Genomic DNA, 57,671 nt, shown 5'->3' with positions numbered 1-57,671 from the left:
TGGAAAGGCGATCTCGATGGGATGATCCAGCGCGGGACCATTCGAGTCCTGACCGTCTATAGCAAGACATTCTATTTTGTTGACAAGGGTGTTCAGCGCGGCGCGGCCTATGAGATTTTTCGTCTGTTCGAGGAGGATCTCAATAAGAAACTAGCTAAGGAAAACAAGCTCAAGCATAAACATCTCAAGGTCCGGATAGTCTTTGTTCCGGTCGCGCGGGGCGACCTGCTGGAGGCGCTGGTTGCCGGTAAAGGCGACATTGCGGCGTCCAACATCACCGTGACTGAAGATCGCCAGAAACAAGTTGACTTTTCCGTGCCACTGTATCGAAACGCCAGCGAAGTGGTGCTGACCGGTCCAGCCTCTCCCCCAGTGTCCAGCGTGGATGAGCTAGCGGGAAAGGTAGTCTTCGTTCGCCAATCCTCCAGCTATTACCAAAGCCTGATGGCCCTCAACCGGCGCTTCGCCACCGAGAAGAAGGCTGCCGTGATTCTCAAATTGGCGCCGGAGAACCTGGAGGACGAGGATCTGATTGAGATGCTCAACGCCGGATTGATTCCGATCATCATCGTGGACAAGCACAAGGCGGACTTCTGGAAGCAGGTCTTCACCAAGATCACGGTGCATGAAAATGTCGCCGTGCGCACCGGCGGTGATGTTGCTTGGGCGATCCGCAAAGACAGTCCGCAACTTCTGGCTGCCACCAACGATTTCGTGGCTCGCCATAACCAGGGGACTACAGTGGGGAACATTATCCTGGCGCGTTATTTGAAGAACGCAAAGTATGTGAAGGATGCGGCTTCAGAGTCCGAACGCCAGAAATTCTTCACCCTGATTCAGTTCTTTCAAAAATACGGCGACCAGTATGATGTGGACTGGTTGCTGATGGCAGCCCAGGGGTACCAGGAGTCTCAGCTCAATCAGGCCGTCAAGAGCAAGGTCGGCGCGATTGGTGTGATGCAGGTCATGCCCGCTACCGGAAAGGAACTCTCTGTAGGCGACATTTCGAAAGTGGAGCCGAACATCCATGCTGGCATCAAGTACATGCGCTGGATGATCGATCAGTACTACGGCAAGGAACCCATGACCAAGCTGGACAAGGCGCTGTTCGCCTTCGCTTCCTATAACGCTGGCGCGGGCCGGATTTCGAAGCTTCGCAAGGAAGCGGCCAATCGTGGCCTGGACCCAAATGTCTGGTTTCACAACGTGGAGTATGTTGCCGCCGAGAAAATCGGCGCGGAGACAGTGACCTACGTGAGTAACATCTACAAGTACTACATTGCCTACAAATTGCTCATCGAAGCCAGGACGGCGAAGGAGGAAGCCGCCAAACAGCTGAAGGGTGAGATCGAGGAGGCGCGCTAAGTCCGCAAGGAATGGAAGAAAAATCGCTCGATTCGGGTATGACAACGCACGTCGGATGGCTCAAATGCTGAACTTCTGCTCATTGATGCAAGTTCTTCCGCTTTGGGTCACTTCGGCCTGTCACGACCGGCAACAACCGGCCAATAGCGGACGGTCGAATGCTCACTTGCTCGATGGCTATTGCAAAGACTGGATTGCCGCGCTCCGCGTACCAGCGAACGCACTCGTACCAAGCCAGCGCCACAAGCTTTCCGCATCCTGCATAGCGCCGTCTATACGCAACTCTCGCGACTGAAGAACCTCCCTTGGTGTGCGGTCGCCAGTCCACACCTCGGTCAACGCGCGCACGCTAGAGTCCACGACGAGCGTGAGCTCGCGTCCGGGGTCGTCGCGGCACAGATCTGCCACACCATGTTCGACCACAAGCCACCACTCTTGCTCACCGGAGCGCGCGTCGCGGAACCTGAAGTGAATGACCACTGACCGGGACGGGAACATCTCGATGCGCACGAACCGACGCACATCCCACATGAGCAGGCCCGCGTCGAGTTCGTTATCGCGAAGCCGACTCCCTATCCAGCGCGCGCCCCAATCGCCTAGCGCCATTATGATGGGACGCAAATCCTCGCCTGCCTCAGTCAGGCTGTACTCCCAGACTTTGCCTGCGGCTGTGCGATGTACCACACCGATATCTTCCAAGTGGCGAAGCCGCTGTGCCAGCAAGCTGGTGGACATCCGTGGTACGCCACGATGCAGTTCATTAAAGCGTTTGCTGCCGCATAGCAGCTCGCGCACCACCAAAGGCGTCCAGCGTTCGCACAGTGCTTCAGCACCGCGCGCGACCGTGCAGAACTGACCATAGCTTTCATCCATCGCCTGTACTCCGCAACTGCAACACTTCAGATTCTGAACTAGGCCAGCGACTTCGCCAGGTGCACGCTGAAACCTGCGAAAGCCACCGCCTCAGGAGAACGCCATGACCAAGATAGCCATCATTCAGCGGCCGCCAGTGCTGCTCGATCGTAGCGCGACTATCGCCGTAGCCGTGCAATCGGTCGCTGAGGCGGCGGCAGCGGGAGCCACGTTGGTAGTTTTGCCCGAATCGTTTATTCCAGGCTATCCGTCGTGGATCTGGCGGCTGGCGGCGGGAAAAGACGGGGCCGTAATGGGTCAGTTGCACACAGGTCTGTTGGCCAACGCCGTTGATATCGCAAACGGTGACCTGAACGAGTTGTGCGAGGCCGCCCGCGCTCACACCGTGACAATTGTATGTGGCATCAATGAATGCGAGCGGAGTAATGGAGGTGGCACGCTCTATAACAGCGTAGTCGTCATCGGTGCGAACGGCGACGTGCTCAACCGACATCGCAAGCTAATGCCAACGAACCCCGAGCGTATGGTCCATGGGTTCGGTGATGCGTCAGGGTTGCGTACGGTCAATACACCCGTCGGGCGCATTGGTACGCTCATTTGCTGGGAAAATTACATGCCCTTGGCGCGCTATTCGTTGTACGCCCAGGGAGTGGAAATCTACGTCGCCCCCACGTACGACAGCGGCGAGGGCTGGATCAGCACGATGCGTCACATTGCACTCGAAGGCCGATGCTGGGTGCTCGGCAGTGGCACCGCGCTGCGCGGTAGCGACATTCCCGATGACTTTCCGGCTCGCGTGCAACTGTTTCCCGATCTGCAAGAGTGGATCAACGACGGCGACTCGGTGGTGGTCAACCCTCAAGGCCGGATCATAGCCGGTCCATTACACCGAGAGGCAGGCATTCTGTATGCGGACATCGACGTCTCACTCGTGGCGCCAGCACGGCGGGCGATCGACGTCACTGGGCACTATGCGCGCCCTGACATTTTCGAACTGCAGGTGCGACGCACGCCGGCGACGGCGGTGCGCTATATCGACAGGTGAAATTGACCATTGCTCAGGCGATCCATCTCAACTTCGGCGGTATACGTAATGAAGGAGTTACTCCATGAGCATTCAAAGGTCTTATAAAGGCAGTTGTTTTTGCGGTGCGGTCGAGTTCATCGTCAGCGGTGAGCCGACTGCAATGGGTTATTGCCATTGCGAGTCCTGTCGACATTGGTCAGCAGCGCCGGTCAATGCCTTCACGCTTTGGAAGCCCGAGGCGGTGCAGATAACTCGGGGCGCTGAAAACATTGGCACCTACAACAAGACACCGCAGAGTTATCGCAAATGGTGCAAGAATTGCGGCGGGCACCTCTTCACCGAACACCCTGGAATGGAGCTCATCGACGTGTATGCCGCTGTCATTCCGGATCTCGCGTATTCGCCAGGCGTTCATGTCCACTATCAGGAGACCAGGCTGCGTATCAAAGATGGGTTGCCCAAGCTGAAGGATGTCCCCAATGAATTAGGGGGATCGGGTGTCAGCGTGGACGAATAGCGCTAGCACTGTAGCGTAAGGCGATCCGACCTGGCTTGATTACGCCAATTGCCACTTGTTCGGCAATGTCATACAGCTAGGCTTTGAACAAATGAAGCTGCAACGCAAGCCTCCCAGCGACCTCGATATCTGGACCAGGTTGTGCAATGGAATCAGCCAAAGAACCGTCACAGGCTTCAGGAAACACTCAGTGAGTCACACCCGGTTTTCTAGACGCTGCGACGGGTCGCTTTGGGTTGAAAGCATCCTGACGTGAATGGCTGCAATTGGCCGAGAGTGGTCGTCCCGCCCAAGGCTGCAACCTTCCGTTTTTAGCCAAGAGAGCCCAACAACGGCCCGATTCGCTCAACCAGGAAGTCGATAAAGACCCTTACTCGCTGAGGCATGTAGCGCTGATTGTTGAAGATTGCGTGGATCTCCTCAACGTCGCCAGCATTGAAATCAGCGAGCAGTTCGACAAGCCGGCCCGCCTTAAGATCCTCTGCGATATGAAACATTCCTAGCCGACTAATCCCCAATCCATTGATTGTCAACTGACGCATGGTTTCGCCATTGTTGGTCAAGATATCGCCGCGAACCGCCAGGTACTGGGTTTGCTGGTTCAGCTTGAACGGCCACTCATCACGGGATCGGCGGAAGTTGAAATTGAAACAGCGGTGATGCTCCAGCTCGCCCGGTGTTCTCGGTACACCATGGCGAGCCAGATACGCCGGTGAGGCCACGACTGCACGGCGGCTGCTCCCCAATATGCGTGCCCGGAAGCTGGCGTCGTCCAGCGGCCCCATGCGTATCGCTACATCGATGCGCTCACGCTTAAGATCTACCAGGGCGTCTGTCAGCGACAGATCGAGCGTGATGTCGGGATACAAAAGGTTGAAGGCACTGATAATAGGTAGGAGCTGGTGCGTGCCGAAAGGCACTGAGGTATTGATTCGCAAGAGGCCACTGGGAGCCACAGATGAGCCGATAGCGTCATGCTCTGCCTCTTCGATGTCGTTGAGTATGCGGACGCAACTATCGTAGAAACGGGCGCCCTCACCACTGATTACCAGCTGTCGTGTGGAACGCTCGAATAGGCGCACACCTAAACGCTCTTCGAGCCGGGTGATGAGCTTGCTTATCGCAGAAGGCGTTAGATTCAGAAGCTTCCCTGCCGCTGAGAAACTGCCGGTTTCGACGACCTTGCTGAATACCAGCATCTCACCGCTGCGACTGTCCATGATCGGCCTATATATGAATTTAATTCCCTAATGATATTCCATTGCATGCGCTAATCAATGCATTCAAAGCTCCTCATACTTCTTCGCAGCGGATTGATCCGCCCCTCAATCTACTCGCTGGAGAATGTTATGAACCTTGATCTAGCAGGCAAAATTGCACTGGTAAGCGCCTCCACCGCAGGCATCGGCTCGGCGATTGCAATGCAACTGTTGGAGGACGGGGCTCGCGTAATCATTAACGGACGAAGCGAGGCCGGTGTGGCGCAGCGCGTCAGTGAGTTGAACAAGCGCTTTGGCGAAGGGCGCGCCCTCCCCCTGGTGGCAGATGTCAGTCAGGCCGGTGGTGAGGCGATTGCTGCGGCTGCTTATCCGCATATTGATATCCTAATCAACAACTTGGGCACCTACGAGCTGAGCGACTTTTTCAGCACAAGTGATGAAGACTGGCAGCGCATGTTTGAGACCAACGTCTGGAGTGGGGTGCGGTTGGCCCGCACCTACCTGAAGGGCATGCTGGAGCGCGGCCATGGTCGGGTGATCTTCATCTCCAGCGAAGTAGCGCTGACTCCTATGGCTGCGATGGCCCACTACAGCGCGAGCAAGGCTACTCAGTTGTCAATCTCCCGTAGCCTGGCGGAGTTAACCAAGGGCACCTCGGTAACCGTCAACGCTGTGCTGCCAGGGCCTACCGAGACAGAAAGCCTCAAGGGCTTTATCGAGTCTGTGAATCCGGGGCTGCCTTATGCTGAGGCAGAGAAGAAGTTCATGGCCGAGAATCGTCCATCCTCGCTGCTCTACCGCCTGGCCAAACCTGCCGAAGTCGCAAACGTTGTGGCATTCCTCTCAAGTGAACGTGCTGCTGTGATTAATGGTGCGGCGATTCGTGCAGAAGGTGGAACGGTGCAAACCATGGTTTGATCCGTTGCGGTAAGCGTCTGCTTGCTGACTGAATCGCCCCCAAGTTTCGTAGATGCTGCCAATTGGTGGAGATGGTGAAGGTGCCGATTGGGCGGCGTGTGCTGTGACTTGAGGGCTCGGTGTTATGGGGTTGTTTCTTCGCGACAGAAGTCGCCCCCACAGGACCGGGCCCTGGCATTCGGGCCAGGATCGATTTCCCTTACCCCTGCCCTCTCCCAGTGGGAGAGGGGGTTGGCCGTGCGCTTCCGATGATTGGGTACGGAGCCCGGGGCAACCGAAGGCGCCCCCACAAGAAAGTTGGGCGGTTTAGCCGCGCTGGTGCAGCTATTCCATATCGTTATGGCCAGCATCGTACTGTTGTATTAGTTGCCACCAAGTTCACTTGACTAGCATCGGCGCAGTTGTCCTGCCGATGAGAACAATAAATGAACTTAGGAAAGATCATCAGTCGGAGTGCGCTGTACTGGCCCGACCACGAAGCGGTTGTCGATAGCCGGCAACGGATCACGTTCGCGCAGCTGGAAGCCCGCACCAATCGACTGGCCTCCGGACTCCAGACCCTGGGGCTGACCCAGAGCGACCATGTGGCGATTCTGGCGCTGAACCGGGTGGAGTTGGTGGAAGCGGAAGTCGCCTTCTACAAATGCGGCATGGTCAAGGTGCCGATCAACGCTCGCCTCTCCCTGGACGAAATCCTCCAGGTCCTCGACGACTCGCACAGCCAGGCGGTACTGGCCGACGGCCGCTTCGCCGCCGCCCTCCAAGCCCGCCGCAGCGAGGTGCCACGCCTGCGCTGGATCATCTCCCTCGACGACGAAGCTGGCGACACCTGCTACCCGGACGTGCTGGAGCGTGGCCGCGAGGCCCCGGTGCACTGTGAGCCGGACGACGATGACCTGGCGGTGCTGCACTACACCTCCGGAAGCTCCGGCGTACTCAAGGCCGCCATGCTCAGCTTCGGCAACCGCAAGGCACTGATCCGCAAGAGCATCGCCAGCCCCACCCGCCGTGCGACCCCGGGCGATGTGATGGCCCATGTGGGCCCGATCACGCACGCCAGCGGCATGCAGATCATGCCGCTGCTGGCAGTGGGCGCCTGCAACCTGCTCCTGGAGCGCTACGACGACCATTTGCTGCTGGAGACCATCCAGCGCGAGCGGGTCACCCGCCTGTTCCTGGTCCCGGCCATGATCAACCGTCTGGTGAATGTTCCGGACGTTGAGCGTTTCGACCTCTCCAGCCTGCGCCTGGTGATGTATGGCGCCGCGCCCATGGCGCCTGCCCTGGTGAAGCGCGCCATCGACGTATTCGGACCGATCCTGGCCCAGGGCTACGGTGCCGGCGAAACGTGCTCCCTGGTGACGGTGCTGACCGAACAGGACCACCTGATCGAGGGCGACGACCAACGCCGCCTGGCCTCCTGCGGCCGCTGCTACTTCGAGACCGATCTGCGGGTGGTGAACGATGCCTTCGAGGACGTGGGTCCCGGCGAGATTGGCGAAATCGTGGTCAAGGGTCCGGACATCATGAAGGGCTACTGGCAAGCGCCGGAGCTGACGGCCGAGGTCATGCGCAACGGCTATTACCTCACCGGCGACCTGGCCACCGTGGACGAGCGAGGCTACGTGTTCATCGTTGACCGCAAGAAGGAAATGATCATTTCCGGCGGTTTCAACATTTACCCCACCGAAGTTGAGCAAGTGCTCTACAGCCTGCCCGAGGTGTTCGAGGCGGCGGTGGTGGGCGTACCCGACGAGCAGTGGGGCGAGGCAGTCCGCGCGGTGGTGGTACTGAAACCGGGCGAGAGCCTGAGCGCCGACGCCATCATCGAGCATTGCGGGCGTTCCCTGGCGGGTTTCAAGAAGCCTCGCGCGGTGGACTTCGTCAAGGAGCTGCCGAAAAACCCCAACGGTAAGGTCGTGCGCCGCCTGATCCGCGAAGCGTACTGGCTGAACAGCGAACGACGGATCTAAGGGAGACAGGCAGATGCTCAAACCAAGCGAAAAGGCCAGCCGCGTCATCGACGGCATCAACACATTCGTCCGCGACGAGCTCGACCCGCTGGTGCAGCGGGAAGGTATCACCTGGGGCCAACCGGTGGCCCGGCCCCTGCTGCGGGATATCTGGACGCGCTCCTGCGAGCTGGGCTTCTACAACGCCCTGCTACCGGAAAACCTGGGCGGTGCCGGACTCAGTATTGCCGAGCTCTGTGCAGTGAAGGAGGCAGCCGTGCTGACCGGCTCGCCCCTCGCCCCGCACGTGCTGGGCGAACTCTCCGGGCCACCCCGCATCGGTCACCTGTTCCGGGTCGCCAGCGACTTCCAGGTGGACGCCTTCCTGAAGCCGGTGTGCCGGGCGGAAAAGGCCGTGTGCTTCGCGCTGACCGAGGCGGAAGCCGGTTCCGACGCCACCGCCCTGCGCACCGAGGCCCGCCGCGAAGGTGACCATTACGTCCTCAACGGCGCCAAGCGTTACATCTCCGGCGCCTCCTACGCCGACATCGCCGTGCTGCTGGCGGTAACCGAGCCAGGGCGCGGCCCCCAGGGCATTTCGGCATTCTTCGTCGACCTCACTGCCGAGGGGGTTCGGGTGGACAGCGACTACTCGGTGATGTCCGGCGGCGGCGCCCACGGCAACATCCACCTTGAAAACGTCCGCGTCCCCGTGGAGAACCGCCTCGGTGACGAAGGCGCCGGCTTCAAGCTGGCCATGGGGCGCATCACGTTGAACCGTCTGCTGCACTGCCCCACCATGCTCGGCATGGCCGGCCTGGCCCTGAACCTGTCCATGGACCACGCCCGCGCCCGCAAGCAGTTCGGCCAGCCCATCGCGCTGTTCCAGTCCATCAGCCATATGCTCGCCGACATGGCCACCGAGCTCCACGCGGCACGCAGCATGATGTTCGCCACCGCCCTCAGCAACGATGCCGGCGGCGATATCAAGGTCGAGGCGTCCATGTGCAAGCTATACGCCTCGGAAACCGCCTTCCGCATCGCCGACCGTGCGGTGCAGATCCACGGCGGCTCGGGGCTTGTTGCGGGCCATCCCGTCGAGTGGCTGTTCCGCGCGACCCGCATGATGCGCATCCTTACCGGCACCAGTGAAATCCAGCGCAACACCATCGCCAAGGGCATCCTGATGCCCGGTTGACGCGCCCTGCAGTGCCCGTTCGGCCGGGGAAGCCGGACGGGTCTTCCATAACGACAACAAGAGCATTCCCATGAACCGAGACAACACTGCCTTCCGCCCGGCCAGTGCCTGGACCATCGCGGTCCTGCTGGCCTTCATGATGCTGGTCAACTTCCTCGACAAGGTGGTGATCGGCCTGGTTGCCGTTCCCATGACTCAGGAACTGGACCTGACCCCCACTGAATTCGGCCTGATCGGCGGCGCCCTGCATTGGCTCTTCGCCGTGTCTGCCGTGGTCGGCGGCTTTCTCGCCAACCGCCGACCTACCCGAACCCTGTTGCTGGGCATGGGGCTTTTCTGGGCGCTGATCCAACTGCCCATGCTGTTCGCCAGTTCCCTCTGGATGATCGTCGCCTGCCGGGTGCTGCTGGGCATGGGCGAAGGCCCGGCTTCTCCGGTGGCGACTCATGCCCTGTACAAGTGGTTTCCCGATGACCGCCGCAGCCTGCCAGTAGCGCTGTTGCACTCCGGTAGCGCCATGGGCCTGCTGGTGGCCGGCGCCATGATCCCCTGGATCAGCCTGCACTACGGCTGGCGCACCAACTTCGCCGTGCTGGCAGCCATCGGCCTGGTCTGGTGCGCCCTCTGGTTGCTGCTGGGCCGGGAAGGCACCCTCGACAACCTGCGTGCCGGCCAGGTGACCCCGGATACCCACCGCATGCCCTACCGCCGCCTGCTGACCGATAGCAGTGTGCTGGGCAACTACGCCTGCCATTTCGCCGCCAACTGGTCGCTGGCGCTGACCCTGACCTGGGTGCCCAGCTACCTGGAAGTGGGCCTGGGCATCGACCCGCTGAACACCGGCCGCATGTTCGTCCTCTTCGTGGTGGTGACCACGCCGCTCAGCCTGTTCATGGCCTGGCTGTCCCAGCGCCTGCTGCATCGCGGCGTGCCGTCACGCCTGGCCCGTGGCGCCTTCGTTTCGGGCTGCCTGATCGTTGCCGGGCTGTTCTCCGCGTCCCTGATCCTTCAGGAGCTCTCGGTCACCACGCGCATCATCACCCTGACCCTGAGCGGCGGCCTGGCACTGGTGATGTACTCGGTGGGGCCGGCGATGCTGGCGGAGTTCACGCCCAGCAGCCAGCGCGGCGGCATCCTCGCCATTGGCAACGCCGTGGCCTCGCTAGCCGGGCTCTCGGCCCCGGTGGTCACCGGTCTGCTGGTGCATGGCGCCGGTGCCGGGCATCCGCAGGGCTACGCCCAGGGCTTCCTGGTTTGCGGCGGCGTGCTGATCGTGGCGGGCCTGATCGGCCTGGTGACCATGAACCCGCAGCGCTCCCGCGAGCGCTTGGCTCAGGACGACTCGCCCGCGCTCTGCTCCAAGGCCTGAGTCTCCTCCCCGTCGACGCGCTCGATCAGGCTGCCGCGCCAGCGGCCTTCCTGCACCGCATCGAGCAGGATCGTGCGCACCAGGTCCCGCATGCAGGACGCGGCAAAGGACAGCGGCTTGTGGATCGAGTGGGCGATGGACACGGTGCGGGTGATGCGCGGTTCCACCACCATCCGCGCGCCCGTCGGTTCGAACAGCTCCACCAGCGGCGGCCAGTTGCAGATGGTCGCCGCCAGCCCACTGCGGACCAGGCTGGCAATCCCCGGCGCCGACTGCTGTTCGTAGGCCACGTTGAGCACCACCCCCGCCTCCATCGCCGCCTGCTCGATGCGTCGCCGCAGGTGCAAGACCCGCGGCGCCACCACCAGCCGCGTGGCGGCCGCCTCAGCCAGGGTGATGGGGGTGTTCTTCTCGGCCTCGCTGGCCGGCCCCACCCAGTACAGGTCTTCGCTGAAGATGGGCTCGGCGGCTACGTGCTCCAGCTCCTCGGCATTGGGCACCACGCCAAAGTCCACCTTGCCCAGCTCGATGGCCTGGCCGCCCTCGCGGGTGAGGCCGTCGCACACCGTGAGGGTGATGCTCGGGAACTTCTCCGACGCCCGCGAGATGATTTCCGGCAGAAGCAACGCAGAAGCCGTGGCGGGAATGGATATGGACACATGGCCCCTTGGGTCGCCCCGGGTCGAGGTCAGCTCGTCCTTCACCGAGTCCAGCTTCTGCACCACCGAACGGGCCACCTCGTAGAGGCGCCGGCCCGCATCGGTCAGGGCTACGCCGTCGTGCTGGCGCTCCAGCAGCTGCATTTCCAACTCGCTCTCCAGCAAGCCGATTTGCCGGCTCAGGGCCGGCTGCGCGATGAAGGAGCGGCGCGCGGCGGCGGAGAAGCTTCCTGCCTCGGCGATGGCGATCAGGTAGCGGAGCTGCTTGAGGGTCATAGGGGTCTCGCTGGCTATGCCGAAGTGATATGGCAACTATCGGAAGACACTATTTGTGGGGTTTCCGGGGCGCCCCTAGTATCGCTGAAACAGCAGATCGAAGGGAGTATCCAAAGCCTTATCTAATTACGCAGAACAATAAGTAACGGACAACCAGAACTTACTTTCCGCCTCGATATTAATTCTGCCGAATAGTGTCGAATTGTCGCTCAAGCGGCCGGTATTCCTATTGCCTGGTTAAATCCTGACTTGTTGTGCCTGCGCCTGAAAATTGGTTCTCACTCGAAAACAAAGAGGATAATGAGTGATGATATTCAATATGCGCGGCATTATTCGTCCGCCTTTTCTCCTATTGCCCCTGAGTTGCCTTGTCAGTCATGCACTGGCAGTCGATTTCCAGATCGGCGAGATCGATGGCCAGCTGGATTCCTCGCTCTCCATCGGCACCAGCATCTCTACCGCCAACCCCGATCCGAAGCAGCTCAATAGCGCCACCGGCGACGACGGCAGGCGCAATTTCCGCTCCGGCGATGCCTTCTCCGGCATCTTCAAAGGCACCCATGATCTGCAGTTGAGCCACGGAGACGTCGGCGTCTTCCTGCGAGGCAGCTACTGGTATGACTACGTCCTGCGGGACCAAGACCAGCGCTTCAAGGATGTCGAGGACAACAACCGCAAGCGTTCGGCGAAGACCGCAGGCACCGAGTTGCTGGACGCCTTCGTCTACTACAACTACGCCATCGCCGATCAACCGGGATCGGCGCGCCTGGGCAAGCAGGTGGTGAACTGGGGCGAAAGCACGTTCATCCAGGGTGGGCTGAACGTGGTCAACCCCTTCAACCTTTCGGCGTTACGCCGTCCGGGCTCGGAAGTGAAGGAAGGCCTGGTTCCGGTCAACATGTTCTACCTGTCGCAGAACCTGACGGATGCGATCTCCGGGGACTTCTTCTACCAGCTGGATTGGGAACAAACCCAGCTGGACAACTGCGGCACCTTCTTCTCCAGCAACGACTTCCTCGCCGATGGCTGCGACGGCCTCGACGTGGGCAACGTGCTCACCGGCAACCCGGCGGCAGTGGCCGGCCTTACCCCGTTCGGCGTCAACCTCACCGATGAGGGCATCCGCATTCCCCGTGCCGGCGATGCGGATGCCCGCAACGGCGGCCAGTGGGGGATGTCCCTGCGCTGGTTCGCCGCCGACCTGGACACCGAGTTCGGCGCCTATATCGCCAACTACCACAGCCGCCTGCCCTACATGGGCACCATCAGCAGCCCCTACTACACCAACACCACCTTCGCCCCGCAGCTGTGTGCCAACCTCGGCGTGCCGCTGGCCAACTGCGGTGCGTTCCTGCGCAGCGCCAACGGCCAGAATCTGGCCGGCGCCCTGCGCCTGGGTACCTCCCACTACCTGGCCCAGTACCCGGAAGATATCCGCCTGTATGGCCTGTCGTTCTCCACCAACCTCAGCACCGGTACCGCGCTGCAGGGCGAGGTCAGCTACCGGCCGAACATGCCGATCCAGCTCAACGGCACAGACGTCATCCAATCGCTGCTGAACAACGCCGCACGCTCGCCCCTGGTGGCCGAAGGCATCCGCCCCGACGCGGACAGCACGCTGTTCAACGGCTACCGGCGCAAGGAAGTCACCCAGGCGCAGGTCACCGCCACCCACTCTTTCGCCCAGGTACTGGGGGCCGATCAACTGGTGGTGGTGGGCGAAGTGGGCGCCACCTGGGTCGGAGGCCTGGAAGGCACCTTCGGGCCGCGCTATGGCCGCAGCGGCACCTATGGCAGCGGCATCCTCGCCAGCGGCGCCTGTGCGGGGATCTCGAAAACGCCGGAGCACTGTAACGACCAGGGCTTTCTCACGCACTTCTCCTGGGGTTACCGGGTACGCACCAACCTGAGCTACCCCAACGCCATCGCCGGTATCGACCTGCGTCCGAACCTCTCCTGGCAGCACGATGTGGACGGCAACGGCCCCGGCGAAGGCTCGGCCTTCAGTGAAGGCTCCAAGGCCATCAGCATCGGCCTCGACGCCTCCCTCAACAACACCTACAGCGCCAGCCTGGCATACACCGACTACATCGACGGCGACTACGGCACCCGTGGCGACCGCGATTACCTGTCCATCAGCCTGGGCGTCAATTTCTAAGTGGAGTCCCTCATGAACAACACCCAAAACCTGGTGCGTGGCGGCGCGCTCTTCTGCACCCTCCTCCTGTCCGGCCAGGTTCTGGCCGCTGTCTCGCCAGAAGAAGCAGCTAAGCTGCAAGGCCCCCTGACCCCGATCGGTGCCGAGCGCGCCGGCAGCGCCGACGGCCGCATCCCGGCCTGGGACGGCGGTTCGCAACCCGGCCAGCCAACGCTGACGGCCAACGGCACGCCGGCCGATCCCTTTGGCGGTGAACAACCGCTGTTCACCATCGATGCGCGCAACTACACCCAGTACCAGGAGCAATTGAGCCCCGGACAGATCGCCCTGCTCAAGCGTTACCCGAACAGCTTCCACCTGCCGGTCTATACCAGCCACCGCTCGGCGGCCGTGCCTGACGCTGTCCGCGAAACGGCTGCGCGCAATGCCACCAGCGCCCGCCTGGTGAACGACGGCAACGGCGTGGAAGGTTTTTCCGGACTGGTCGCCTTCCCCATCCCGCAGAATGGACTGGAGGTGCTCTGGAACCATCTGACCCGCAATCGCAACGCCAGCTTCAGCCTGACCTCCGACAGCGCGGCACCCCAGAAGGACGGCGCCTACACCATCATGACGACCCAGCAGTACTTCACCCGCCGCGACGCGGTGAAGGGCATGGCACCGGACCAGGCGCGCAACATCCTCTACTACTACAGCCACCTGCTTACCGCCCCATCACGCATGGTGGGCGAGGTGGTGCTGGTGCATGAAACCCTCGACCAAGTGGCCGAGCCGCGCCTGTCCTGGGTCTACAGCGCCGGACAGCGGCGGGTACGGCGTGCGCCCAGCATCGCCTATGACACGGCTGGCCCCACCACCGCAGGCCTGCGTACCGCCGATAGCCGAGACATGTTCAACGGTGCGCCGGACCGCTATGACTGGAAACTGGTAGGCAAGAAGACCCTCTACGTGCCCTACAACAGCTACCGACTGGCCTCACCCGACCAGCACTACGACAACCTGCTGCAACCCGGCCACGTCAACCCCAACGCCACCCGCTACGAGCTGCACCGCGTATGGGAGGTGGTTGCCACGCTCAAGCCCGGCATGCGGCACATCTACAGCAAGCGCCACTACTTCATCGACGAAGACACCTGGGCCATCCTCGAGGCCGATCATTACGACAACCGTGGCGAACTCTGGCGCATCGGCGAGGCCCACAGCTACTACCACTTCACCGGGCAGTCGGCGGTCAACGCCATGGAAATCACTTACGACCTGAACAATGGCCGCTACCTGGCCTCCGGCCTGACCAGCGAACAGCGCCATCCCTTCGACTTCAGCTATCAGGCCAGCGCTTCCGACTACTCACCCGGTGCCCTGCGCAGCAAGGGATTGCGCTGAGTGACCCTCCTGCCGCCATCGTGCGCCATGCCGATGGCGGCCCTGCCTGGCCGGAACACCATGCCCACCCCATCCCCCCGAAAGTCGCTCAGCGACACGCTGCTTGGCGGCGACGAACCCGACCCACGCTTCACCCTGGCCAACGAGCGCACCTTCCTGGCCTGGGTCCGCACGGCGCTCGCCCTGATGGGCGGCGGCATCGCCGTGGAAACCTTCGCTGGCCAGGCTTTCGAGCCCTGGCTGCGATTGACCATCACGCTCTGCTTGCTGGCCCTGAGCCTGCTGGTCAGCATCGGCGCCTGCCTGCGCTGGCTGGCCGTGGAACGGGCCCTGCGTCACGGTCGCGCCCTGCCCCTGCCGCTGCTGGTGCCGCTGTTGGCCCTGGGCTGCTGCCTGGCGGCGCTGATCCTGGCCAGCCTGTTCTGGCCCCGCTGAGATGACCACCCGCACCACCGACCCGGGCCTGCAGGCCGAACGCACCGAGCTGGCCTGGCGTCGCACCCAAGTGTCCCTGCTGGTGATCGCCTGCCTCGGGCTACGGGGCCAGCCGCCCCTGCTGATGATGATCGCCCTGGTAACCGCCGGCCTACTGTGGACCTGCCAGGGCGGGCGCTACCGGATCAGCCTGGCCATGCTGCAGGACGAATGCGGTCGCGCGCGGCCGCTCCTGGTTATCGGTACCAGCCTGGCCCTGGTGGCGATGACGCTGGTGGCCCTTCAGGGTGCCTGGCGCTCAGCGCAGCCCACTGCCAACCATGAGCAGACGACAACGATGTCCCCTGGCACACCGGCTACCCCGCACAGGAACACAACACCCCCTGCCCCTCGCCAGTAAGCCTCGCCGGGCCTGGAAGCCCGCTAAGTCGCGCAGGTGACCGCCGGCCTGAACTGCTGTCACAAGAAGGCCCCGGCGCGCAGCAGCCACACTGCGCGACCGGGGCCTTGGCGTGGAATCAGGGCTCCACCAGGTTGAAATTCGGATTGGCCTCGTCCAGACCGCCGAGAAGCTTGAGCAACTTGACGCGCCCGCTCTCGAACGCGATGTCACCCACGGTGGCTTCCTTGAGGAAGCCGGTTTCCTTCAAGGCAATGCGGTCCAGCAGCGTCTTGGTCATGGTCAGGTCCACCTCCGCCTCGGCATGACGCATGCCCTCGCGGTAGGTCAGCACGCCGTTGCGCAGGGTCAGGGCGTAATCCTCGCCCAGGTCGCTGAAGCGCCAGTTGATGCGCAGGTCCTCCCCGGCGGCCTTCATGGCGTCGATGCGCACCGCCAGGTAGTCGAAGAACATGCCCGGCGTCAGGGCGCGGACCATGTCCGGCGCGCCGTTGCGGCCACGGGGCTGCGCCACGCCCTGGCGCAGCTCCTGGGCACCGCTCAGGTAGACGTTGCGCCAGGTGGCGTTCTCGCTCTGGTAGCCCAACTGCTCCAGAGTGTCGGCCTGCAGGTCCCGCGCCGCCTGGTTGCCGGGCTCGGCGAAGACCAGATGGTTGAGTAACTGCGCGGCCCAGCGATACTCCCCAGCCCCGAATGCCTTCCGCGCGCTGGCCAGTACCGCGTCGGCACCCCCCATGGCTTCGACGTAGCGCTTGCCGGCGTTTTCCGGCGGCAAGGGGTCGAGGTTGGCCGGGTTGCCGTCGTAGAAGCCCATGTAGCGCTGGTAGACGGCACGCACGTTGTGGCTGAGGGAGCCGTAGTAGTCGCGGCTGTACCACTTGCTGGCCAGACGTGGCGGCAACGACGACAGTTGCGCGGCGATCTCGGTGGGCGTCAGGCCCTGGTTGATCAGGCGCAGCGTCTGGCTGTCGAGGAAGGCGTACATGTCACGCTGGTCCGCCAGATAGTCACGGATCTCGGCGCCTCCCCAGGTGGGCCAGTGGTGCTGGGCGAAGAGCACATCGGCCTTGTCGCCGTAGCGCACCAGCGCATCGTCCAGGTAGTGCGCCCAGACCTTGGCGTCACGTACCAGTGCGCCCCGCAGGGTCAGCACGTTGTGCTGGGTATGGGTGGCGTTCTCGGCCATGCAAAGGGTGCGGAACTGCGGGAAATAGAGGTTCATCTCCGCCGGCGCCTCAGTGCCGGGGGTGAGCTGGAACTCGATCTCCACCCCGTCGAGGGTGTGCGTCTCCAGGGGCTTGGCGATCAGCTCGGTGGGGGGAATCAGCGTCACCGTGGCATTGCTCGGCGTGCTCTTGCCCAGGCCGGCATCCACCTGGCCCCGCTCGCCCCGTGGCAGCAGGGAACCGTACATGTACTGGGCACGGCGCATCATCGCCGGGCCGGCCAGCACGTTCTCGCTGACAGCGTGCTCGTAAAAGCCCTCCGGCGCGATCACCCGCACCTTGCCAGCCTTTACGTCAGCCTCCTCGATCACCCCGCGAACACCGCCGAAATGGTCGACGTGAGAATGGCTGTAGATCACGGCCACCACCGGTTTGCGCGGGCGATGCCGGTAGTACATCTCCAGGCCGGCACGGGCGGTTTCGGTACTGATCAGCGGGTCGATGAGGATCAGCCCGCTGTCGCCTTCGATGATCGTCATGTTCGACAGGTCCAGCCCGCGCACCTGGTAAACGCGTTCGCGTACCTGGAACAGACCGGCGATGTTGTTCAACTGCGCCATGCGCCAGAGGCTGGGGTTGACGCTGGCCGGGGCATCGCGACCATCCAGGAAGTCATAGGCCTTGCGGCTCCACACGGGCAGCCCTTCGGCATTTTCGACGACACCCTTGAAGGGCTCGAGCAGCCCCCGGCGAGCATTCTCGAAATCAGCCTTGTCGGCGAACGGCAGGCGCTCGAGCCAGTCCTGGTTGAGGGTGCGGGTGAACTCGGTGGCAGGCTTGCCGGCAGCGGGCTGGTCGGCATGGACGCCGCCGGACAGGAAAAGCGCCAGGGCGATGGCGCTGAGGCGGAAGCTGGGCATGTAAAGGCTCGTTCTGGTCTTGTTGGTATGAACGGACACGCGGTCCCTCCGCGACTCTAGGGAGGCCCGCCAACCCACGCCAATATCAGAGGCGCATGCCGGCCATAGCGGGTTGCGATAGTGAACGACGGCCAGGCGCGACCGAGACACTGACGTGCGGCGACCCCGCCTCAGTAGCACGCGCCGGACAACTACCACAAAGTCGCCCTGCTCAACCTGCCGGATGCCCGCGCGGGCCTGGTCAAACAGATGCGCGAACAATGCATCGCCATCGACGGCGGCATGGACGACGCCTACTGAGTTTTATGCTGGACGGCTTGTGCCCGTGCCTGAGCGAAAAGCCTTGCGCGTCTTGCGGGTTGGTGCGCCGGCAGCGAACAGCAGACTCTCCATGGACAAGGCTCTCCAAGATGACGACCTCGCGATCACATCCTTGGAGAAAAGACTATTGGCAGCGTTCAAGCCAACGAGACGCGCATCCCAATGGCCTGCGCATCGACGGAACCTGGTCGTTGTGGGGGACTTGATTGGTAATGGGCTCAGCACTCCCTGGAAACTGCCAAAGACTCAGCAACATCCTGCCGGCTCGCTGACTCGTATCGTCACCGGAAGAGCCACTGACTCATGAGCACGCACGGGCGTTCATTCAGCAGCCGGCCTCCCCTGCCAGGAGAGGCCGGACACGGCGTGATTACTTGAACAGGGCAACCGGACTCCGGCGCAACGTGATGACGTCCCTCTGCAAATTGAGTGTGAGCCCGCCTGCTGTTAAGGGGCGAGTAAGGCGGGGTGTTACGGATGGGTCAAATACTCCAGCCAGCGTTCACCAGCCGGTTGTTCAACAGGTTCGGGTCGATCGGCCGAGGCCTGCGCGCCAAGGTAGCGAGGAGTTGTTCAATAGAATCGTCGAGGCGCTCGCGCAGCTCGACGTCCAGGCGCGCCGGCTGCTCGCCCTCGAGGTAAGCGATCTGCTTGTCCACGGCGAACACGCCGGGCAGCATTTCCTGCGCCTTGAGCGCTGACAGGACTGGTTTGAGTGCGTAGTCCACAGCCAGCAAGTGCGCCAGGCTGCCGCCGGTGGCCAGCGGCAGCACCACCTTGTGTTCCAATGCGCGCTCAGGCAACAGGTCCAACATCACCTTCAGCGCGCCGGTGAGTGACGCCTTGTACACCGGAGTACCGACCACCAGGCCGTCAGCGCTGGCCACCACGGTCTGCAGGTGCTGTACGGCCGCGCTGTCGAAGCGCGCGTGCAGCAGGTCCTCAGCGGGGAAGTCGCGTACCCGCAGCAGCGTGGTTTCCATCTGCCGCGCCTGCAGGCGCTGGCGGACATGCTCCAGCACAACTTCGGTGCGGGATCGCGCCGAAGGGCTGCCGGAAAGCAAGACAAGATGCATGACCACTCCTCAGCGGTTGGGTTGCGGGGTCAGGCGCAGGTAGGGCCGGACTGCCTTGTAGCCGCGCGGGAAGCGCTGGCGGATTTCGTCCTCATCCTTGAGCGAGGGCACGATCACTACGTCGTCGCCGTCCTGCCAGTTGGCCGGAGTGGCGACCTTGTGGTTGTCGGTCAGTTGCAGGGAGTCGATCACCCGCAGGATCTCGTTGAAATTGCGCCCGGTGCTGGCCGGGTAGGTGATGATCAGGCGCACCTTCTTGTTCGGGTCGATGATGAACAGTGAACGCACAGTGAGGGTGTCGTTGGCGTTCGGGTGGATCAGGTCGTAGAGGTCGGACACCTTGCGGTCGGCGTCGGCGATGATCGGGAAATTCACCAGGGTGCCCTGGGTGTCGTTGATGTCATCGATCCAGCGGTGATGGGAATCCACCGGGTCGACCGACAAGGCAATCGCCTTCACGCCACGGGCCGTGAATTCATCCTTGAGCTTGGCGGTGAAGCCGAGTTCGGTGGTGCACACCGGCGTGAAGTCAGCGGGGTGCGAAAACAGCACGCCCCAACTACCGTCCAGCCATTCGTGAAAGCGAATGCGGCCTTCGCTGGAGTCCTGTTCGAAGTCGGGGGCGATGTCGCCGAGGCGGATACTCATGGTGCGGCTCCTGTGTCTGGGTGTCGTTCCGTGGGGCCCACTATGCGTAGCCGCACTTCAAATTAAAAAGAATAAATAATGATTTATTTATGCGCTTTAGACATAACAACACAGACGTGAAAAAGCCTGGAAGGCCCATGGAATGGCACTCTCGGCGGTTTCAGGGTGCTTCATTCGCCAAGGGCTGCAGGTTGTGGCTGAGCTACGCGAAGCCCAACACGCGGATCATCACTGGGCTTTGCTGCGCTCAACGCCAACCTACTTACAACAGCGTCAGGGTGTAGCGGTGGCTCACAGTCGGCTGCTGGACAATCTACGGGATGCTCGACAAGCAAAAACATGAATGAAAGAAAACGACGACCTATCTCTAAGCTAATTCCTAAAAATTATTTATTAGCAGCTTTTTAGATCGTCTAGCTTCTACAAACCGGATCACCGGACCTCTCGTTCAACACTTGAAGTACGCGTGATCCGCCTTCCTACATGGCCGGCACGTGTTCGCATCGAGGCCCGTCATGTCCAAACCGCGTTCTACCCGCACCTCGCTGATCGCCGCATCCCTCGCCCTCGGTCTGCTTGCCGCCCCCATCGTGGGGGCCGCCGAGCAGCTGCGCATCGGCTACCAGAAGTCCTCCACCCTGATCAGCCTGCTGAAGAGCCAGGGCAGCCTGGAAAAGGCACTGGCCGAGCAGGATATCCAGGTCAGTTGGCACGAGTTCCCCAACGGCCAGCCGCTGCTGGAAGCCCTCAACGTCGGTAACATCGACCTATCCGCCGACGTCGCCGACACCGTGCCGGTATTCGCCCAGGCCGCCGGCGCCGACCTCGCCTATTTCGCCCAGGAAGCCCCCTCGCCCAGCGCTCAGGCGATCATCGTGCGGGAGGATTCGCCGATAAAAAGCCTGGCCGATCTCAAGGGCAAGAAAGTTGCCGTGACCAAGGCCGCCGGTGTGCACTACCTGCTAATCGCCGCGCTCGAACAGGCCGGCCTGAAGTTCAGCGACATAGAACCGGCCTACCTGACTCCGGCCGACGGCCGCGCGGCGTTCGAAAACCGCAAGGTGGACGCCTGGGTTACCTGGGAGCCCTTCCTCAGCAGCGCCCAGCAGCAGTTGCCGACGCGCATCCTCGCCGACGGCAACGGCTTGGCCGATTACCAGCGCTACTATCTGACCAGCGCCAGGTTCGCCGAAAACCATCCGCAGGTTCTGCAGACCGTGTTCGCCGAGCTGGTCAGGACCGGCGACTGGCTGCGCGCCAATCCACGCCAGGCAGCCGAAGTGCTCGGCCCGCTGTGGGGCAATCTCGACCCTGCAATCGTCGAGCGGGCCAACGCCAAACGCAGCTATCAGGTGCGCCTGGTACAGCCGCAAAGCCTGATCGAGCAGCAGAAGATCGCCGACACCTTCTTCGGTGCCGGCCTGCTGCCCAGGTCGGTTGATGCTAACCAGGTCAGCATCTGGAGCCCCAAATGAGTGCCGAGGCCCACCTGCATTCGAGCCTGTACGACGAGCCTCTGTTCACCGCCCACCTGTTTCCCAGCGAGTTCGGCAGCCGCACGACCAAGGTGGAGCGCCTGGCCCGGCGCCTGGCCGCCACAGCAGTGGAACGCGACCGAGCCGGTGGCAGCCCGCGTGCCGAGCGCGAGCTGCTGCGCGACAGCGACCTACTAACCCTGGCGGTGCCGCACCAGTACGGCGGCCAAGGCGCGGCCTGGCCGGAGATCTACCGCATCGTGCGCTACCTGGCGGCGGCGGACAGCTCGCTGGCCCACCTGTTCGCCTTCCAGCACCTGCAGGTCGCGACCATTCTGCTGTTCGGAAATCCGGAGCAGCAACGCCACTGGCTGACCAGCACGGTGCAGGAGCGCTGGTTCTGGGGCAACGCCACCAACGGTCGCGATACCGGCCTGACTCTCAGTCCGCGCGAGGAACATTTCGAACTCAATGGCAGCAAGTCGTTCTGCTCGGGGGCACTGGGCGCCGACGCCCTGGTGATCAGCGCACCACGGAGCAGGAACCCCGAGGACCGGGTATTCATCGTCCTGCCCAGCCAACGCGAGGGACTGGCCATTAACCAGGACTGGGACGGTTTCGGCCAGCGCCAGACCGATAGCGGCACGGTGCAGTTCGAGCAGGTGTTCGTCGACAGCAGTGAACTGCTCGGTCCGGTCGGCCCCAGCCCACGCACTACCCTGCGCGCCTGCCTGTCGCAGTTGATCCTCACCCAGATCTACTTGGGTAATGCCCAAGGCGCGCTGGACGCCGCGCTGCGCTACAGCCGCGACCAGAGCCGCCCCTGGCCGGCCTCGGGGGTCGCCCAGGCGAGCGACGACCCCTTCATCCAGCAACGCTACGGCGAGCTATGGCTGCGCTACCGCAGCGCCCTGCCGCTGGCCGAGCAGGCGGCTCAACGCCTGCAGGTCGCTTGGGAAAAACCGGCGCTGACTGCCGCAGAACGCACCGAAGTGGCGCTGGCGATCAGCGAGGCGAAGGTTGTGGCGGTGCGCGCCGCGCTGGACATCACCAGCCAAGTCTTTGATGCCATGGGCGCCCGCGCCACCAGCGCGCGCTTCGGCTTCGACCGCTTCTGGCGCAATGTGCGGGTACACAGCCTGCACGACCCCATCGACTACAAGGTGCGGGACCTCGGCCACTGGTTGCTCAGCGGCCAGGGGCCGATACCGTCGCTGTACGGTTGAAACCGCGCCGCAAACCGTAGCTCACAGATCCGCTATGCATGCCATCGCAGAACGTACCTAGAACATGAGGTTCGCATGACCCGTCCGACTACCCCTGAGGACAACCTTTCCTACCCGGAAACACAGCTGATGTGCGGCGCTACCCCGCTGCTAACCCAACACGATCACGACATCGTGCCAACGCTGTATCCCGCACGTGTGCTTCAAAGCGACTGCCAAGCCTTGCAGGCCGCGCAAGAGCTGGCCAAGGCGGCAGAGAGCGAAGCCGTACTGCGCGACCGTGAACGCAAGCTGCCCTGGGACCTGGTGGAACGCTTCACCGCCAGTGGACTCGGCAGCATCGCCGTGCCCCGCGACTTCGGCGGCCCGCAATTGTCCCATGTGACCATCGCCGAGGTTTTTCGCATCATCTCCGCGGTTGACCCGGCACTGGGACAGATCCCACAGAACCAATTTGGCCTGCTCGGTTTGCTACAGGCCGCCGCCAGCCCCGAGCAACAGCAGCGCCTGTTCGCCAGCGTGCTGGCTGGCTGGCGCATTGGCAACGGCGGTCCAGAACGTGGCAGCAAGCACACCCTGGACATCCAGGCACGCCTGCGTCAGGAAAATGGTCGCTGGCTGTTCAGTGGCGAGAAGTTCTATTCCACCGGCGCCCTGTTCGCTCACTGGATTGCAGCCAAGGCGCTGGACGAACAGGGCCGCCTCTGGCTGGCTTTCATCCAGCGTGGTCGCCCAGGCCTTCGCATCGTCAATGACTGGTCCGGTTTCGGCCAGCGCACCACTGCCAGCGGCACCGTGCTGCTCAACGAGGTGGAGGTCGACGAGAACAACCTCATCCCACTTTGGACGCTGGCTGACAAACCCAGCATCCAGGGCGCCTTTTCACAACTCATCCAGGCCGCCATTGACCTGGGCATCGCCGATGGCGCGCTACGTGACACCATGGACTTCGTGCGCCACAAGGCACGCCCCTGGATCGACGCCAAGGTGGACCAGGCCGGTGACGACCCTTACGTGATCGCCGACATCGGGCGCCTGCAGGTCGAACTGCACGCCGCCGAAGCGCTGCTGCACAGGGCCGGGCGGGTGCTTGACGAAGTGGCCGCCGCGCCTATCGATGCCGATGCTGCCACTCGGGCGTCTATTGCCGTGGCCGAAGCCAAGGTGCTGAGCACCGAGCTCAGCCTGCAGGCCAGTGAAAAACTGCTGGAGTTGGCCGGCAGCCGCGCCACCCTCGCCGAGTTCGGCCTCGACCGCCATTGGCGCAACGCCCGCACCCATACCCTGCATGACCCGGTGCGCTGGAAGTACCACGCCGTCGGTGCCTGGCACCTCAACCATCGCCACCCTGCCCGTCATTCCTGGATCTGAGCCATGAACGCACCTTTGACTTCCACGGCGACGCTGATTCGCAGCGACGCCGAAGCCCTGGACGTGGCCGCAGCCCTGGCCCGAGTACTGAGCCCCGGCTCCGCCGAGCGCGATCGTGAACGGCGTCTGCCGCATACCGAACTGGAGCTGTTCAGCCACTCCGGCCTGTGGGGCATCAGCGTACCGAAATCCTTTGGCGGCGCCGGTGTTTCCAATGTCACCCTGGCCCGGGTAATCGCCCGCATCGCCCAAGCCGATGCGTCGCTGGGGCAGATTCCGCAGAACCACTTCTATGCATTGGAAGTGCTGCGGGTCAACGGCAACGCCGAGCAGCAGCGTCGCCTCTACGGCGAAGTTCTGGCCGGGCGCCGCTTCGGCAATGCCCTGGCCGAACTCGGCACCAAGACCGCACTGGATCGCAACACCCGCCTGAGTCGAGACGGCGCGCACTACCGCGTCAACGGGCGCAAGTTTTACGCCACCGGAGCTCTTTACGCCCAGCGCATTCCCACGCTTGCCGTAGACGACGAAGGTCGTGGACAACTGGCCTTCATCCCGCGCCAGACGCCCGGCCTGCAGGTGATCGACGACTGGAGCGGCTTTGGCCAGCGCACCACCGGTAGCGGATCGGTGACTCTCGACAACGTGCCGGTAGCCGCTGAGGATGTGGTGCCCTTCCAGAGTGCCTTCGACCGCCCGACCACCGTTGGCCCACTGGCACAACTGCTGCACGCTGCTATCGACACAGGTATTGCCCGCGCAGCCTACGAGGACCTGCTGAACTTCGTGCGCCAAAAGTCGCGCCCCTGGATCGACGCCGGCATCGACAAGGCCAGCGACGATCCGCTGACTCAGCAGGAAGTCGGTCGCCTGGTGATCCGCCTGCACGCCACCGAGGCGCTGCTGGAACGTGCCGGTGATTTCGTCGACCACGCCCAAGCCGAGCCCAATGCGCAGAGTGTGGCGGCTGCCTCGATCGCCGTGGCCGAGGCCCGTGCAATCAGCACGGAAGTGTCGCTGCTGGTATCCAGCAAACTACTGGAACTGTCCGGCAGTCGCGCCACCCTCGCCGAGTACGGCCTCGACCGCCACTGGCGCAACGCCCGCACCCACACCCTGCACGACCCAGTCCGTTGGAAATATCACGCAATCGGCGACTACAGCCTCAACGAGCGCCTGCCGCCGCGCCGGGGGACGATCTGATGGCCGCCCGGCAGATACTTCTCAACGCCTTCAACATGAACTGCGTGGGGCACATCCACCACGGCCTGTGGACGCATCCGCGCGATGAGTCGGTGAACTTCAACCAGTTGAGCTACTGGACCGACCTGGCTCAACTGCTCGAGCGCGGGTTGTTCGACGGGCTGTTTATCGCCGACATCCTCGGGGTCTACGACGTCTACCAGAACGGCATCGACCTGCCCTTGCAGGAGGCCATCCAGTTGCCGGTCAACGACCCTTTGCTGCTGGTTTCCGCCATGGCCGGGGCCACTCGCCACCTCGGGTTCGGCTTGACCGCCAACCTGACCTACGAGGCGCCATACATCTTCGCCCGGCGCCTCTCCACCCTCGATCACCTGACCCAGGGCCGAGTCGGCTGGAACATCGTCACCGGCTATCTCGACAGCGCGGCGAAAGCCATGGGTCTGCGTCAGCAGGTCGAGCACGACCGCCGCTACGACCAGGCCGACGAGTACCTGGAAGTGCTCTACAAATTGCTCGAAGGCAGTTGGCAGGACGACGCCGTGCTCGCCGACCGCGAGCGGCGCCTTTACGCGCAACCGGGCAAGGTGCACAAGGTGCTGCACCAGGGTGAGTTTTACCAGGTAGAGGGCTATCACCTGTGCCAGCCGTCACCACAGCGCACACCGCTGCTGTTTCAGGCTGGCTCGTCGGCACGTGGCCTGCGTTTCGCCGGGCAGCATGCCGAGTGCGTGTTCATCGGCGGCAACAGCCACGAGGCGGTACGTGCCCAAGTCGACAACGTGCGCGCCAGCACTGTAGCGGCAGGGCGTGAAGCCGACTCGATTAAGGTGTTCATGGGCATCAGCGTGATCGTCGCGCCCACCGAGGCGGAAGCTCGCGACAAGCACGCCGAGTACTTGCGCTATGCCAGCCCGGAGGCCGGCATCGCGCATTTCTCCAGCTCCACCGGAATCGACCTGGCCACCTTCGGCCTCGACGAGCCGATCCATGCGCAGAAGACCAACGCCATCGAATCGGTGGTCAAGACCTTCAGAGGTTGGACCAAGCGTCACCTGCTGGAACAGCACGCCCTCGGCGGCCGCTACACGCTGGTGGTCGGCTCGCCCGGCCAGGTGGCCGAACAACTGATCGCCTGGATCGACGCCACCGGCCTGGACGGCTTCAACCTGACCCGTATCGTCACCCCGGAAAGCTACGCCGCCTTCATCGACCTGGTGATTCCCGAGCTGCAAAGCCGTGGCCGCTACAAGACCGCCTACGCAGACGGTGCCCTTCGCCACAAGCTGTTCGGCCACGGTCCGCGCCTGCCAGCCAATCACCCCGGTGCCAACTGGCGCGACCCCCAGCGCATGCATCGGGATAAAGCCATCCGCCACGATCTGCATGGCTTCAGCACTGCCGCGTTGAGCCTGCTCTGACCCACAACAAGGACGCCCATAATGCTCAAGACCCTGAAATCCCTGACCCTCGGTACCCTGCTCGCTACCAGTACGCTGGCCCAGGCCGACCCCGTCCTCAAGCTGGGCACCACCGCCGCCTTCGCCCCACCGCTGGAAGTGGCCGTGGCCGAAGCGGAAAAGCAGGGGTTAGATGTGGAGCTGATCGAGTTCACCGACTGGATCGCCCCCAACGTCAGCCTGGCCAACGGCGACATCGACGTGAACTACTTCCAGCACATCCCCTTCCTTGAAAATGCCAAGAAGGAAGGCGGCTACGACCTGGTGCCGGTGGCGCGCGGCGTGCTCAACAACGTCGGTCTGTACTCGAAAACTTACAAGGACTTCGCCAGTCTGCCGGACGGCGCCACCGTGGCCATCGCCAACGATCCGGTTAACGGCGGGCGCGGCCTGCAACTGCTGCGCAAGGCCGGGCTGATCGAGCTCAAGCCGGACGTAGGCTACAAAGCCACCCGCGAGGACATCACCGCCAACCCGAAGAACATCCGCATCATCGAACTGGAGGCCGTGCAACTGGTGCGCGCCTACGAAGAAGTCGACGTAGTGCAGGGTTATCCCGCCTACATCCGCCTTGCCAACACCTTCGATCCAGCCTCCGCGCTGCTATTCGACGGCCTGGACAACCCCGAGTACATCATCCAGTTCGTCGCTCAGCCCCAGAAGGCCAAGGACACCCGCCTGCTCAAGTTCATCGACATCTACCAGCACTCGCCGGCCGTTCGCGCTGCCCTGGACAAGGCCCACGGCAAGCTCTACCAGCCGGGCTGGGAAAGCTGACATGAGCGGTTTCGACCCCCATCTGCAACAGGCCGTCCAGGCCAGCCAGGATGTCGACGTGCACCTGCGCTTCGACCGCCTGGCCAAGACCTACGAAGGCGCCCAGGGACCCGTACAGGCCCTGCGCGACATCGACCTCTCGATCCATCGCGGCGAGGTATTCGGCATCATCGGTCGCAGCGGCGCGGGAAAGTCCTCGCTGTTGCGCAGCATCAATCGCCTGGAGCAACCCAGCAGCGGTCGAGTGCTGATCGATGGCATCGACATCGCCCTCTACAGCGAAGATCAGTTGGTAGCGTTGCGCCGCCGCATCGGCATGATCTTTCAGCACTTCAACCTGATGTCGGCCAAGACCGTGTGGCAGAACGTCGAGCTGCCACTCAAGGTAGCCGGCGTGCCGCGCGAAGCGCGCCAGCGCAAAGTGCGCGAGTTGCTCGAACTGGTCGGCCTGCAGGACAAACACAAGGCCTACCCTGCGCAACTCTCCGGCGGGCAGAAACAGCGCGTAGGCATCGCCCGCGCGCTGGTGCATGACCCGCAGATTCTGCTGTGCGACGAAGCCACCAGCGCGTTGGACCCGGAGACCACCCAGGCCATCCTCGGCCTGCTGCGCGAGATCAACCAACGCTTGGACCTGACCGTGGTGCTGATCACTCACGAGATGGCGGTGATCCGCGAAATCTGCGACCGCGTGGTGGTGCTGGAACAAGGCGAAGTGGTTGAGCAAGGGCCGGTCTGGCGCGTATTCGGCACGCCCCGCCATGAGGTCACACGCACCCTTCTCGCCCCACTGCAGCACACCCTGCCAGCGCGCATCGAGCAGCGCCTGCGCAGCGAACGCCTCGACGCCGGGGACGAACTGGCACTGCGCCTGCACTTCGCCGGCAACGGCCTGGAACCGGATCTGCCGGCCCTGAGCGCGGCATTGGGCGGTCGCGTCACGCTGCTCGACGCCAGCCTCGAACACATCCAGGGCCACGCCGTCGGCCATCTGATCCTCGCAGTCCGCGAATCGCCCTTCGCTCACGACACGCTGATCGACAACGCCCGGCAACTGGCCGATCACCTGGAGGTACTGGGTTATGCCGCTACTGCTTGAGCGTCTTTGGCAAGGTCTGCTGGACACCCTGCTGATGGTCGGCACGTCATCGCTGATCGCCCTGCTTGCAGGCATCCCCCTGGCGGTCTTCCTGGTAACCAGTAGCAAGGGCGGCCTGTTCGAGGCGCCTCGGCTCAACCAGGTGCTGGGCGCGATTGTCAACATGTTCCGTTCGATTCCATTCCTGATCCTGATGGTGGCGCTGATCCCCTTCACCCGCCTGATCGTCGGCACCACCTATGGCGTAGGGGCCGCCGTGGTGCCGCTGACCATCGCGGCCACGCCGTTCTTCGCGCGCATCGCCGAGGTCAGCCTGCGCGAGGTGGACCACGGTCTGATCGAAGCTGCCCAGGCCATGGGCTGCAGGCGCTGGCACATCGTCTGGCACGTGCTGCTGCCGGAGTCCCTGCCGGGCATCGTCGGTGGATTCACCATCACCCTGGTGACGATGATCAACTCCTCCGCCATGGCCGGTGCCATCGGAGCTGGCGGCCTGGGCGACCTGGCCTACCGCTACGGCTACCAGCGCTTCGACAGCCAGGTGATGCTGACCGTGATCGTCGCCCTGGTCGTACTGGTCAGCCTCATTCAATTCAGTGGTGATCGATTGGCCAAGTGCCTCAATCACCGCGCCTGATTCCTCACCCCACTCAAAACACGCATCGGAGATGCAATGAAAAAACGCAATCTGCTTAGCCTGGGTCTCGCCCTGATCACGACCTGCTCCAGTGCCCTTGCCGGCCCCGTCCTCGATCGCGTCCAGCAGCGCGGCGAGGTGGTCGGTGTACTGATGGAAAACTACCCGCCCTTTTCCTTCCTCAATGAACAGAACCAGCTCGACGGCTTCGACGTGGATATCGCCAAAGCCGTGGCCGAACGCCTTGGCGTCAACCTGCGCCTGGAAACACCCTCCTGGGACGTAATCGCCGCCGGCCGCTGGAGTGGCCGTTATGACGTCTGCATCTGCTCCATGACCCCGAGCCAGGCGCGTGCCGAAGTTTTCAATTTCCCGCTCAACTACTACGCCTCGCCGGCGGTCATCGTGGTCAACGCCAAGGATGAACGTATCCAGAAGGGTCAGGATCTGAACGGCAAGAAGGTAGGCGTGATCACCGCCTCCACCTACGAGAGCTACCTGCGCAAGGATCTGGTCATCGACGGAGCCGAAGACCAGAAGATCGATTACCCCTTCGAGCAGGTGCAGATCGCTCCCTATGACAACGAGACCATAGCCTTCCAGGACCTCGCCATCGGCGCGGGCGTGCGCCTGGACGCCATGGTCACCAACCTGGTGACCGCCAAGGAGCGCATCGCCGCCGATCCGCGCTTCAAGGTTACCGGCGAGGTGCTGTATGGCGAGCCCAATGCCGTGGCAACCGAGAAAGGTGACCCGCAGTGGGACGCCAAGCTGGTGGAGATATTTGCGGCGCTGAAGCAGGACGGCACCCTGGCGAAGATCTCGCAGAAATGGATCGGCGCCGATATCAGCCAATGACCGTCTTTCCCCAACCTCCACGCCCGCCGCGCCTCGCGGCCGGCATTTTGCCTGCTCTGCCACGCCTCTTCAGCTTTCGCGTACGCCTCTACCTGACTTGGGCGGCCTTGCTGGCGCTGTGCGTCACCTTCTTCCTGACCTTCGATCTGAAGTTCTCGGTGATCGTCGACAAGTGGCCGAACCTGGTAGGCATCCGCCTGGGGCCGAATGGCTTTCTGCAGGGCGCGGCGCTGACGTTTTTTCTCAGCCTATGTTCGATCATCGTCTCGGTGCTGCTCGGTTTTCTCGCCGCCCTCGCACGCCTGTCGTCCAGCGCCGTGGCCTTCGGCATCGCCACCTTCTACGCCTCGTTCTTCCGTGGCACGCCCCTGCTGATCCAGATCCTGCTTATCTACCTGGGCCTGCCGCAGTTGGGCCTGGTACCCGGAGCGATCACCGCCGGCATCCTCGCCCTGTCGCTGAACTACGGTGCCTACCTGAGCGAGATCTTCCGTGCCGGCATACTCGGCGTAGCCAGGGGGCAGCGTGAGGCTGCCCTGGCGCTGGGCATGCGGCGCAGCGTGATCTTCTGGCGCATCGTCCTGCCGCAGGCCATGCGCACCATCCTGCCGCCCACCACCAACCAGTTCATCTCCATGCTCAAGGACTCGTCGTTGGTCTCGGTGATGGGCGTGTGGGAAATCATGTTCCTCGCCCAGTCCTACGGCCGCTCCTCCTATCGCTACATCGAGCTATTAACCACCGCAGCCGTCATCTACTGGCTGCTGTCGATCGGTCTGGAACTGATACAGGCGCGCCTGGAGCGGCACTACGGCAGAGGATTCCAGGAACGGCGCTAGCCGTCATGCACCGGCCTTCCCCCTCTGACGCCGGCAGTGCTGCCGGCCAGACTTTGAACCCGCCAAACGAGAATCACCATGTCCGATCCCACTCCCCTGCTTTTCGGCCTCTACGAACAAGCCAGCGTCGGCTGCGGCGGCGCGCCAAGCCTGTGGACGCACCCGGCCGATGAACGCCTGGGCATCAACACCCTGAAGTTCTGGTCGAACCAGGCACGCATCGCCGAGCAGGCCAACCTTGGTCTGTTCTTCTTCGCCGACGTACTGGGCTTGTACGACGTCTACGGCGGCAATCATGACGCGGCACTGAGATGGGCCGTGGAAGCGCCTGCCAACGACCCGTTGCTGCATATCCCGGCGCTGGCCGCCATCACCGAACACCTGGCCTTCGGCGCAACGGTCAGCACCACCTACGAGCACCCGTTTAGCCACGCACGGCGTTTCAGCACGCTGGATCACCTGACTGGCGGGCGTATTGGCTGGAATATCGTCACTTCGTACCTCACCAGTGCCGCGCGCAACTTCGGCCTGGAGCAGATGATCCGCCACGACGATCGCTACGAGCGCGCCGAGGAATTCATGGACGTGGTCTACAAGCTCTGGGAAGGCAGTTGGGCCGACGATGCCGTGGTCGCCGACAAGGCTGGCCCGCGCTTCGCCCGCGGCGAACGGATACGTCTTATCGACCATGAAGGCGAGTACTATCGCGTCGCTGGCCCACACCTGACAGCGCCCTCGCCCCAGCGCAGCCCGCTGCTGATCCAGGCCGGATGGTCGGGCCGGGGGCGGCAGTTCGCCGCCAAGCATGCCGAGCTAATCTTCACCGCCAAATCCGACCCACTGGAGATCCGAGCCGGACTCGAAGACATCGCCCGCCAGGCATTAGCCAACGGTCGCGCCGCCGATGACGTGAAATCCCTTACCGTGCTGCGGATCGTCACCGCACCGACCGCCATCGAAGCGCAGCGGAAGTACGACGAGTTGCAAAGCAACTACCACCTGCAGGCTCAACTGGTCAGCTATGCAGGTGACACCGGCATCGACATCGATCGCTATGCCGACAATGAACCGCTAACCACCCACACCGAAGGCATGACCTCCTATGTGATGCGCCCCGATGGCAGCGGCAAGCCCCTGACCGCTGGCGACGTGCGCCAGCGCTTCACCCGGCTCACCCGCGGCACCGACCTGATTCTGGTCGGCACACCTGCCCAGGTGGCGGAACGGATCGAAGAGCACGCGCGGATTTCCGGCACCACCGGCTATATGCTCAACCCGCTGATCAGCCCCGGTACCCTGAACGACTTCGCCGAACTGATCGTGCCGGAACTGCAAAAACGCGGTCTTTATCGCACCCAGCCACAAACCGGCACACTGCGTTCACGGTTGCGCGCCGATGGCATCAGTCGGTTGCCGGCGAACGCCTACGGAGCGCGTTTCAGGCAGGATAGCGGCACGAGCGAGCCATGAAGTTCGCGACGGCCGGTGCGCCACCCTTGTAGGGCGCATGCAGCAGCTCGATGCAGGCCAGAACTCTGAACAGTTCGCCGGAGAGGCGGCACAGGGGCCGTTGCCGCAGAGCGCCAGGTCAAGCTGCTGAAACAGCGGGCCAAGGAGCTCAAGAGCCAGTTCAACGGCATCTGGATCTACCCCCGGCAGCTGATCGCAGCACCGCCCTGGCAGCCGCTGACCCAATGATTCCGGTGGCCTGAGCCCTCATCCAACCCTGGCTTCCGTCACCTCGTGACGGAAGCCAGCCGAGCCTGCTTCTGTAGAGGGAAGCGGCCATGTTGGCCTTCTTCGAATCACCCGGGCGCGTACTGAAAATCTCCACCCATCTGCTGGCAGGCGGCACGGCGATGCTCGCAATCGGGGTCCTTCTGGCCTACTTCCTTGACGCCTACCTGTCGATCGGTGCGCTGGTACTGGCGCACCTTTTGACGATGCTGGGTCCGACCTCGATCAAGCTCGGCTACGTGCTGCGCCTGCTTACACTGTACCGCTCAATGCAAGCACCTGATTGCCCAGGATGGGTCGGCCAGGCGTCGTTGTAGGGGCGATTTCACTCGCTACGTCTGTGTTATCTGCTGCTGCAAATTCACCCTCGGGCCAAGAGCCAGCTCCTACGGGCAATGCAGCTGCCTACAACACCTAATGCAGGCATAGCCATTTCAATCGCCAAGCAGAATGAATTCGCCCCCACAGAACAAGCAATGGCCTAAGCGGGTTCGGTACTGATCAGCGGGTCGATGAGGATCAGCCCGCTGTCGCCTTCGATGATCGTCATGTTCGACAGGTCCAGCCCGCGCACCTGGTAAATGCGTTCGCGTACCTGGAACAGACCGGCGATGTTGTTCAACTGCGCCATTCGCCAGAGGCTGGGGTTGACGCTGGCCGGGGCATCCCTGCCATCCAGGAAGTCGTAGGCCTTGCGGTTCCAAACCGGCAGCCCATCGGCATTTTCGACGACACCCTTGAAGGGCTCGAGCAGCCCCCGGCGAGCATTCTCGAAATCAGCCTTGTCGGCGAACGGCAGGCGCTCGAGCCTGTCCTGGTTGAGGGTGCGGGTGAACTCGGTGGCAGGCTTGCCGGCAGCGGGCTGGTCGGCATGGACGCCGCCGGACAGGAAAAGCGCCAGGGCGATGGCGCTGAGGCGGAAGCTGGGCATGTAAAGGCTCGTTCTGGTCTTGTTGGTGTGAACGGACAGGCGCTCCCTCCGCGACTCTAGGGAGGCCCGCCAACCCACGCCAAAATCAGAGGCGCATGCCGGCCATAGCGGGTTGCGATAGTGAACGACGGCCAGGCGCGACCGAGACACTGACGTGCGGCGACCCCGCCTCAGCAGTGTGCAGCGGGCATCTACCCGCCCTACACCGAGGCCGAAGTGGCCGCAGTGCGCAAACTCGCCCTGCTCAACTTGCCGGATGCCCGCGCGGGCCTGGTCAAACAGACGCGCGAACTGGGCATTGAGATCGACGATGGCATGGAGGACGCTTACTGAGTTTTTTGCTCGAACACATCGATATCGGTTTCCCCACTTTGACGCACATGGGTCGCAATGTACTTCTGCGATCGGCGAGAAGCGGTCATTTGCACCTACTTGCTCTTGGCAGAAAACAGCCGGCATGAACTAGTCATCAGCGATGGAATGCTCGGAGAAATCGCGACAAGGAAGTGCGCGCCAATCACCGCCTAAGCTGAACTTCTCGCCACTCCCTGGGCGCCAAACCATAGAACTCCCGGAACACCCGACTGAAGTGGGAAAGGTCGTTGAAGCCCCAGCGAAAGGCAATGTCGGATACTCGAGTCGCGGCGTTGACCGGATTGAGAAGGTCCCTGCCGCAGCGCTCCAGCCGTCGGCGCAGCACATAGCGCATAAGGGAAACACCCTCCTGCTCGAACAGTTTGTTGATGTATCGAACGGAGAGCCCCGTTGCCAGGGAGACCTGCTGCGCGCTGAAGGCAGGATTGCCAAGGTTGTCGTTGATGTAGACCTTGACCCGCGTGAGGGTCAGCGCCTGCGAGCGCGAGTGCTCGGGGTCCATGGGCTGGAGATGGCCGAGGGTCAGCGTGATGAGATGGGTGATCGACTCGGACAGCCGGGCCATTTCCGCAGGCGTGAACTGGCCGATCTGCGAGTTGAGGCTTTCCAGGAACGAGCGCATGACCCTGCCCACCGGACTGTCGGTCGATATTCGCGTCGCGGTGCGATATTCCATATCCACCACCAGCTCGTTGAGGCAGGTTCGCGGCACGCTGACGATGATCTGCCGCCAGTCATTTTCGAACGTCAGGTAATGCGGCCGCGTGGCGTCGTAGATGGAGAAATCGCCGGGTCTGATCACCGCCCGGTTGCCATCCTGTTCCAGGTGTTCGGTGCCTTGAAGCATCAGCACCGCAAAGTATTTGTCTTCTTCCTTGCACCTGGGCTGCAAATGCCGGCGATTGACGGCTTGCGCCGCGGCGCCGACGTCGCTGACGCGGAGGAGTTCGCACTTCTGCGAGCGGACCTTGCCGAAGAACTCCGGGTTCGGGATCGCGCCGATTTCCACGTCGGCGAACAACCGCAGGATCATTTCCCGCCAGTAGTCCACCCGCTCGCTGAACGAGTTGTGTTGCGTCGTGAGGTCAACGCTTTCGCTCGACCAGTCGGTACCTGGCAGCGATTTGCCGCCGGGTTGCGGAATAGCCTTTGAGTGCCCGCGAGATTCGCTGACCAATTGCACTGCACCCCTCTTATTGAATTTTTTTCAGGATGGTTCCCTAGCCCGCTCTGCCCTTCCCTGTCCTGACCGTCGGGACCCCGCGATGCGAAGCGGAGCCCTCCATGCGCGACTGCCGGCAGATGCCTTAGGGCAATTCATACAACAGCCTCCAGGCACTTGCCAGGGTCTGCGACGGAAGGGCCGTCTGAGCACATTTTTGCTTCCGATTCAGCCAAGAAGCCCAGTGCGCGACGGCCTCATCCTTGAGTCAGCGACAAACACCCACGGCCTGAGCGATGGCCGCCGGAAGTCGCCTCTTCGCCAACCACGACCTGACGAGAGACCAGGAAGGTCAAGGACTCAACTTGCCCCGTCGAGGGCTTTTCCGAGCAAGGCAGACACAATGAAAACAATAAGACTGACGCTTCCCGAACTTAAGAAATCCTTACTGGCAAGTCTGACGCTGATCGGCGTTTCCTTCTCCACCCTCGCCGCGGAGGTGGCGCCGGGTGACTACGAGCAATACCCCGCCGGCGCCACCATCGGCGTGGTCTACTACCAACATGCGACTACCGACTCCCTGCGCGTCCGCGGTCACGAGGCCAGCTCCGACTTCAACCTCACTTCCGATATCGGCATCCTCCGCCTGCTGCACGTCTACCAATTGAGTGACACAGTCACCATCGACCCGCAGTTCCTCTTGCCCTTCGGCAACGTGTCCAGCGGCGGCGACGCTTCGCCGCTCGGCGATGCCAGCGGCACCGGCGACCTGATCCTGACGGCACCGATCAAGTTCCTGCTCAACAGCGCCCGCGACACCTTCAGCCTCAACGCCTACCTGTACGTGCCCACCGGCAGCTATGACAAGGACGATCCGATCAACCTCGGTGAGAACCGCTGGAAGGTCGATTTCCAGACGGCCTACATCAAGCACTTCAGCGACAAGTGGGCTGTGGATCTGGTTGGCGACGCGATCTGGTACGGCGACAACGACGATTACGGCCCCGGCTCGACCACCCTCAAGCAGGAGACGTCCTATGCCGCGCAGCTGATGGGGCGCTACATGCCGGACCCGGCAACCTCGCTCGGCGTCGGCTTCGGACAGACCTGGGGTGGAGAAGCCGAGGTCGATGGCGTCGACCTGGACAACGCCATGCGCACCACCAATTTCCGTCTCACCGCCACCCGCTTCTTCACCCCCACGGACCAGTTGCAGATCCAGCTGGGCCGAGACCTTTCCGTCGAAAACGGCCCGCGAGAAGACTTCCGCATGAATCTTCGCTACGCGCGGGTGTTCTGACCTCGCTCGCACCACCAACAAGAACAAGCCAGGCGCCATACCGGCGCGCATTGGCGGCCAACGCCATTGAAAAACTGTGAGGAAACCATGGAATCAGCAATCGACAAGCATCTGATGTGCCCACGTACCCGCAACCGGCGCATCGACGACGGCTACACCCCACCCTTCCCGGCTTGGGTGGGACGCGCCGACGCTTCAATCACTCAGTTCGTGATGGGCTACTTCGGCGTCCAGTCCAAAGGCGAGGGCCAGCTGGGTGCGGCGTGCGCGGCCCTGCGGCAGATCGTGGCCAGCTTCGCCCTGGGCGACGGCCCCCAGCACCATGACCTTTCCCACTACGTGGATGCCGCCGGCTACGACAACATGCTCGCCATCGCCTACTGGGACGATCCTGCTGCCCTCGCCCGCTGGGAAGCCAACCCACAGGTCGCCGACTGGTGGGGCTCCGATGCGCGCGGCAGCGATGGCCTGGGTTACTTCCGCGAGATCCTGACGCCGGGCGTCGAGCGCTTCGAGACGCTCTACGCCATGCCAGAAGGCCTGGTGGGTGTGGGCGTCGTCATGGGGACCCGCAGCGACGAGATTCAGGAACATGGCTACTGGGGCGGCATGCGCGACCGGATTCCGCTGTCCCAGACCGATGCGATGGCGCCGGCAGGTGCGCTGGTAGCCGATGAGAGGCCGTCCCGCGTCGTGATCAAGGGCCATGAAAACCTGACGGTGATCCGCTCGGGACAGGACTGGAGCGAAACGGTCGACAAGGAACGCGAGCTGTATCTCGGCGAGATGGAGCCGGTACTGCGCGAAGGCATGAACTTCCTGCGCGATGAAGGCCTGCCCGTCGGTTGCTACAGCAATCGCTACATGCAGCACATCGACGCCAGCGGACAACCTCTGGAGAAAAGTTTTTCGGTCAGCCACTGGCGCTCCCTGGCGCACCTCGAGCGCTGGTCCGAATCCCATCCCACCCACATCGAGATCTTCGGGACCTTCATGCGCATGGTGCAAACGCTCCAGGCCGAGCTCAAGTGGAAGGGTTACCACGAAGTGAGCGTGTTGCGCGCCGAAGACCAGCGCTACGAATACATCAACTGCCACGCCGACACCGGACTGATGCGCGGAGCCTGAAGCGCTCGGTGATTCGCCAAGAGGAGAACGATCATGAGTAACACCCCGAGCAAGGCAGCGGCGTCGGCAGGCGCCCGCGCCGTCGCCTTGAAAAACGCTCTCGTAGAGCGGGAGCTGATACCCGAAGGCTATATCGAGAAGTTCACCGAGATCATGGAGAACGACTTCGACCCGGCCAATGGCGCGCGAGTCGTGGCAAGGGCCTGGGTAGACCCCGCCTACCGCGAACTGCTCCTGCGCGACGGTACCGCCGCATGCGACCAATTCGGCTACACCGGCGTGCAGGGGGAATACATCGTCGCGCTGGAGAACACACCGACGCTGCAGAACGTCATCGTCTGCACCCTCTGTTCCTGCACCGCCTGGCCCGTACTCGGCCTGCCGCCGGATTGGTACAAAAGCTTCGAGTACCGCGCCCGGGTAGTGCGGGAGTCGCGCACGGTCCTTCGTGAAATGGGCCTGGACCTGCCGCCGGAGGTCGAAATCCGGGTCTGGGATACCACCGCCGAAACCCGCTATATGGTCCTGCCCTTCCGGCCGGCAGGCACGGAAGGCTGGACGGAGCAAGAGCTGGCCTCGCTCGTCACCAAGGACGTGCTGATCGGCATCGCCCGCCCTGAAGTTCCAGTAAACGGCAGTCGCGCGGACCAAGCGTGAACCCCGCGGCCACTACTCCCTTCATCTGCAGCGAGTGAATGAAAAATGGATGGCATACATGACCTCGGCGGCGTCCAGGGCTTCAGCCGGGTACAGCACACCGCCAACTCACTGAGCTACAAGCCGGTATTCCACGAAGACTGGGAAAACCTCGGCTACAGCCTGCTCTTCCTCGGGGCCGCGGAACTCGGCCTGTTCAATGTCGACGAACTCCGCCATGCGATCGAACGCATGGAGCCTCGCCAGTACCTGGCGTCCAGCTACTACGACAGGATCATCGTCGGCGTGGCGTCCTTGTTCGTCGAGAAGGGTGCGCTCCAGCAGCAACGCCTCGAGGAGCTGGCCGGCGGGGCATACCCGCTGGCCCTGCCCTTGGGCGCAGGGCGTGACGCCAGGCCTCCCGCCAGGCCGTTCCAGGTGGGCGACCAGGTGCTGGTGCGTGACGAGTTCGTCTCCGGGCATATCCGCATGCCCGGCTATGTCCGCGGTAAACGCGGTGTGGTGGTGCACCGCACTACCCATGAATGGCCGTTCCCCGACGCGGTCGGCCATGGCCGTTCGAGTCCGTCCGAACCCACCTATCACGTCCAGTTCACGACCCAGGAGCTCTGGGGCGATGAAGCGGACGCGGGAACGGTGGTGGTCGACCTGTTCGGCGGCTATCTGCTCCTGGCCTGACGAACAGCTTTGCGGTGCGACGAGGCAGGCAATAGGCGCACACCCCTGTGAGTCGCTCGTCGCACCTTTTTTCAGCACAGAATTCCACGAGGACGCAGCATGTCCATTCTCAGACCCAGCAATGACCAACTCGGTGAGATCGCCGCCTCCCTCGGCATCACCTTGAGTGCTTCGCAGATAGAGGATTACCAGGTAGCGCTACAAGGCAACTTCGATGCGTATGACCAACTCGACGCCCTTCCGGACTTTCTTCCCGAAGTCCGCTACCCACGGCAAGGCGTTCGAGTGCCGGGTGCCGAAGAAAACCGCTATGGCGCCTGGCAATGCAAGTCGGACATCCGCGGCGCGGCCCATGGCCCGTTGGCTGGCAAACGCGTCGCGATCAAGGACAACATCGGCGTCGCCGGGCTCCCCATGCTCAACGGTACCTTCACCCTCGATGGCTATCTGCCCGAAGTCGACGCCACCGTCGTCACGCGACTGCTGGATGCCGGCGCAACCATCGCCGGCAAGGCAGTCTGTGAAGCGCTGTGCTTCTCCGGCGGCTCCCATACCGCGGCCAGCGGTCCGGTTCACAACCCACATCGTCATGGTTACTCCGCGGGCGGTTCCTCTTCGGGTAGCGCTGTGCTCGTCGCCGCGGGCGAAGTGGACCTTGCCGTCGGCAGTGACCAGGGCGGCTCGGTACGCATCCCCGCCTCCTTCTGCGGCGTGTACGGCATGAAGCCAACCCACGGGTTGGTGCCCTATACCGGCGCCATGCCCATCGAAAACACCCTCGACCACCTGGGACCGATTACCGCCGACGTCCGGGACAACGCGCTGATGCTGGAGGTTCTGGCTGGCGCCGACGGCCTCGACCCCCGTCAGTCGAACCTGACACAGGCCGGCGGCTACGTGGAGACACTGTCGCGCGGCATCGCCGGCATGCGGATCGGCGTTCTCAAGGAAGGGTTCAGCCTGGCCAACGCGGAAGCGGTCGTGAACCAGTCGGTGCTGGAGGCCAGCGAGGTTTTCCGTGCCCTCGGCGCAACGGTCGAAGAGGTATCCCTGCCCATGCACGCCCTCGGTCCGGTCATCTGGCTGGCCATCGCAGCCGAAGGCGCCAACCAGCAAATGATGAAAGGCAACAGCCACGGCTTCAATTGGCGCGGCCTCTACCTGACTGGAATGATGGAACACCATGCGCGCTGGCGGGGCCAGGCAGACAGCCTCCCGGACACGGTCAAGACGACGATGATCCTGGGCGAGTACCTGAACCGCCAGTACCAGGGCCGCTATTACGGCAAGGCACAGAACCTCGCGAGGCAACTGCGCCAGGCCTACGACGGTCTGTTCGAACGTTATGACCTGCTGCTGATGCCCACTCTGCCGATCAGGGCGACGCCTCTGCCAAGCCCGGATGCCGCACTGCCGGACTACCTTGGCCGCGCCTTCGAGATGCTTGGCAACACCTGTGGCTTCGATGTGTCCGGGCATCCGGCGATGTCGATTCCTTGCGCCATCCGCGATGGCCTGCCGATGGGCCTGCAACTGGTGGGCAAGCACTTCGGCGAAGCCGACATCTACCGCGCGGCCCATGCGTTCGAGCAATCCACCGACTGGCGAACCCGCTGAGCCAGGAGCAGTGCCAGGCCGGTAACAAGTCATCCATTGCCACGCGGCGTCCGACCCATCCGGGATTCGTAACTAGGTGAACACTCGGTTTCGCCAACCGAGGCTGGAGATCGCGAATGTTGTTCTTCAATGCCATCAAGGTCAGGGAATATCTGATCGCACTCGCTGAATGGCTGGAATCTCCTGAACAGACTCCAGCGCCAGCCATGGATTCAGCCCCTGCGCTGGTGCACCGCGTTGCGACGGGCGTGGCCCTGCGCCTGGATGAACTCAAGCGCCTCAAGGAAGACAGCAGCGACCTCCAGCGGGACGCGCGCAACCGGAATGCCGAGCTGGAACGCGCAAGCGCTGAACTGGATCGCCTGCAGTCGCGCTTCGGGCTGATTTGCCGAAGCGTGAGGGAAGGCCTTTGGGAAATGGACCTGCCGGCCCATGGCCTGCTAGAACCCGGCAATGCCGTCTGGTGGTCGGACCAGATGCGTTCGCTGCTGGGGTATCAGGACAAGGCCGACTACCCCGACCGCCTGGGCAGCTGGACCAACCAGCTGCACCCTCAGGACCGACAACGCACACTGGTTGCCTTCACCGACTACATCAACGGCCGTAGCGGCCAGGCGGTTTTTCAGGAGGAGTTTCGCCTCGCCACCAAGGCCGGTGAGTATCGCTGGTTCCAGGTGTGTGGAGTGGCGCTGTATGACGAGCACGGACATGCCCTGCGGATTGCCGGTTCATTCCGGGATACGCACGACCTGAAGCTGCTCGAACTGGAACGCGAGGTGATTGATACCCGCTTCGAAATATCTCGAGAAATGCTCAATGACGGGCTCTGGGATTTGCAGGTCGTTGCCGGAGACCCTACGAATCCGAACAATTCCATTTGGTGGTCCAGCCAATTTCGGCGGCTCCTTGGCTTTGAGACAGCCGAAGAATTCCCGGACATCTTTGACAGCTGGTCCTCCCGCCTTCACCCAGAAGACAAGCAACGCAGCCTGGACGCCTTCCTGATGCATATCAGTGATCGCACGGGGAAAACCCCGTTCGACATTACTTACCGGCTCAAACGGAAAACGGGGGAGTACCGCTGGTTCCGCGCCCGCGGGCAGACCAGGAGAACGAGCGATGGCACCCCGCTCAGGGTGGTGGGAGCGTTGACGGACATCCATGCCAGCCACAAGGAGCATGAACTGCGCAGAACCCAGGAACAGCAACATAAATTGATACAGGAGAATCTTGCGAGGCTGACCAGTATCGTCACGACCATCCAGGGCATTGCCAACCAGACCAACCTGCTGGCGCTGAACGCGGCCATCGAAGCCGCGCGGGCAGGCGATGCAGGGCGCGGTTTTGCCGTTGTCGCAGACGAAGTGAGAAAGCTCGCAACACGTACCACTGAAGCCACGCAACAGGCTGCTGAAATGATTGCGGGCTGACGATCCTGGCGCCTCTTCACAGGCCTCGAACTCGGTACTCGGCCCCATACAAAGACAAGAAGGGAAATCCATGAATCACCGGAGCTATGCCCAGGGACGGCAGGACAAGCATCTGCTCGCCATGACCATAAGCGCGGCATTCGATGCCACGGTTACCAGGTTCCCCGCGCGCAAAGCGCTGTTAGTCAGGCATCAGGGCCTGCGCTACCTACGCGATCAAGGTGATGCCCGGGTGATCAACGAGATGCACATGAGCGAAGCGCAGACCGCCTACGGCATGGCCATGACCGGCAAGCTTCAGAAGCTCCGCATGCGCAAAATCAGCATCGAAGAACTGACCCCGCCGAAGGACGACAAGGTGACGGCGATTCGGTAGGGCACAGCTCTTTGCCCTTCTGTGGAGGCGAATTAATTCACGAAGCAGGACGTAGTCCTGCCATTCGGAATCCCATGTGGCAGCTGCGCCGCCCTTAGCGAATGAATTGGCTATGTCTGCGTCAAGTGTTGCTAGAACGTCCTTAGCCAAGCTGTCTGCCGCGTTCTGCGGATGCTTCTGTTTCGCCCCCCAGGCGAGTCACTTTCTCAAGCGCCGAAAGAAACCAAAGGGCTTGCCCGGTGCGTCGGACGGCGTTCCGCTAGAGCGAAGCGAAACCCAACGGGCGGACGTGCAAGCGGCGAAGGTTCGGACAACCAAAGCGCATCGTTATGGGTTCCCAGCGTTGAAGCGCGTGGGCGGGAATGTACTTCTGCGCTCGGCCAAGAGCAGCCGTTTCTGGCTACCAGATGCCACTCACGATGGATACCACCGCTGCCTCCAAGACCTTTCTCCTTGGAATAAGCATCACGGCGCGTTCCATGTTGACTGAGCACAGCGATGCAAAGTAGGGTTCGCCCCGCGTGATATCAAAACGCAATCAAGGGAAAGTTTTACTTAAGGACGCTGGCTATTTTCGTTATTTTCACTTGGCGACAGTACCTGCTTGGCATGATGATTCTGCTGCTGGCACTGCTCGACCCATTCGGTCTCACCAGTTCGACGGAAACCGCTTCGGCCCAGTGGCTCAATCGGATTTTTGCCAGCAACTACAGACCCAGCGGACAGCAACAGATCGTCGTCGTATTGATTGATGACGCCTACCTGCTACGCAACAAAACCTACTGGCCGATGCCTTACAGCGAGCAGAGCAAACTGTTCAAGCGCTTGCTCGCCTATCAACCCGCGGCGCTCTTCATCGACCTGCTCTACAGCCACGACCACTCTCGCGGCGACCCGCACCAGGGCAGTCAACTGCTGGCCAATGTCTTCTCGCGCTACCAGCACCAGAACATCCCCCTGCTGCTCGCAAACACCGGCCAGGCACGTGGCGAAGACGGTCAGATCAATGTGCTGCCGCACTTTGCCAGCGTCAGCTCACCAGCTTTGGTGACCTGGAGCGGCTATGGCGACAGGTATCCACTCGCCGTGCAAACGCCGGTGGGCTCCATGGAAACCCCGGCACTCCAGCTGTATCGCCATTATTGCCGAGAGCACGCTTGCAAAACGTTGCCAGCAAGCGCCGAAGACTCGATGCAGGCGCCCCCCATAGCCGTGCAATGGGGCCTCGACCTTGCACCACAACAGGCACAGATTGCCGATATCAGCCACTGCACGGCACCGGGTGTGCTGGACCAGCTCGGCCAAGCGATCTTCTGGAAACTGGGTAACTCGGCCCAAGTCAACTGCCCCTATACCCTGACCCTGTCGGCCAGCGATCTGGAGGCGAGCAGCGTCGAAGACCGTGCACTGCTCAGGCAATTGCTGACGGACAAACTGATCCTGGTCGGCGCACACATCACCTCTGCTAGTGATCTGGTGCAGTCACCGCTACACGGGAAAATCCCCGGCATCTACCTGCACGCCATGGCTCTGGACAACCTCATCACCCAGGGAATGGACTATGACCGCGACCCATCAAATCTGGTCTGGGGTATCGACTGGCTGGATCTGGTCGAAGTCGCGCTTTTGTTGCTGATAGCCGTACTGAAGGCCCTGCATGATCGGCGCCAGCAACGCCTGCAGCTGATAACACCATGGCCACGCTGGGAGAAAAGCTTTTTTGCCTCGCCCTACCCCTCGTGGTGCGTGGTGCTCAGCCTACTTTTCCTGCTCAGCCTCATGCTTTATGCCTGTGACATTACCCCCGCAAACGTCCTGGCAATCCTGCTGCTCTCGCTGGCGCTGTTCAGCGACAAGATCGAAGCCTTCATCGGGCGCGAGGACTAGCAACGCGCCTGCTTTCATCCCACTCAAGGAACCCCGAGATGAACAAGACCTGCCTTTTCCTGCTTAGCGCCCTGGTCAGCCACGCCTGCCTGGCCGCTACACCGACCGTCGAGGAGTTTCTCGCCGACCCGGTTGCAGTGCTGGATGAGCAAGGCAAGCTTGAGCGCGAAGTAGCCCTCAGCGAGGTTCCACCGAACCCGCTCCCGGTGCTGCAGTACAACGAGGAGCTGGAGCTGGTGCAGGTCGAGCTGGCGGGCAAGAAAGTTTGGCTGGACACCATGGATCTGCGCCTGAACCCCAGCAAGCTGGTCAAGCTACCCTGCCAGAAAATGCCCACCAGCCAGGCACAAGACCAGCAGAACAACTCCACCATTGGCTTCGGTGCCGGTTGCAGCAAGTAAGGAATTAGCTCGTGAAAGGACCTCTACTGACACTACCGATACTCGCCAGCCTGACCCTGGGTGGCTGCCAAACCATGCAGGGTGCAGATGATGCCTTGATGAACCTGGTCGGCCCGTCGACACAATCACGTCTAAGCGGACGCTACTTCGAACAGGCCGAAGTGCGTGACCACTACAAACTGGATCCCCAGCAACTGAGCAAGCAACGCCTGAGCTTCGATGGTCGAGCCATTCCGGCAGCCGAAATCCGCCAGCAGAATCTGGTGCATATCCCAGAGCTGCAAAGCTACTTGCAAGCTATCGTCAGCCGCTTGGCCAAGGGCTGGCCAGGTGAACTACCGCCGTTGCAGGTGCGCATTATTGACAGCTATGGCTTTGGTCCTTCGGCCGATCCCTATGGCAATATTTTCGTCCCGCTGGGCATGCTCGACAACGTCGAGAGCGAAGATGAAATTGCCGCCATGCTCGGCCATGAGATGAGCCATGTGCTGCTGCGCCACCACGACCGCATGGCTGCCTTCCAGCAGCAAAAAGAGCTAATGACCACCGTGGCAACGACTGTGGTCATTGCTGCGGTTGCCTCCAACACCGGCGTGGACAGAAGTTCTGGCAGCCTGCAACTGATCAGCAAAGACCCTCTCGGAACGCAGAAAACCATTGGCAACACCGTTCTCTACACCGCGCTGGCCAACACGTTCTCAGACAATATCTGGAGTACCGCCTGGGGCCGCAGCCAGGAAGATCAGGCTGACTTGCTCGGTACCGACCTGATGATTCGCGGCGGTTATGCACCGCGCGCAGCCAGCCACAGCCTGCAGCGGCTGAATGACTTCCAGGGCAAGCAGGAACCCCTGCTCAACAGTTTCCTCAGTGCGCGCAAGCATGCCATGCAAGAGTCACTCGAACAGTTCAACCTCAACCGCTTCACCCAAGAACTGAACGTTCTGCTCAATCAAGGGCTGGCCACCAGCATTACCTCGGCAGGCCAGTACTTCAATCGCTCGCACATGTCGCCGATTGACCGCGATGAAGATCTGCGCCAGTACCTGCAGCGCGAATATCGCCAGGAACGCCGCGCACGGGTTGACCGCCGCAGCTGGCCGCAGGTGCGCGACTCGGCAGCAGTCACGAGCGCCATGCAAGGCTACAAGGATGCCTATGCCGCGACAGTCGCACTGGAGCAGGGGAAAACCCGCGAAGCCCAGGTGTTCACCGAACGCGCTCTCGCTTCGCCGGTGAAGAATCAGCCAGGTATTCGCCGTACCGCATTCAATCTGCACTTGGCACAGGGCAATAGTCGCGAAGCGCTCAACGATCTGGAGTCCATCGAAGACTGGACCCTGGCCGGCCCCTCGATCTACGACTTGATGATCGGCTACCACCTCAAGCGTGGCGACGCTCAATCCGCGCTAGCGATGATCGATAAGGCTGAGCGCAACCTCGGCTCGGAAGAATTGTTCATCACCGAGAAGCTGCTGGCCAATCAACAACTTAAGAACGAGTCACAGGTCCAGAGTGTCTTGCGAAAATGCGAGAAATATCCGGCGCGCAAGGAAAACTGCAAAAAGCTTGCGCCGGGCAAAGCCTGAGACTTGGTCAAGAAGCTCAATCGGCCCTGATTCCGTAGACGCTTCCGAGCGTCTCCTTCGGGTCGACAACAACCCATTCCCACTCCCCTTGCCCCCCCTCCTCTATCCCTATCCCTATCCCGCCCCGGCCACGGTCAATTTCGTGGCCGGGTTTGGCGACTCGACTTTAGTAGGCGCGAGAGCGCCATTCGGTGCTTGCGAGAACAGCGAATGTTTTCGCAGGTCCCCGCTCGAATGCAGAAAAGCTGCATTGCTTTATGGCAGATCGCGCGGGGAGACCCTCGGGCCCGCCGGGTCCTACTAACCGGTTCGCCAACCCCGCGCGGTTTGCCACCCTCGTTTGTCGACGCAGGTGGCAACTCTTCCAATTGGTAAGACCGCCACCATGCACGACGCATACACCCCCATCCTTTTCCACCGCCGCTCAACCCCAAATTCTTGAAGCCATCGCCCAAAAGCCCTGCCCCCCTGCTCGGAGAAGAATTAATCTCCTCATCGCAAATGGATCGCCAAGGGAAAGACCGGGCGCTGATCAGCGGACTGCCGTAGCCAACTACAAGAAAGCGGACGCAAACGGTTCAACCAGGCCAATCGAGCAAGTGGCGCCTCTCCATATCAGTGAACATCTAAAGGACTAGCGAATGAGTACTCGTATCGAACTGACGGTAAACCCGGGAGAAGATCAGCGCGCAGCTATCCTCAGGCCCTTGCGGGCGCATAACGTTTCTCAAGCAGGTGACCCAAAGCGAGAAGCAATCGCCCTGCTCGTACGCGATGAGCTCACCATCGAAATCATTGGAGGCCTTTATGGCGAGATCTTTTATCGTTGGCTGTTCATCGAGCTGCTAGCCATACCTGAGCAGGCAAGAGGTCAAGGCACAGGCTCACGCCTGATGAACATGGCTGAAGACGTTGCACGTGAAAAAGGCTGCGTCGGTATCTGGCTGGACACCTTCGATTTCCAGGCACCCGGGTTCTACCAGAAACACGGATTCACCGAGTTCGGCCACCTCGATGAATTCCCCCCAGAGCACAAGCGCTTCTTTTTCCAGAAACGATTAGTCTGACGTGCTGTTTAAACGAACACTTGCCATACCCATCGATTGGCGGCGGGCGGCCTAGGTTGCAGACGATCTCCGCCACGCGACCCGATCGCCTTGCCCATCGGCCTGCTGCTAGAGCGTCTCGATCTCGGCCAGGGCCCTGCGCAGGGGTCGTCGGATATCTGGATGGGCCCGCTGAAGGGGATGTCCATGTCGAGCACGAGGTAGACAGAACCTGCGAACAGCGATGCGGACACCAGGAGCATGGTGACGACCATGGGATTGTGGGGCGCACGATAGCCGAAGCTGGCGAAGACGAGGGTCATCCAGGCGACGAGCGTTGCGTTACCTTGGCTCAGGTACATGGCGTCGGAGTCGTGGCGGCTTCGCCGGCGGGTGGAGGATGCCCGGGCCGGTAGTCGTGGTCTGGTCATGGTCGCGAGGCCTGAGTGAGCAAGGAAGCGTGCCTGCCGGGCGGCAGACAATGCTCGCCCGGATGCCATCCGGGGTGGTGGCGGGACTTGCCGCTACACCTCCCCGACGGGATGAGCCGGCAGGGTGAACCGGACGATGGCGCCACATGGCTGATTGGCGCCGGCCCACATCTGGCCACCGTGGCTTTCGACGATCGAGCGGCAGATGGACAGGCCCATCCCCAGGCCAGTGGGTTTGGTGGTGTAGAACGGGGCGAACACCTGCTCGGTAGCCGGTTCCACAAAGCCCGGTCCGCTATCGCTCACGGTCACCAGCACGCCGCCAGGGTCGCCCTCCTCCGTGGAGATATGCAGGTGCCGTGGTGCGTCGGTGTTGGTACCCATGGCCTCCAGTGCGTTGATGATGAGGTTGAGCAGCACCTGCTGCAGTTCGACCCGGTCGCCTTCTATGCGGGGCAGGCCATTGGCGAGTTGCGTGCGTACCGACACGCCTACCTTGGTGGCCTGGCTGCGGGTGAAGTCGATCATGTCGCGGACGGCTTCGTTGACGTCCACCGGCTCCTTCTGCGGCGGCGCCTTCCTGATCAGCCCGCGAATCCGGCCAAGGACCTCCGACGCCCGATTGGCATCCTTGATGATGCGCACGAGCACCTGTCCGACTTCGTCGATGTTAGGCGGACTGGCGCCCAACCAGCGCTGCGCGGCATGAGCGTTGGTGACCGTAGCGGCGATAGGCTGGTTGACTTCGTGGGCGATGGAGGCGGCGAGCTGCCCCATGGTGGCGACACGGTTGGCGTGGGCCAGTTCTGTCTGGACCTCACGGTAACGCCGCTCACCCTCGCGAACTTTTTCCTCGGCCTGCTTGCGTTCGGTCAGGTCGAGCACGAAGGCGACGCCTTCCTTGAGATTCGCTTCGAAGGAGGCCAGGCCCAGGATGACGGGCAGGCGGCTGCCATCCTTCCTGATGTATTCCTTCTCGAAGGGCTGCGCACGCCCGTACTGGACGGCCTCCGCCAAGGCCTTTTCGCTGTCCTCGCGCTGTTCCGGCGGCGTCATGTCCCACCAGCGCACACGGCCCGAGAGCAGGTCCTCCCGCTCGTAGCCCACCATGTGGAGAAAGGCGTCGTTGGCCTCGCGGATCTCGCCTTCGGCGCTCCAGACGACGATGCCGATGATGTTGGCGTCGACGAGGCGCCGGATTTTCGCTTCGCGCTCCTCGACATCGCGGTACAGGCGGGCGTTTTCCAGGGAGATCGCCGCCTGCGAGGCCACCAGCTTGAGCACGGCGGTGCGCGCCGGGCTGAACATCCGGGCGGCCTGGTTGTTCTCCAGGTAGAGCGCGCCGATGAGCTTGGCCTGGTTCATCAGCGGCAGGCAGAGGATGGAACGGGCGCTGTGCTGGCTGACGTAAGGGTCGGCGGCGAAAGGTGGCTCGGCCAGGGCGTCGTCGAGCACAACGCTCTCGCGGGTGCGCAGCACCCGGTAGAGGATCGACTCGGGCAAAAGCGCGGCACTGGCCGCTTCGTCGCGCAGCCGGGTCATGTCGTCGCCCGTGACCGTTTCCGCAACGACCCGGTGTTCGCCCCCCTCCGACAGGATCAGCAGACCCCGTTCGGCGCCGGCCTGCTCGATGGCTGTGCGCATGACCATATCGATCAGCCGTTCCAGGACGATGTCGCCCGAGGCCGCCTGCGACACCTTGAGTACAGTGGCCAGGTCGAGGTGCTCGACCGGTGTGGCGATGGTAGTGGTCGGACCCGGCGCGATCTCCTCCGCCCTCAGGTAGGGGTACGTCGCCTCAAGTTGCCGCACCTTGCCGTCGGCCCCCCAGCGCAGGTAGCCGTAGTGGGCGTCGCGCAGATAGAGGCGGGCGATCTTCTCCAGACCGCGCACCGCATAGCAGCGGGCGGCGAGCTCGTTGGCCAGGGCCTCGATATGCACGAAGCCACTCGCCTGCGCCAAGCGAATGGCCTGCTCATAGAGCTGCTCGGCATCCAGCAGGCGGCCTTCGACGCGGGCGATTTCGGCACCCACCAGCACAACCCGGCCGGCGAAGTTCTCCGCGCACTGTTGCGCCCACACCTGAAGCTGCCGGTGATGCGCAGTCATGGCTTCGAGGTGCGCTGCATGCTCACTGGCCGGCAGGCTATTGCAGCGGGCGGCCAGGACCAGCGCACCGTAGAAGTGGTACTCGGCCTCTTCGAAGAAGGAGTACGAGGTCCAGAGCAGTTGCTCCGCCCGGGCCGCGGCGTCCATGGCGGCCTCGTAGTCCTCGGCCAGGTAGCGGGCCTGCAGTTTGCGTACCCAGTACCAGCAAAAGGCGAGCGCCAGGTCCGAGCTGGCGGACAGGTGGGTTTCGGTGCGCGGCTCGTCGTCGAAACAACCGAACACCGGTGTCAGGCCGCGTAGCATGCGGATCAGCGCAAGCTGAGTGGAGATGAAATCAGTGACCAGGCCAAAGCGCACCTTCTCGGCATACGCCAGGCCACGTTCGGCTTCAACCTGCACCTCGGGCAGCGGTTCACCGGCGAAGAGCAGGTCCGAGTTGCAGCTGTTGCCCGCATAAGCGCCGTAGGCGAGATCACCCACCCGGTTTGCCGCGGTAAACGCACGTTGCAACAGGGCACGACACTCTCCCACGGGCCTCATCCAGCGCACCGAGAAAATCGAGAAGCACAGGAAGCTACTGGCCTCGAAACGCTTCAGATTGCGCCGGTCGATCAATTGGCAGGCGAGCAAGCCGAAGCGGTAGCCAGCCTGGTAGTCGCCGAAGCGCCGTCCGGCGACCCTGCCCAGATTGGCGTAGCTCACGCATGACGCATCGCAATTGCCCCGTTCGAGGCTGAGACTGATCCCCTTGCAGATCGTCAGGGCGGCAAGGTTTGCATCCGTCTGCAAGGCGGACGGGAAGAGCTTGGTCAGGGCATCGACAGTCGCGAGGGTGGCCGCATCGTCCATCAGCGGCAGGTCGATGAGGTCCTCGATCTCGCGGTCGCCGAGCATCGACCAGATGTTGTCGTACTCGCGACGCACCTCAGCGTCCTCCGGATGGGGCGACCACTGGATACCGACATGCCGAAGGTAGGCGAGGCAGACCGCCACCGCCCGGTCGCTGCGGTCGAGGAGCAGGCAGACATCCATTTGCAGACAGGCAACCTGGGCTCGCTCGACCGTGTTCGTAGCGCGATGGGACAGAGCCGCCAGACGCGCGTCCGCGACGGACAGCTGCCCGGTCAGGAACTCGCATTCGGCGCGGTTCAATTCGAGGGCGAATATCAGCTCATGCCGGTGCTCCCAGCACTCCTCGTCGAGCAACTCGGCACCGGCACCGAGGTAGGCAAGTGCTGACGCATAGGCTGTGGACGCCTTGGCGCGCTGGCCGGCGAGCAGGTTGAACTCGGCAAGCCGCTCCCGCTCGCCCACGTCGCTGATCAGCGCCGCACCGCGATTGAGCTGGCCAACGATTTCGAAGATGGCCTCCTCGCGTCGTTCCGGGGATAGCTGCGCCACCAGCAAGCGCCCGACACGCAAGTGGCGTTCCGCGCGCGAAGCCAAGGGGATCAAGGAATAGGCTGCTTCATGGATGCGGTCGTGAACGAACGAGTAGGCGCCCTCCTGACGCTCGACCAGTTCCTGGCGCACGGCCTCCCACAGGACGGCGTGGACCTGTTCCGACGTGACGCCCAACACCGCCGACAGTGTCGCGATCCCGGCGGCGTTGCCGAGACAGGCGAGTTGCTGCAATACCTGCTGCGTCTCGAGGGGCAGGCGCGCCAGCTTGCCGACCATCAGGTCCACGACATTGTCGGTGTAGCCCTTGGCAAGGATGCGTTCCGTGTCCCAGCGCCACTCTCGTGTCCCATGGTCGAAGGCGAGCAGCGCTTCGTCGGCGAGCGCCTGCAGGAACTGGATCACGAAGAACGGGTTACCGGCGGTCCTGTCCTGCACCAACTGGGCCAGCGGCGCGATGCGCGCGCGTTCGCAATGCAGCGCCTCTGCGATCAGTTGCTTGATGTGTTCGAGGGCGAGCGGCGCCAGGGTGATTTCATCGATCCGGACGCCCGCGTTCCTGATGGCCTGGAGCTTGCCGGTCAGCGGGTGCGCGGCATCGACCTCGTTGTCGCGGTAGGCACCGATCAGCATCAGGTGCCTCAGCTCCGAATGGATCAGCAGATCCTCCAGCAGGTCGAGGGTCGCCGCGTCGAGCCACTGCAGGTCGTCGAGGAACAGCGCGAGCGGATGCTCCGTCCGGGCGAAGACCCCGATGAAACGGCGGAACACCAGGAGGAACCGGCGCTGTGCCTGTTGCGGTTCCAGCTCTGGCACGGGTGGCTGCTCACCAATGATGAGTTTCAGCTCGGGAATCAGGTCGGTCATCAGCCGGGCGTTGGGTTCCAGGGCGTCCAGCAGTGCGCCGCGCCAGGTCTCCAGTTCCGCGTCGCTCTTGCCCAGAAGCGTCCGCACCAGGCTCTGGAAGGCCTGCACCAGCGTCGAGTAGGGGATGTTGCGCTTGTACTGGTCGAACTTGCCGGAGGCGAACAGCCCTCGCGGCGGAACCAGCACCTTGTGCAGTTCATTGACCACCGAGGATTTGCCGATGCCGGAGTATCCGGAGACCAGCACCAGCTCTGGCGAGGCGCTGCCGACGATCCGCCCGAACGAGGCAACCAGGGTGTTCACCTCCCGCTCCCGGCCGTAAAGCTTCTCGGGGATCAGTAGCCGATCTGGCACGCCCTGCTCGTCCAGGGGGAAGTTGTGGATGCGACCCTGCCGCTGCCAGTCCGAGAGGCAGCGCAGCAGGTCATGCTCGATGCCAGCAGCGGTCTGGTAACGCTCCTCGGCGGTCTTGGCCAGCAGTTTCATGACGATGCGCGAGACGACGCCGGGCACCGTCGCTTCCCGCACGTCCGGCGGGACGGCCTTTCTGGCGATATGGCAATGCACCCACTCCATAGCGTCAGTGGCGGCGAACGGCAGCGCGCCGGTGAGCATCTGGTAGAAGGTGACGCCCAGGGCGTAGAGATCGCTGCGCGAATCGATCGAACGATTCATCCGGCCGGTTTGCTCGGGGGCCATGTAGGCGAGCGTGCCGGCGATGGTTTCCGGCGGCTCGGGGGCCTGGCGCTCGCGCGGCAGCCGCGAGGTGAGACCGAAACCAGTGAGCCGAGCCTGGCCGTCGGCGCAGTTCACCAGGATGTGGGCAGGCTTGAGGTCCTTGTGCACCAGCCCGCGCTGGTGCAGTTTGCCCAGCGCCGCGGCCATGCTCGCGGCCAGGCGCAGGAAACTGCCCATTTCCATAGGTGCATCAAGCAATCGAGAAAGCGGCACGCCATTGGGGTCTTCGAGCACCAGCAGGTGCTGCCCGGCCTCGCGTACCAGCTCCAGCGGGCGCAGCGCCCAGGCGCCATCCAGTTCATCTTTCAGGCCGAATTCATGGGCAAGGCGCTCCAGGCTGGCCGGTGACGGCTGTTCGGCGGCGAGCCGGACGACCAGCACGCGGCTACCGCCCTCCTCCGGGTACGGCTCCCGGCAGAAGACGCGCTCGCCGTCGTCCCAAACGATCTGCAGTCTGTTAGTCATCGAGGTCGGTGTCATTGGTCGTGGTGGGCCTGCCGCATGTGGCCATCAGGTAGCTGCCGGCGCGCCATGGCAGTGCGATCAGGACGATTTGCGCGGCGGCCGGATATCGAGGGCTTCCGATTTGCGCACCAGGTCGGCGACGGAGCGCGCAGCCAGTTTCTTCATCACTTGCCCGCGATGGACCTTTACCGTCACTTCGCTGAGGTTCAGTTCGGCGGCGATCTGCTTGTTCATCAGGCCGGCCACGACGAAGCCCATGACTTCCCGCTCACGCACGGTCAGTGAGTCGTAGGCGGCGCGCAGCGTAGCGTTCGAGCGCTCGGCGGTCAGGCGCTCGCCATCCCGCGCCAGGGCGGCTGCAACCGCGTCAAGCATGTCCTGGTCGCGGAACGGCTTGGCGAGGAAATCCACCGCTCCCGCCTTCATCGCCTTGACCGTCATGGCGATGTCGCCGTGCCCGGTCATGAAAACGATGGGCATGCACACGCCGCTTTTCTCGAACTGTTCCTGGAGGGCAAGGCCGCTCTCGCCGCGCAGCCGGACGTCGAGGATCAGGCAGCTGGGCACGTCTTGCTTGGGGAAGGCGAGAAAGTCCTGCGACGATTCGAACGTCTCAACGCGCAGGCCGATCGAACGTAGCAATCCGTCGAGCGCGACCCGCATCGACTCGTCGTCGTCGACCACATAGACCACCGGGTCCTTGTGGTCGGTTGGGGCTTGGGTCGTCGTTGAATGCGACCAGGAACTCATCTCGCCTCCTCTTCACCGACCGACTGTGCGTGCGGTGTAGATATCCGGAAAAATTTAGTCCACGTCACCTTGGCCGGCAATGCCACCGGCCGTACGGACAAACGCAGACACCGAGTCATCAGGCGGCCACTGCGGCGCGCTCTACCTGCGTGCCAACATAGCGACAGAAGCGCGAGCGCAGCCAGCGTTCACGCGGATCGTTGTGGCTGGCGCCGCGCCAGGCCATGGACAGGTCCGGCGTTGGCAGGTCGAGCGGCACGACCTCGGCGCGCATGCCCTCCAGCTGTGCCATGGCCTGGGCGACGTAGTCCGGCACCATGGTCAGCATGTCGCTTCCGGCGAGCAGCGCGGGCAAGGCACTGAACTGTGGCACCGCCAACACCACCTTGCGCCGACGCCCGGCCAGGCCAAGGGCGTGATCGACGTCGTCGATGACATTGCCCATGGAGGACACCACCACATGGGGTCGTCGGCAGAACGCGTCCAGATCCAGAGGGCCGGCAGCGCTGTCGGCGCGCAACAACATCGGCTGCATTGGTCGCAGGCTGCGGCAATGGGTGCTGGCCGGCAGATCCTGCGCCAGGCTGACGCCCAGGGAAATCTCGCCGGCGCTGAGCAACTGGGGCAGTTGCCAGCGGTCCGCCCTGCGCACCACCAGGGTCACGTTCGGCGCCTCGTCCCGCAGCTGCCGCATCAGACGCGGAAGCAGTGCGTATTCGACATCGTCCGAGAGCCCGACATGGAAGGACGCATCGCTGGTCAGCGGATCGAACGCCTGTGTAAAGCTCAAGGCCTCGGCTATTCCTTCGAGGGCCGGCGCCAGCCGTGCATGGATTTCCACGGCACGCGCCGTCGGCTCCATCACCCCGGCGGTGCGAATGAACAGCGGGTCGTTGAACAATGCACGCAATCGCCCGAGGGCGCTGCTGATGGTGGTCTGCCCCAGGAACAGCCGCTCACCGGCCCTCGTCACATTGCGCTCCCGCATCATGGTTTCAAAGACAACCAGCAGGTTGAGGTCGGCACGCCGCAGGTCATTTCTGTTCATCATGTTCACTGCCTGGATAGGTGGATTCGCACGACAATTCGCTGTCCGTCCGGATAGCCAGAGGCCAACGATGTGGGTCCAGCTTATTCAGGCCAACGACGGGACGTCACTTGTACATCTGTCCCGCCGGGATACCTCTTGGGCGTGCGCCCTTGTACATGGGTATTGCATGTGGCGACTTGCCGACCGACAGGAGAAGTTGGGCGGATGCCCCATAAAGCCCGACGCGGCCTGCACCGATGCAATCTTCCCAGCCATTTTGCCGTGCATTATCGAGATATGGATATCAACACCTCAGTGTCGATTGACTATACATAGGTATACTTCTCCGCATTTCCGGACGGCGTATCTTTCAAATACTACAATCGCCATCACGAGCGACTTAAAATGACGCAACAAACTCAGGCAGGCACTACGGCAGTCATTGCAGTCGTAGATGATGACGAATCCGTAAGGACGGCGCTGGAAGGTTTATTGAGATCAAGCGGCTACCAGGCCCGTACTTATTGCGATGCCCTGGCATTTCTCAACTCCGCCGGCCCTGCGGACACGCACTGCCTGATATCCGATATCCAGATGCCGGGAATGAGCGGTGTCGAACTGCACGAACGGCTCATCACCATGGGTTTGCGGATTCCCACCATTCTGATCACTGCCTTCCCCGAAGCAGCTCCGCGCATCGGCGCCACGATGCCCGGCCTGATCGCCTGCCTGCCCAAACCATTCTCGGCCGACCAGTTGCTGGAGTGCATCGAGAACGCCCTTCGCCAGTAGCACCGAGCCGATCCGGCAAATTCTTTGGCGCCCTTCGAATATACCTTCGTATATATCAACCCACCCCACGCATAACGCCAATGCACCGATGTAGAAGTGCATCTTTCGCAGTCCGCAAATAGCATGAACCCACAGCGGACGAATGAATGCGACGAAACTCGCAGCGGCAAACCCGACATATATAACTCGTTCCGTCGATCATGAACTAACAACTTCAATGTCATTTATCCACTCTTTTCAGGAGCAAGTCATGAAGCAGCATATTCTGGTAATTGGTGCGGGATTCGGCGGACTCTGGAGTGCATTGAGCGCAGCGCGCCTGCTGGACATACACGATCGTCACGACGTAGATATTTCCCTGCTCGCGCCCCAGGCCGAACTGCGCATCCGTCCGCGTTTCTACGAGCCCGACGTGCATGCCATGTTCGCTCCCCTGGATGCCTTGCTTGACTCGGTAAGCGTGCGTTTCATCAAGGGTACGGCCGAGCGCATCGACGAGCAGGCCAGAATCGTCGGTTATCGCGACGAGGCCGGCCAGCCACACGAGCTGGGCTACGACCGCCTGGTACTGGCGACCGGCAGCCAGTTGGCCCGTCCGCCGGTACCCGGCCTGGAGGACCACGCCTTCGATGTCGACCAGATCGAGTCCGCGGTACGCCTGGAGAACCACCTGAAGTCCCTCAAGGACCTGCCGGCCAGCGATGCGCGCAACACCGTTGTGATCGCCGGTGGCGGCTTTACCGGCATCGAGACCGCCACGGAGATGCCGGCACGCCTGCGCGCCGCACTGGGCGATGACCAGCACATCCGGGTGATCATCGTCGACCGCGGCCCGAAGATCGCGGCCGCCCTGGGTGACGGAATCCGCCCGCCGATTGTCGAGGCTAGCGAACACCTGGGTATCGAATGGGAGCTGAACACCAGCGTATCGGCGGTCGACGCCGATGGCGTGACACTTTCCGATGGCCGTCGAATCGAGAGCCGGACGCTGATCTGGACCGTTGGTTTTCGCGCCAGTCCGTTGACCGAGCAACTGACCAGCGTGCGTGATGGCCAGGGGCGCCTGCACGTGGACCAGAACCTCAAGATATTCGGACAGGACAACATCTTTGCCGCTGGCGACGTCGCCTATGCCGCCACCGATGACCTGGGCAACTTCGCTGCCATGTCCTGCCAGCACGCGATCTCCCTCGGTCGCCATGCCGGCAACAACGTCGCAGCCGACCTGCTGGGCGTGCCGCCCACTGCCTACCGCCAGCCCAAGTACGTGACCTGCCTGGACCTCGGCGCCTGGGGTGCGGTGTTCACCGAAGGCTGGGACCGCCAGATCAAGCTGCTTAAACACGAGGCCAAGGAGCTCAAGAGCCAGATCAATAGCATCTGGATCTACCCCCCGGCAGCTGATCGCAGCACCGCCCTGGCAGCCGCTGACCCAATGATTCCGGTGGCCTGAGCCCTCATCCGACCCTGGCTTCCGTCACCCCGTGACGGAGGCCAGCCGAGCCTGCTTCTGTAGAGGGAACCGGCCATGTTGGCCTACTTCGAATCACCCGGGCGCGTACTGAAAGTCTCCACCCATCTGCTGGCAGGCGGCACGGCGATGCTGGCAATCGGGGTCCTTCTGGCCTACTTCCTTGACGCCCACCTGTCGATCGGTGCGTTGGTACTGGCGCACCTTTTGACGATGCTGGGTCCGACCTCGATCAAGCTCGGCTACGTGCTGCGTCTGCACGCGCTGTACCGCTTCAATGCAAGCACCTGATTGCCCAGGCTGAGTGTCGTCGTTGTAGGGGCGATTTCAATCGCTACGTCTGTGTTATCTGCTGCTGCAAATTCACCCTCGGGCCAAGAGCCTTGTAGGAGCTGGCTTGCCAGCGAAACGCCGCCATTAGCTGGCAAGCCAGCGCCTACGGGCAATGCAGCTGCCTACAGCACGTCATGCAGACAT

General features: G+C 62.6%; 48 protein-coding genes and 3 pseudogenes (1 of these 51 running past the window's edge). 39 read left to right on the top strand and 12 right to left on the bottom strand.

Annotation, left to right across the window (positions count from 1 at the left end; genetic code table 11):
* Window positions 1–1,365: the 3' portion of a transglycosylase SLT domain-containing protein gene (locus AAHM40_RS18580; protein WP_342245951.1), read on the top strand. 201 nt of this gene lie to the left of the window's left edge; only the last 1,365 of its 1,566 coding nucleotides appear in the window; its start codon lies beyond the left edge, outside the window; its stop codon occupies window positions 1,363–1,365.
* Window positions 1,366–1,542: 177 nt separating this feature from the next.
* Here the strand turns inward: AAHM40_RS18580 and AAHM40_RS18575 are convergent, their stop codons facing one another.
* Window positions 1,543–2,238, bottom strand: coding sequence for a winged helix-turn-helix transcriptional regulator (locus AAHM40_RS18575; protein WP_342245950.1), 696 nt, complete (start codon window positions 2,236–2,238; stop codon window positions 1,543–1,545).
* 103 nt (window positions 2,239–2,341) lie between these two features.
* Between AAHM40_RS18575 and AAHM40_RS18570 the strand changes: the two genes are divergently transcribed.
* Together AAHM40_RS18570 and AAHM40_RS18565 are read left to right on the top strand one after the other, a co-directional pair.
* Window positions 2,342–3,283 carry a carbon-nitrogen hydrolase family protein gene (locus tag AAHM40_RS18570; protein WP_342245949.1) on the top strand — a complete coding sequence of 314 codons (942 nt, stop codon included), beginning with the start codon at window positions 2,342–2,344 and terminating at the stop codon, window positions 3,281–3,283.
* A gap of 64 nt (window positions 3,284–3,347) precedes the next feature.
* Entirely contained in the window at window positions 3,348–3,782 is a 435-nt protein-coding gene (locus AAHM40_RS18565; RefSeq protein WP_342245948.1) for a GFA family protein, read from the top strand.
* Between the two features lie 311 nt (window positions 3,783–4,093).
* Here the strand turns inward: AAHM40_RS18565 and AAHM40_RS18560 are convergent, their stop codons facing one another.
* Window positions 4,094–4,981, bottom strand: a complete 888-nt coding sequence (locus AAHM40_RS18560) for a LysR family transcriptional regulator (protein ID WP_342245947.1) — start codon at window positions 4,979–4,981, stop codon at window positions 4,094–4,096.
* A 150-nt stretch (window positions 4,982–5,131) separates the two neighbouring features.
* Between AAHM40_RS18560 and AAHM40_RS18555 the strand changes: the two genes are divergently transcribed.
* The 4 genes from AAHM40_RS18555 (at window position 5,132) to AAHM40_RS18540 (ending at window position 10,439) form a co-directional block, all read left to right on the top strand.
* Window positions 5,132–5,920, top strand: coding sequence for an SDR family NAD(P)-dependent oxidoreductase (locus tag AAHM40_RS18555; RefSeq protein WP_342245946.1), 789 nt, complete (start codon window positions 5,132–5,134; stop codon window positions 5,918–5,920).
* Between the two features lie 425 nt (window positions 5,921–6,345).
* The gene (locus AAHM40_RS18550; protein WP_342245945.1) at window positions 6,346–7,893 is read left to right on the top strand and encodes an AMP-binding protein; all 1,548 of its coding nucleotides are present in this window, start codon (window positions 6,346–6,348) and stop codon (window positions 7,891–7,893) included.
* A 13-nt stretch (window positions 7,894–7,906) separates the two neighbouring features.
* On the top strand, window positions 7,907–9,070 hold the full coding sequence (locus AAHM40_RS18545; protein ID WP_342245944.1) for an acyl-CoA dehydrogenase family protein: 1,164 nt from the start codon (window positions 7,907–7,909) through the stop codon (window positions 9,068–9,070).
* A 70-nt stretch (window positions 9,071–9,140) separates the two neighbouring features.
* Complete coding sequence (locus AAHM40_RS18540; protein ID WP_342245943.1) at window positions 9,141–10,439, top strand: MFS transporter; 1,299 nt, start codon at window positions 9,141–9,143, stop codon at window positions 10,437–10,439.
* Here the strand turns inward: AAHM40_RS18540 and AAHM40_RS18535 are convergent.
* Window positions 10,403–11,374, bottom strand: a complete 972-nt coding sequence (locus AAHM40_RS18535) for a LysR family transcriptional regulator (protein WP_342245942.1) — start codon at window positions 11,372–11,374, stop codon at window positions 10,403–10,405. The genes AAHM40_RS18540 and AAHM40_RS18535 overlap by 37 nt on opposite strands.
* Before the next feature lie 307 nt (window positions 11,375–11,681).
* Here AAHM40_RS18535 and AAHM40_RS18530 point away from each other — a divergent pair, with 307 nt between their 5' ends.
* From AAHM40_RS18530 to AAHM40_RS18515, 4 genes are read left to right on the top strand one after another with little or no spacing between them, the layout of a single operon-like run.
* Entirely contained in the window at window positions 11,682–13,532 is a 1,851-nt protein-coding gene (locus AAHM40_RS18530) for a DUF1302 domain-containing protein (protein WP_342245972.1), read from the top strand.
* A gap of 12 nt (window positions 13,533–13,544) precedes the next feature.
* Window positions 13,545–14,915, top strand: a complete 1,371-nt coding sequence (locus AAHM40_RS18525) for a DUF1329 domain-containing protein (protein ID WP_342245941.1) — start codon at window positions 13,545–13,547, stop codon at window positions 14,913–14,915.
* A 60-nt stretch (window positions 14,916–14,975) separates the two neighbouring features.
* Entirely contained in the window at window positions 14,976–15,350 is a 375-nt protein-coding gene (locus AAHM40_RS18520) for a YidH family protein (RefSeq protein WP_342245940.1), read from the top strand.
* A 1-nt stretch (window position 15,351) separates the two neighbouring features.
* Window positions 15,352–15,750, top strand: coding sequence for a DUF202 domain-containing protein (locus AAHM40_RS18515; protein WP_342245939.1), 399 nt, complete (start codon window positions 15,352–15,354; stop codon window positions 15,748–15,750).
* Window positions 15,751–15,868: 118 nt separating this feature from the next.
* Here the strand turns inward: AAHM40_RS18515 and AAHM40_RS18510 are convergent, their stop codons facing one another.
* The 3 genes from AAHM40_RS18510 to AAHM40_RS18500 all read right to left on the bottom strand — a co-directional run bounded on the left by AAHM40_RS18510 (window position 15,869) and on the right by AAHM40_RS18500 (window position 19,881).
* A complete protein-coding gene (locus AAHM40_RS18510; protein WP_342245938.1) occupies window positions 15,869–17,836 on the bottom strand; it encodes an alkyl/aryl-sulfatase in 1,968 nt (655 codons plus the stop codon).
* A gap of 803 nt (window positions 17,837–18,639) precedes the next feature.
* Entirely contained in the window at window positions 18,640–19,233 is a 594-nt protein-coding gene (gene ssuE, locus AAHM40_RS18505; protein ID WP_342245937.1) for an NADPH-dependent FMN reductase, read from the bottom strand.
* 9 nt (window positions 19,234–19,242) lie between these two features.
* Window positions 19,243–19,881 carry a peroxiredoxin gene (locus AAHM40_RS18500; protein WP_342245936.1) on the bottom strand — a complete coding sequence of 213 codons (639 nt, stop codon included), beginning with the start codon at window positions 19,879–19,881 and terminating at the stop codon, window positions 19,243–19,245.
* Between the two features lie 515 nt (window positions 19,882–20,396).
* Between AAHM40_RS18500 and AAHM40_RS18495 the strand changes: the two genes are divergently transcribed.
* The 13 genes and pseudogenes from AAHM40_RS18495 to AAHM40_RS18435 all read left to right on the top strand — a co-directional run bounded on the left by AAHM40_RS18495 (window position 20,397) and on the right by AAHM40_RS18435 (window position 32,880).
* The gene (locus AAHM40_RS18495; RefSeq protein ID WP_342245935.1) at window positions 20,397–21,356 is read left to right on the top strand and encodes an aliphatic sulfonate ABC transporter substrate-binding protein; all 960 of its coding nucleotides are present in this window, start codon (window positions 20,397–20,399) and stop codon (window positions 21,354–21,356) included.
* A complete protein-coding gene (locus AAHM40_RS18490; protein WP_342245934.1) occupies window positions 21,353–22,582 on the top strand; it encodes an acyl-CoA dehydrogenase family protein in 1,230 nt (409 codons plus the stop codon). Before AAHM40_RS18495 ends, AAHM40_RS18490 begins: the two co-directional genes overlap by 4 nt.
* A 129-nt stretch (window positions 22,583–22,711) precedes the next feature.
* A complete protein-coding gene (locus tag AAHM40_RS18485) occupies window positions 22,712–23,953 on the top strand; it encodes an SfnB family sulfur acquisition oxidoreductase (protein ID WP_342245971.1) in 1,242 nt (413 codons plus the stop codon).
* A gap of 3 nt (window positions 23,954–23,956) precedes the next feature.
* Window positions 23,957–25,156, top strand: coding sequence for an SfnB family sulfur acquisition oxidoreductase (locus AAHM40_RS18480; RefSeq protein ID WP_342245933.1), 1,200 nt, complete (start codon window positions 23,957–23,959; stop codon window positions 25,154–25,156).
* The gene (locus AAHM40_RS18475) at window positions 25,156–26,577 is read left to right on the top strand and encodes an LLM class flavin-dependent oxidoreductase (protein ID WP_342245932.1); all 1,422 of its coding nucleotides are present in this window, start codon (window positions 25,156–25,158) and stop codon (window positions 26,575–26,577) included. The genes AAHM40_RS18480 and AAHM40_RS18475 overlap by 1 nt, the downstream gene beginning before the upstream one ends.
* A gap of 21 nt (window positions 26,578–26,598) precedes the next feature.
* A complete protein-coding gene (locus AAHM40_RS18470) occupies window positions 26,599–27,393 on the top strand; it encodes a MetQ/NlpA family ABC transporter substrate-binding protein (protein WP_342245931.1) in 795 nt (264 codons plus the stop codon).
* Between the two features lies 1 nt (window position 27,394).
* Window positions 27,395–28,492 (top strand): methionine ABC transporter ATP-binding protein, encoded by a 1,098-nt coding sequence (locus AAHM40_RS18465; protein WP_446731593.1) that lies wholly within the window; start codon window positions 27,395–27,397, stop codon window positions 28,490–28,492.
* A complete protein-coding gene (locus tag AAHM40_RS18460) occupies window positions 28,476–29,129 on the top strand; it encodes a methionine ABC transporter permease (RefSeq protein ID WP_342245930.1) in 654 nt (217 codons plus the stop codon). Before AAHM40_RS18465 ends, AAHM40_RS18460 begins: the two co-directional genes overlap by 17 nt.
* A gap of 36 nt (window positions 29,130–29,165) precedes the next feature.
* Window positions 29,166–29,987, top strand: coding sequence for a transporter substrate-binding domain-containing protein (locus AAHM40_RS18455; RefSeq protein ID WP_342245929.1), 822 nt, complete (start codon window positions 29,166–29,168; stop codon window positions 29,985–29,987).
* Entirely contained in the window at window positions 29,984–30,826 is an 843-nt protein-coding gene (locus AAHM40_RS18450; RefSeq protein WP_342245928.1) for an amino acid ABC transporter permease, read from the top strand. The genes AAHM40_RS18455 and AAHM40_RS18450 overlap by 4 nt, the downstream gene beginning before the upstream one ends.
* Window positions 30,827–30,904: 78 nt before the next feature.
* A complete protein-coding gene (locus AAHM40_RS18445) occupies window positions 30,905–32,296 on the top strand; it encodes an LLM class flavin-dependent oxidoreductase (protein ID WP_342245927.1) in 1,392 nt (463 codons plus the stop codon).
* 84 nt (window positions 32,297–32,380) lie between these two features.
* Window positions 32,381–32,538 (top strand): annotated as a pseudogene (locus tag AAHM40_RS18440) (NAD(P)/FAD-dependent oxidoreductase); the annotation flags it as partial.
* Between the two features lie 75 nt (window positions 32,539–32,613).
* Entirely contained in the window at window positions 32,614–32,880 is a 267-nt protein-coding gene (locus AAHM40_RS18435; RefSeq protein ID WP_342245926.1) for a transmembrane sensor/regulator PpyR, read from the top strand.
* A gap of 164 nt (window positions 32,881–33,044) precedes the next feature.
* On the opposite strand, the gene AAHM40_RS18430 is transcribed toward AAHM40_RS18435, so the two are convergent.
* Window positions 33,045–33,494 carry a hypothetical protein gene (locus AAHM40_RS18430; RefSeq protein WP_446731592.1) on the bottom strand — a complete coding sequence of 150 codons (450 nt, stop codon included), beginning with the start codon at window positions 33,492–33,494 and terminating at the stop codon, window positions 33,045–33,047.
* Between the two features lie 517 nt (window positions 33,495–34,011).
* The gene (locus AAHM40_RS18425; RefSeq protein WP_342245925.1) at window positions 34,012–35,052 is read right to left on the bottom strand and encodes an AraC-like ligand-binding domain-containing protein; all 1,041 of its coding nucleotides are present in this window, start codon (window positions 35,050–35,052) and stop codon (window positions 34,012–34,014) included.
* A 382-nt stretch (window positions 35,053–35,434) separates the two neighbouring features.
* Here AAHM40_RS18425 and AAHM40_RS18420 point away from each other — a divergent pair, with 382 nt between their 5' ends.
* The 12 genes and pseudogenes from AAHM40_RS18420 (at window position 35,435) to AAHM40_RS18370 (ending at window position 47,161) form a co-directional block, all read left to right on the top strand.
* On the top strand, window positions 35,435–36,331 hold the full coding sequence (locus AAHM40_RS18420; RefSeq protein ID WP_342245924.1) for a transporter: 897 nt from the start codon (window positions 35,435–35,437) through the stop codon (window positions 36,329–36,331).
* Between the two features lie 87 nt (window positions 36,332–36,418).
* A complete protein-coding gene (locus AAHM40_RS18415; RefSeq protein ID WP_342245923.1) occupies window positions 36,419–37,459 on the top strand; it encodes a phenylacetaldoxime dehydratase family protein in 1,041 nt (346 codons plus the stop codon).
* A 33-nt stretch (window positions 37,460–37,492) separates the two neighbouring features.
* Window positions 37,493–38,116, top strand: a complete 624-nt coding sequence (gene nthA / locus AAHM40_RS18410) for a nitrile hydratase subunit alpha (RefSeq protein WP_342245922.1) — start codon at window positions 37,493–37,495, stop codon at window positions 38,114–38,116.
* Between the two features lie 45 nt (window positions 38,117–38,161).
* Complete coding sequence (nthB, locus tag AAHM40_RS18405; RefSeq protein WP_069084127.1) at window positions 38,162–38,794, top strand: nitrile hydratase subunit beta; 633 nt, start codon at window positions 38,162–38,164, stop codon at window positions 38,792–38,794.
* 99 nt (window positions 38,795–38,893) lie between these two features.
* Window positions 38,894–40,411: an amidase gene (locus tag AAHM40_RS18400; protein ID WP_342245921.1), complete on the top strand. Its 1,518-nt coding sequence runs from the start codon at window positions 38,894–38,896 to the stop codon at window positions 40,409–40,411.
* Between the two features lie 116 nt (window positions 40,412–40,527).
* Window positions 40,528–41,163 (top strand): annotated as a pseudogene (locus AAHM40_RS27325) (PAS domain-containing protein); the annotation flags it as partial.
* Between the two features lie 57 nt (window positions 41,164–41,220).
* A pseudogene (locus AAHM40_RS27320) lies at window positions 41,221–41,832 on the top strand (methyl-accepting chemotaxis protein); the annotation flags it as partial.
* A 79-nt stretch (window positions 41,833–41,911) separates the two neighbouring features.
* Window positions 41,912–42,217 (top strand): hypothetical protein, encoded by a 306-nt coding sequence (locus tag AAHM40_RS18390; protein ID WP_342245974.1) that lies wholly within the window; start codon window positions 41,912–41,914, stop codon window positions 42,215–42,217.
* Between the two features lie 609 nt (window positions 42,218–42,826).
* Window positions 42,827–44,104 (top strand): CHASE2 domain-containing protein, encoded by a 1,278-nt coding sequence (locus tag AAHM40_RS18385; RefSeq protein ID WP_342245919.1) that lies wholly within the window; start codon window positions 42,827–42,829, stop codon window positions 44,102–44,104.
* Between the two features lie 38 nt (window positions 44,105–44,142).
* A complete protein-coding gene (locus tag AAHM40_RS18380) occupies window positions 44,143–44,505 on the top strand; it encodes a hypothetical protein (protein WP_342245918.1) in 363 nt (120 codons plus the stop codon).
* 74 nt (window positions 44,506–44,579) lie between these two features.
* Window positions 44,580–46,094 carry a M48 family metallopeptidase gene (locus AAHM40_RS18375; protein ID WP_446731595.1) on the top strand — a complete coding sequence of 505 codons (1,515 nt, stop codon included), beginning with the start codon at window positions 44,580–44,582 and terminating at the stop codon, window positions 46,092–46,094.
* Between the two features lie 641 nt (window positions 46,095–46,735).
* Window positions 46,736–47,161 (top strand): GNAT family N-acetyltransferase, encoded by a 426-nt coding sequence (locus AAHM40_RS18370; protein WP_342245916.1) that lies wholly within the window; start codon window positions 46,736–46,738, stop codon window positions 47,159–47,161.
* 8 nt (window positions 47,162–47,169) lie between these two features.
* Here AAHM40_RS18370 and AAHM40_RS27315 read toward each other — a convergent pair whose 3' ends face one another.
* The 4 genes from AAHM40_RS27315 to AAHM40_RS18355 all read right to left on the bottom strand — a co-directional run bounded on the left by AAHM40_RS27315 (window position 47,170) and on the right by AAHM40_RS18355 (window position 54,949).
* On the bottom strand, window positions 47,170–47,463 hold the full coding sequence (locus AAHM40_RS27315) for a bestrophin-like domain (protein ID WP_446731594.1): 294 nt from the start codon (window positions 47,461–47,463) through the stop codon (window positions 47,170–47,172).
* A gap of 201 nt (window positions 47,464–47,664) precedes the next feature.
* The gene (locus AAHM40_RS18365) at window positions 47,665–53,139 is read right to left on the bottom strand and encodes a trifunctional serine/threonine-protein kinase/ATP-binding protein/sensor histidine kinase (RefSeq protein ID WP_342245970.1); all 5,475 of its coding nucleotides are present in this window, start codon (window positions 53,137–53,139) and stop codon (window positions 47,665–47,667) included.
* 90 nt (window positions 53,140–53,229) lie between these two features.
* Entirely contained in the window at window positions 53,230–53,901 is a 672-nt protein-coding gene (locus tag AAHM40_RS18360; RefSeq protein WP_342245915.1) for a response regulator transcription factor, read from the bottom strand.
* Between the two features lie 118 nt (window positions 53,902–54,019).
* Window positions 54,020–54,949, bottom strand: coding sequence for a LysR substrate-binding domain-containing protein (locus AAHM40_RS18355; protein ID WP_342245969.1), 930 nt, complete (start codon window positions 54,947–54,949; stop codon window positions 54,020–54,022).
* Window positions 54,950–55,336: 387 nt separating this feature from the next.
* Between AAHM40_RS18355 and AAHM40_RS18350 the strand changes: the two genes are divergently transcribed.
* The 3 genes from AAHM40_RS18350 (at window position 55,337) to AAHM40_RS18340 (ending at window position 57,485) form a co-directional block, all read left to right on the top strand.
* Entirely contained in the window at window positions 55,337–55,723 is a 387-nt protein-coding gene (locus tag AAHM40_RS18350) for a response regulator transcription factor (protein ID WP_342245914.1), read from the top strand.
* A 250-nt stretch (window positions 55,724–55,973) separates the two neighbouring features.
* A complete protein-coding gene (locus AAHM40_RS18345) occupies window positions 55,974–57,176 on the top strand; it encodes an NAD(P)/FAD-dependent oxidoreductase (protein WP_342245913.1) in 1,203 nt (400 codons plus the stop codon).
* Between the two features lie 75 nt (window positions 57,177–57,251).
* Window positions 57,252–57,485 (top strand): transmembrane sensor/regulator PpyR, encoded by a 234-nt coding sequence (locus AAHM40_RS18340; protein WP_342245912.1) that lies wholly within the window; start codon window positions 57,252–57,254, stop codon window positions 57,483–57,485.
* Window positions 57,486–57,671: the final 186 nt, after the last annotated feature.

Origin of the sequence: Pseudomonas sp. OTU5201 (assembly GCF_038440135.1) — a bacterium.
GTDB lineage: Bacteria > Pseudomonadota > Gammaproteobacteria > Pseudomonadales > Pseudomonadaceae > Metapseudomonas > Metapseudomonas resinovorans.
This window is presented reverse-complemented; position numbering and strand designations above follow the sequence as displayed.

Excerpts from the sequence above, each read along its gene's own strand:
- AAHM40_RS18575 (WP_342245950.1), bottom strand. The coding sequence starts at position 2,238 with ATGGATGAAAGCTATGGTCAGTTCTGCACGGTCGCGCGCGGTGCTGAA.
- AAHM40_RS18570 (WP_342245949.1), top strand. The coding sequence starts at position 2,342 with ATGACCAAGATAGCCATCATTCAGCGGCCGCCAGTGCTGCTCGATCGT.
- AAHM40_RS18565 (WP_342245948.1), top strand. The coding sequence starts at position 3,348 with ATGAGCATTCAAAGGTCTTATAAAGGCAGTTGTTTTTGCGGTGCGGTC.
- AAHM40_RS18560 (WP_342245947.1), bottom strand. The coding sequence starts at position 4,981 with ATGCTGGTATTCAGCAAGGTCGTCGAAACCGGCAGTTTCTCAGCGGCA.
- AAHM40_RS18555 (WP_342245946.1), top strand. The coding sequence starts at position 5,132 with ATGAACCTTGATCTAGCAGGCAAAATTGCACTGGTAAGCGCCTCCACC.
- AAHM40_RS18550 (WP_342245945.1), top strand. The coding sequence starts at position 6,346 with ATGAACTTAGGAAAGATCATCAGTCGGAGTGCGCTGTACTGGCCCGAC.
- AAHM40_RS18545 (WP_342245944.1), top strand. The coding sequence starts at position 7,907 with ATGCTCAAACCAAGCGAAAAGGCCAGCCGCGTCATCGACGGCATCAAC.
- AAHM40_RS18540 (WP_342245943.1), top strand. The coding sequence starts at position 9,141 with ATGAACCGAGACAACACTGCCTTCCGCCCGGCCAGTGCCTGGACCATC.
- AAHM40_RS18535 (WP_342245942.1), bottom strand. The coding sequence starts at position 11,374 with ATGACCCTCAAGCAGCTCCGCTACCTGATCGCCATCGCCGAGGCAGGA.
- AAHM40_RS18530 (WP_342245972.1), top strand. The coding sequence starts at position 11,682 with ATGATATTCAATATGCGCGGCATTATTCGTCCGCCTTTTCTCCTATTG.
- AAHM40_RS18525 (WP_342245941.1), top strand. The coding sequence starts at position 13,545 with ATGAACAACACCCAAAACCTGGTGCGTGGCGGCGCGCTCTTCTGCACC.
- AAHM40_RS18520 (WP_342245940.1), top strand. The coding sequence starts at position 14,976 with ATGCCCACCCCATCCCCCCGAAAGTCGCTCAGCGACACGCTGCTTGGC.
- AAHM40_RS18515 (WP_342245939.1), top strand. The coding sequence starts at position 15,352 with ATGACCACCCGCACCACCGACCCGGGCCTGCAGGCCGAACGCACCGAG.
- AAHM40_RS18510 (WP_342245938.1), bottom strand. The coding sequence starts at position 17,836 with ATGCCCAGCTTCCGCCTCAGCGCCATCGCCCTGGCGCTTTTCCTGTCC.
- ssuE (WP_342245937.1), bottom strand. The coding sequence starts at position 19,233 with ATGCATCTTGTCTTGCTTTCCGGCAGCCCTTCGGCGCGATCCCGCACC.
- AAHM40_RS18500 (WP_342245936.1), bottom strand. The coding sequence starts at position 19,881 with ATGAGTATCCGCCTCGGCGACATCGCCCCCGACTTCGAACAGGACTCC.
- AAHM40_RS18495 (WP_342245935.1), top strand. The coding sequence starts at position 20,397 with ATGTCCAAACCGCGTTCTACCCGCACCTCGCTGATCGCCGCATCCCTC.
- AAHM40_RS18490 (WP_342245934.1), top strand. The coding sequence starts at position 21,353 with ATGAGTGCCGAGGCCCACCTGCATTCGAGCCTGTACGACGAGCCTCTG.
- AAHM40_RS18485 (WP_342245971.1), top strand. The coding sequence starts at position 22,712 with ATGTGCGGCGCTACCCCGCTGCTAACCCAACACGATCACGACATCGTG.
- AAHM40_RS18480 (WP_342245933.1), top strand. The coding sequence starts at position 23,957 with ATGAACGCACCTTTGACTTCCACGGCGACGCTGATTCGCAGCGACGCC.
- AAHM40_RS18475 (WP_342245932.1), top strand. The coding sequence starts at position 25,156 with ATGGCCGCCCGGCAGATACTTCTCAACGCCTTCAACATGAACTGCGTG.
- AAHM40_RS18470 (WP_342245931.1), top strand. The coding sequence starts at position 26,599 with ATGCTCAAGACCCTGAAATCCCTGACCCTCGGTACCCTGCTCGCTACC.
- AAHM40_RS18465 (WP_446731593.1), top strand. The coding sequence starts at position 27,395 with ATGAGCGGTTTCGACCCCCATCTGCAACAGGCCGTCCAGGCCAGCCAG.
- AAHM40_RS18460 (WP_342245930.1), top strand. The coding sequence starts at position 28,476 with ATGCCGCTACTGCTTGAGCGTCTTTGGCAAGGTCTGCTGGACACCCTG.
- AAHM40_RS18455 (WP_342245929.1), top strand. The coding sequence starts at position 29,166 with ATGAAAAAACGCAATCTGCTTAGCCTGGGTCTCGCCCTGATCACGACC.
- AAHM40_RS18450 (WP_342245928.1), top strand. The coding sequence starts at position 29,984 with ATGACCGTCTTTCCCCAACCTCCACGCCCGCCGCGCCTCGCGGCCGGC.
- AAHM40_RS18445 (WP_342245927.1), top strand. The coding sequence starts at position 30,905 with ATGTCCGATCCCACTCCCCTGCTTTTCGGCCTCTACGAACAAGCCAGC.
- AAHM40_RS18435 (WP_342245926.1), top strand. The coding sequence starts at position 32,614 with ATGTTGGCCTTCTTCGAATCACCCGGGCGCGTACTGAAAATCTCCACC.
- AAHM40_RS18430 (WP_446731592.1), bottom strand. The coding sequence starts at position 33,494 with ATGCCCAGCTTCCGCCTCAGCGCCATCGCCCTGGCGCTTTTCCTGTCC.
- AAHM40_RS18420 (WP_342245924.1), top strand. The coding sequence starts at position 35,435 with ATGAAAACAATAAGACTGACGCTTCCCGAACTTAAGAAATCCTTACTG.
- AAHM40_RS18415 (WP_342245923.1), top strand. The coding sequence starts at position 36,419 with ATGGAATCAGCAATCGACAAGCATCTGATGTGCCCACGTACCCGCAAC.
- nthA (WP_342245922.1), top strand. The coding sequence starts at position 37,493 with ATGAGTAACACCCCGAGCAAGGCAGCGGCGTCGGCAGGCGCCCGCGCC.
- nthB (WP_069084127.1), top strand. The coding sequence starts at position 38,162 with ATGGATGGCATACATGACCTCGGCGGCGTCCAGGGCTTCAGCCGGGTA.
- AAHM40_RS18400 (WP_342245921.1), top strand. The coding sequence starts at position 38,894 with ATGTCCATTCTCAGACCCAGCAATGACCAACTCGGTGAGATCGCCGCC.
- AAHM40_RS18390 (WP_342245974.1), top strand. The coding sequence starts at position 41,912 with ATGAATCACCGGAGCTATGCCCAGGGACGGCAGGACAAGCATCTGCTC.
- AAHM40_RS18385 (WP_342245919.1), top strand. The coding sequence starts at position 42,827 with ATGATGATTCTGCTGCTGGCACTGCTCGACCCATTCGGTCTCACCAGT.
- AAHM40_RS18380 (WP_342245918.1), top strand. The coding sequence starts at position 44,143 with ATGAACAAGACCTGCCTTTTCCTGCTTAGCGCCCTGGTCAGCCACGCC.
- AAHM40_RS18375 (WP_446731595.1), top strand. The coding sequence starts at position 44,580 with ATGCAGGGTGCAGATGATGCCTTGATGAACCTGGTCGGCCCGTCGACA.
- AAHM40_RS18370 (WP_342245916.1), top strand. The coding sequence starts at position 46,736 with ATGAGTACTCGTATCGAACTGACGGTAAACCCGGGAGAAGATCAGCGC.
- AAHM40_RS27315 (WP_446731594.1), bottom strand. The coding sequence starts at position 47,463 with ATGACCCTCGTCTTCGCCAGCTTCGGCTATCGTGCGCCCCACAATCCC.
- AAHM40_RS18360 (WP_342245915.1), bottom strand. The coding sequence starts at position 53,901 with ATGAGTTCCTGGTCGCATTCAACGACGACCCAAGCCCCAACCGACCAC.
- AAHM40_RS18355 (WP_342245969.1), bottom strand. The coding sequence starts at position 54,949 with ATGAACAGAAATGACCTGCGGCGTGCCGACCTCAACCTGCTGGTTGTC.
- AAHM40_RS18350 (WP_342245914.1), top strand. The coding sequence starts at position 55,337 with ATGACGCAACAAACTCAGGCAGGCACTACGGCAGTCATTGCAGTCGTA.
- AAHM40_RS18345 (WP_342245913.1), top strand. The coding sequence starts at position 55,974 with ATGAAGCAGCATATTCTGGTAATTGGTGCGGGATTCGGCGGACTCTGG.
- AAHM40_RS18340 (WP_342245912.1), top strand. The coding sequence starts at position 57,252 with ATGTTGGCCTACTTCGAATCACCCGGGCGCGTACTGAAAGTCTCCACC.